The 53,329-nt window shown below is 64.5% G+C and carries 69 protein-coding genes and 2 tRNA genes (1 of these 71 cut by a window edge); 43 read left to right on the top strand and 28 right to left on the bottom strand.

What is annotated here, in order from left to right:
- On the bottom strand, positions 1–859 hold the 5' portion of the coding sequence (locus tag AOZ53_RS24850; protein WP_054433696.1) for a DUF2868 domain-containing protein. It extends 572 nt beyond the left edge of the window; the window shows 859 of its 1,431 coding nt (coding positions 1–859); its start codon is at positions 857–859; the stop codon falls past the left edge of the window.
- Between the two features lie 77 nt (positions 860–936).
- Positions 937–1,824 (bottom strand): helix-turn-helix domain-containing protein, encoded by an 888-nt coding sequence (locus tag AOZ53_RS24845; protein ID WP_054433698.1) that lies wholly within the window; start codon positions 1,822–1,824, stop codon positions 937–939.
- 169 nt (positions 1,825–1,993) lie between these two features.
- Between AOZ53_RS24845 and AOZ53_RS24840 the strand changes: the two genes are divergently transcribed.
- The gene (locus AOZ53_RS24840; RefSeq protein ID WP_054433700.1) at positions 1,994–2,887 is read left to right on the top strand and encodes a DMT family transporter; all 894 of its coding nucleotides are present in this window, start codon (positions 1,994–1,996) and stop codon (positions 2,885–2,887) included.
- Positions 2,888–2,925: 38 nt separating this feature from the next.
- Here AOZ53_RS24840 and AOZ53_RS24835 read toward each other — a convergent pair whose 3' ends face one another.
- The 6 genes from AOZ53_RS24835 to AOZ53_RS24810 all read right to left on the bottom strand — a co-directional run bounded on the left by AOZ53_RS24835 (position 2,926) and on the right by AOZ53_RS24810 (position 7,528).
- A complete protein-coding gene (locus AOZ53_RS24835; protein ID WP_054489761.1) occupies positions 2,926–4,131 on the bottom strand; it encodes an aminotransferase class V-fold PLP-dependent enzyme in 1,206 nt (401 codons plus the stop codon).
- Positions 4,132–4,178: 47 nt separating this feature from the next.
- On the bottom strand, positions 4,179–4,652 hold the full coding sequence (locus tag AOZ53_RS24830; protein WP_006392307.1) for a RidA family protein: 474 nt from the start codon (positions 4,650–4,652) through the stop codon (positions 4,179–4,181).
- A 107-nt stretch (positions 4,653–4,759) separates the two neighbouring features.
- The gene (gcvA, locus tag AOZ53_RS24825; RefSeq protein ID WP_054489759.1) at positions 4,760–5,662 is read right to left on the bottom strand and encodes a transcriptional regulator GcvA; all 903 of its coding nucleotides are present in this window, start codon (positions 5,660–5,662) and stop codon (positions 4,760–4,762) included.
- Between the two features lie 59 nt (positions 5,663–5,721).
- Positions 5,722–6,135 carry a hypothetical protein gene (locus tag AOZ53_RS24820; RefSeq protein WP_054433705.1) on the bottom strand — a complete coding sequence of 138 codons (414 nt, stop codon included), beginning with the start codon at positions 6,133–6,135 and terminating at the stop codon, positions 5,722–5,724.
- Between the two features lie 255 nt (positions 6,136–6,390).
- On the bottom strand, positions 6,391–6,933 hold the full coding sequence (locus AOZ53_RS24815; protein WP_054489758.1) for a hypothetical protein: 543 nt from the start codon (positions 6,931–6,933) through the stop codon (positions 6,391–6,393).
- 184 nt (positions 6,934–7,117) lie between these two features.
- Positions 7,118–7,528 carry a helix-turn-helix domain-containing protein gene (locus AOZ53_RS24810; RefSeq protein WP_231690681.1) on the bottom strand — a complete coding sequence of 137 codons (411 nt, stop codon included), beginning with the start codon at positions 7,526–7,528 and terminating at the stop codon, positions 7,118–7,120.
- 24 nt (positions 7,529–7,552) lie between these two features.
- On the opposite strand from AOZ53_RS24810, the gene AOZ53_RS35265 reads away from it, so the two are divergent.
- The 39 genes from AOZ53_RS35265 (at position 7,553) to AOZ53_RS34410 (ending at position 37,512) form a co-directional block, all read left to right on the top strand.
- The gene (locus AOZ53_RS35265; RefSeq protein ID WP_054489755.1) at positions 7,553–7,753 is read left to right on the top strand and encodes a helix-turn-helix domain-containing protein; all 201 of its coding nucleotides are present in this window, start codon (positions 7,553–7,555) and stop codon (positions 7,751–7,753) included.
- Between the two features lie 344 nt (positions 7,754–8,097).
- Positions 8,098–9,915 (top strand): Mu transposase C-terminal domain-containing protein, encoded by a 1,818-nt coding sequence (locus AOZ53_RS24800; RefSeq protein ID WP_197286519.1) that lies wholly within the window; start codon positions 8,098–8,100, stop codon positions 9,913–9,915.
- Positions 9,916–10,000: 85 nt separating this feature from the next.
- Positions 10,001–10,738: an AAA family ATPase gene (locus AOZ53_RS24795; protein ID WP_054489751.1), complete on the top strand. Its 738-nt coding sequence runs from the start codon at positions 10,001–10,003 to the stop codon at positions 10,736–10,738.
- Positions 10,735–11,355 (top strand): hypothetical protein, encoded by a 621-nt coding sequence (locus AOZ53_RS24790; protein WP_156333506.1) that lies wholly within the window; start codon positions 10,735–10,737, stop codon positions 11,353–11,355. Before AOZ53_RS24795 ends, AOZ53_RS24790 begins: the two co-directional genes overlap by 4 nt.
- The gene (locus AOZ53_RS24785; RefSeq protein WP_054489748.1) at positions 11,339–11,731 is read left to right on the top strand and encodes a hypothetical protein; all 393 of its coding nucleotides are present in this window, start codon (positions 11,339–11,341) and stop codon (positions 11,729–11,731) included. Before AOZ53_RS24790 ends, AOZ53_RS24785 begins: the two co-directional genes overlap by 17 nt.
- Positions 11,728–12,066: a hypothetical protein gene (locus tag AOZ53_RS24780; protein ID WP_054489746.1), complete on the top strand. Its 339-nt coding sequence runs from the start codon at positions 11,728–11,730 to the stop codon at positions 12,064–12,066. The genes AOZ53_RS24785 and AOZ53_RS24780 overlap by 4 nt, the downstream gene beginning before the upstream one ends.
- Before the next feature lie 18 nt (positions 12,067–12,084).
- Entirely contained in the window at positions 12,085–12,456 is a 372-nt protein-coding gene (locus AOZ53_RS24775) for a hypothetical protein (RefSeq protein ID WP_054489744.1), read from the top strand.
- A 16-nt stretch (positions 12,457–12,472) separates the two neighbouring features.
- The gene (locus AOZ53_RS24770) at positions 12,473–13,087 is read left to right on the top strand and encodes a DUF3164 family protein (RefSeq protein WP_054489742.1); all 615 of its coding nucleotides are present in this window, start codon (positions 12,473–12,475) and stop codon (positions 13,085–13,087) included.
- A 355-nt stretch (positions 13,088–13,442) separates the two neighbouring features.
- Positions 13,443–13,895, top strand: coding sequence for a hypothetical protein (locus AOZ53_RS34815; protein ID WP_054489740.1), 453 nt, complete (start codon positions 13,443–13,445; stop codon positions 13,893–13,895).
- A complete protein-coding gene (locus AOZ53_RS34810) occupies positions 13,888–14,316 on the top strand; it encodes a regulatory protein GemA (protein WP_054489738.1) in 429 nt (142 codons plus the stop codon). The genes AOZ53_RS34815 and AOZ53_RS34810 overlap by 8 nt, the downstream gene beginning before the upstream one ends.
- A complete protein-coding gene (locus tag AOZ53_RS24755) occupies positions 14,313–14,789 on the top strand; it encodes a Mor transcription activator family protein (protein WP_054489736.1) in 477 nt (158 codons plus the stop codon). The genes AOZ53_RS34810 and AOZ53_RS24755 overlap by 4 nt, the downstream gene beginning before the upstream one ends.
- 87 nt (positions 14,790–14,876) lie before the next feature.
- Complete coding sequence (locus AOZ53_RS24750) at positions 14,877–15,368, top strand: lysozyme (protein ID WP_054489734.1); 492 nt, start codon at positions 14,877–14,879, stop codon at positions 15,366–15,368.
- Positions 15,365–15,619, top strand: a complete 255-nt coding sequence (locus AOZ53_RS24745; protein ID WP_054489732.1) for a DUF7940 domain-containing protein — start codon at positions 15,365–15,367, stop codon at positions 15,617–15,619. The genes AOZ53_RS24750 and AOZ53_RS24745 overlap by 4 nt, the downstream gene beginning before the upstream one ends.
- Positions 15,616–16,242: a hypothetical protein gene (locus AOZ53_RS24740; protein ID WP_054489730.1), complete on the top strand. Its 627-nt coding sequence runs from the start codon at positions 15,616–15,618 to the stop codon at positions 16,240–16,242. Before AOZ53_RS24745 ends, AOZ53_RS24740 begins: the two co-directional genes overlap by 4 nt.
- A complete protein-coding gene (locus AOZ53_RS24735) occupies positions 16,239–16,520 on the top strand; it encodes a hypothetical protein (RefSeq protein WP_054489728.1) in 282 nt (93 codons plus the stop codon). The genes AOZ53_RS24740 and AOZ53_RS24735 overlap by 4 nt, the downstream gene beginning before the upstream one ends.
- Complete coding sequence (locus AOZ53_RS24730; protein ID WP_054489726.1) at positions 16,517–16,735, top strand: hypothetical protein; 219 nt, start codon at positions 16,517–16,519, stop codon at positions 16,733–16,735. Before AOZ53_RS24735 ends, AOZ53_RS24730 begins: the two co-directional genes overlap by 4 nt.
- 3 nt (positions 16,736–16,738) lie before the next feature.
- Entirely contained in the window at positions 16,739–17,242 is a 504-nt protein-coding gene (locus AOZ53_RS24725; RefSeq protein WP_054489721.1) for a DUF1804 family protein, read from the top strand.
- 3 nt (positions 17,243–17,245) lie between these two features.
- Positions 17,246–18,913 carry a phage terminase large subunit gene (terL, locus tag AOZ53_RS24720; RefSeq protein WP_054489719.1) on the top strand — a complete coding sequence of 556 codons (1,668 nt, stop codon included), beginning with the start codon at positions 17,246–17,248 and terminating at the stop codon, positions 18,911–18,913.
- 8 nt (positions 18,914–18,921) lie between these two features.
- Complete coding sequence (locus tag AOZ53_RS24715) at positions 18,922–20,517, top strand: DUF935 domain-containing protein (protein ID WP_054489716.1); 1,596 nt, start codon at positions 18,922–18,924, stop codon at positions 20,515–20,517.
- Positions 20,510–21,769 (top strand): phage minor head protein, encoded by a 1,260-nt coding sequence (locus AOZ53_RS24710; RefSeq protein WP_231690680.1) that lies wholly within the window; start codon positions 20,510–20,512, stop codon positions 21,767–21,769. Before AOZ53_RS24715 ends, AOZ53_RS24710 begins: the two co-directional genes overlap by 8 nt.
- Positions 21,770–21,781: 12 nt before the next feature.
- Positions 21,782–22,276, top strand: coding sequence for a phage virion morphogenesis protein (locus AOZ53_RS24705; protein ID WP_054489712.1), 495 nt, complete (start codon positions 21,782–21,784; stop codon positions 22,274–22,276).
- A 284-nt stretch (positions 22,277–22,560) separates the two neighbouring features.
- Entirely contained in the window at positions 22,561–23,712 is a 1,152-nt protein-coding gene (locus AOZ53_RS24700; RefSeq protein WP_231690679.1) for a phage protease, read from the top strand.
- Between the two features lie 46 nt (positions 23,713–23,758).
- Positions 23,759–24,151 carry a hypothetical protein gene (locus AOZ53_RS24695; RefSeq protein ID WP_054489710.1) on the top strand — a complete coding sequence of 131 codons (393 nt, stop codon included), beginning with the start codon at positions 23,759–23,761 and terminating at the stop codon, positions 24,149–24,151.
- Positions 24,152–24,194: 43 nt separating this feature from the next.
- Positions 24,195–25,085 carry a Mu-like prophage major head subunit gpT family protein gene (locus AOZ53_RS24690; protein ID WP_054489709.1) on the top strand — a complete coding sequence of 297 codons (891 nt, stop codon included), beginning with the start codon at positions 24,195–24,197 and terminating at the stop codon, positions 25,083–25,085.
- A 118-nt stretch (positions 25,086–25,203) separates the two neighbouring features.
- Positions 25,204–25,473, top strand: a complete 270-nt coding sequence (locus tag AOZ53_RS24685) for a hypothetical protein (protein WP_054489707.1) — start codon at positions 25,204–25,206, stop codon at positions 25,471–25,473.
- Between the two features lie 2 nt (positions 25,474–25,475).
- Positions 25,476–25,898 (top strand): gp436 family protein, encoded by a 423-nt coding sequence (locus tag AOZ53_RS24680; protein WP_054489705.1) that lies wholly within the window; start codon positions 25,476–25,478, stop codon positions 25,896–25,898.
- A 17-nt stretch (positions 25,899–25,915) separates the two neighbouring features.
- Entirely contained in the window at positions 25,916–26,584 is a 669-nt protein-coding gene (locus tag AOZ53_RS24675; protein WP_197286517.1) for a DUF1834 family protein, read from the top strand.
- A 5-nt stretch (positions 26,585–26,589) separates the two neighbouring features.
- The gene (locus AOZ53_RS24670) at positions 26,590–26,814 is read left to right on the top strand and encodes a DUF2635 domain-containing protein (protein ID WP_082385756.1); all 225 of its coding nucleotides are present in this window, start codon (positions 26,590–26,592) and stop codon (positions 26,812–26,814) included.
- A 1-nt stretch (position 26,815) separates the two neighbouring features.
- Entirely contained in the window at positions 26,816–28,240 is a 1,425-nt protein-coding gene (locus AOZ53_RS24665; RefSeq protein WP_054489701.1) for a phage tail sheath subtilisin-like domain-containing protein, read from the top strand.
- Between the two features lie 31 nt (positions 28,241–28,271).
- Positions 28,272–28,646: a hypothetical protein gene (locus AOZ53_RS24660; protein ID WP_054489699.1), complete on the top strand. Its 375-nt coding sequence runs from the start codon at positions 28,272–28,274 to the stop codon at positions 28,644–28,646.
- Entirely contained in the window at positions 28,643–29,068 is a 426-nt protein-coding gene (locus AOZ53_RS24655; protein ID WP_054489697.1) for a hypothetical protein, read from the top strand. The genes AOZ53_RS24660 and AOZ53_RS24655 overlap by 4 nt, the downstream gene beginning before the upstream one ends.
- 180 nt (positions 29,069–29,248) lie before the next feature.
- Positions 29,249–31,516 (top strand): hypothetical protein, encoded by a 2,268-nt coding sequence (locus tag AOZ53_RS24650; RefSeq protein WP_156333505.1) that lies wholly within the window; start codon positions 29,249–29,251, stop codon positions 31,514–31,516.
- Positions 31,516–32,793: a DNA circularization protein gene (locus AOZ53_RS24645; protein WP_054489693.1), complete on the top strand. Its 1,278-nt coding sequence runs from the start codon at positions 31,516–31,518 to the stop codon at positions 32,791–32,793. Before AOZ53_RS24650 ends, AOZ53_RS24645 begins: the two co-directional genes overlap by 1 nt.
- Positions 32,777–33,907, top strand: a complete 1,131-nt coding sequence (locus AOZ53_RS24640; RefSeq protein WP_054489691.1) for a phage baseplate assembly protein — start codon at positions 32,777–32,779, stop codon at positions 33,905–33,907. Before AOZ53_RS24645 ends, AOZ53_RS24640 begins: the two co-directional genes overlap by 17 nt.
- Complete coding sequence (locus tag AOZ53_RS24635) at positions 33,904–34,539, top strand: phage baseplate assembly protein V (protein WP_054489689.1); 636 nt, start codon at positions 33,904–33,906, stop codon at positions 34,537–34,539. The genes AOZ53_RS24640 and AOZ53_RS24635 overlap by 4 nt, the downstream gene beginning before the upstream one ends.
- A gap of 54 nt (positions 34,540–34,593) precedes the next feature.
- On the top strand, positions 34,594–34,944 hold the full coding sequence (locus tag AOZ53_RS24630; RefSeq protein ID WP_054489687.1) for a phage GP46 family protein: 351 nt from the start codon (positions 34,594–34,596) through the stop codon (positions 34,942–34,944).
- On the top strand, positions 34,944–36,011 hold the full coding sequence (locus AOZ53_RS24625) for a baseplate J/gp47 family protein (protein ID WP_054489685.1): 1,068 nt from the start codon (positions 34,944–34,946) through the stop codon (positions 36,009–36,011). Before AOZ53_RS24630 ends, AOZ53_RS24625 begins: the two co-directional genes overlap by 1 nt.
- The gene (locus AOZ53_RS24620) at positions 36,008–36,586 is read left to right on the top strand and encodes a YmfQ family protein (RefSeq protein WP_054489683.1); all 579 of its coding nucleotides are present in this window, start codon (positions 36,008–36,010) and stop codon (positions 36,584–36,586) included. The genes AOZ53_RS24625 and AOZ53_RS24620 overlap by 4 nt, the downstream gene beginning before the upstream one ends.
- Positions 36,587–36,669: 83 nt before the next feature.
- A complete protein-coding gene (locus AOZ53_RS34410; protein WP_156333504.1) occupies positions 36,670–37,512 on the top strand; it encodes a gp53-like domain-containing protein in 843 nt (280 codons plus the stop codon).
- 507 nt (positions 37,513–38,019) lie between these two features.
- Here AOZ53_RS34410 and AOZ53_RS24610 read toward each other — a convergent pair.
- Positions 38,020–38,095: transfer RNA gene (locus AOZ53_RS24610), tRNA-Asn, on the bottom strand.
- Positions 38,096–38,248: 153 nt separating this feature from the next.
- Between AOZ53_RS24610 and AOZ53_RS24605 the strand changes: the two genes are divergently transcribed.
- Positions 38,249–39,637, top strand: coding sequence for a GntP family permease (locus tag AOZ53_RS24605; RefSeq protein WP_054433707.1), 1,389 nt, complete (start codon positions 38,249–38,251; stop codon positions 39,635–39,637).
- A gap of 54 nt (positions 39,638–39,691) precedes the next feature.
- Here the strand turns inward: AOZ53_RS24605 and AOZ53_RS34805 are convergent, their stop codons facing one another.
- The 10 genes from AOZ53_RS34805 to petA form a co-directional block, all read right to left on the bottom strand.
- Entirely contained in the window at positions 39,692–39,898 is a 207-nt protein-coding gene (locus AOZ53_RS34805) for a sulfatase (RefSeq protein WP_082380397.1), read from the bottom strand.
- Between the two features lies 1 nt (position 39,899).
- Positions 39,900–40,658, bottom strand: coding sequence for a GAF domain-containing protein (locus AOZ53_RS24600; protein ID WP_231690678.1), 759 nt, complete (start codon positions 40,656–40,658; stop codon positions 39,900–39,902).
- A gap of 187 nt (positions 40,659–40,845) precedes the next feature.
- Positions 40,846–40,921 (bottom strand) — tRNA-Thr (locus AOZ53_RS24595).
- A 73-nt stretch (positions 40,922–40,994) separates the two neighbouring features.
- Positions 40,995–41,435 (bottom strand): imm11 family protein, encoded by a 441-nt coding sequence (locus AOZ53_RS35115; protein WP_369816851.1) that lies wholly within the window; start codon positions 41,433–41,435, stop codon positions 40,995–40,997.
- Positions 41,436–41,450: 15 nt separating this feature from the next.
- A complete protein-coding gene (locus AOZ53_RS35110) occupies positions 41,451–41,639 on the bottom strand; it encodes a hypothetical protein (protein ID WP_231690676.1) in 189 nt (62 codons plus the stop codon).
- A 235-nt stretch (positions 41,640–41,874) separates the two neighbouring features.
- Positions 41,875–42,318: a ClpXP protease specificity-enhancing factor gene (locus AOZ53_RS24585; protein ID WP_054489676.1), complete on the bottom strand. Its 444-nt coding sequence runs from the start codon at positions 42,316–42,318 to the stop codon at positions 41,875–41,877.
- Positions 42,319–42,330: 12 nt separating this feature from the next.
- Positions 42,331–42,942, bottom strand: a complete 612-nt coding sequence (locus AOZ53_RS24580) for a glutathione S-transferase N-terminal domain-containing protein (RefSeq protein WP_006388039.1) — start codon at positions 42,940–42,942, stop codon at positions 42,331–42,333.
- A 153-nt stretch (positions 42,943–43,095) separates the two neighbouring features.
- Positions 43,096–43,950, bottom strand: coding sequence for a cytochrome c1 (locus tag AOZ53_RS24575; protein ID WP_054489674.1), 855 nt, complete (start codon positions 43,948–43,950; stop codon positions 43,096–43,098).
- A 24-nt stretch (positions 43,951–43,974) separates the two neighbouring features.
- A complete protein-coding gene (locus AOZ53_RS24570) occupies positions 43,975–45,363 on the bottom strand; it encodes a cytochrome b (protein ID WP_054433713.1) in 1,389 nt (462 codons plus the stop codon).
- 74 nt (positions 45,364–45,437) lie between these two features.
- The gene (petA, locus tag AOZ53_RS24565; RefSeq protein ID WP_054433714.1) at positions 45,438–46,079 is read right to left on the bottom strand and encodes a ubiquinol-cytochrome c reductase iron-sulfur subunit; all 642 of its coding nucleotides are present in this window, start codon (positions 46,077–46,079) and stop codon (positions 45,438–45,440) included.
- 140 nt (positions 46,080–46,219) lie between these two features.
- On the opposite strand from petA, the gene mscL reads away from it, so the two are divergent.
- Positions 46,220–46,678, top strand: a complete 459-nt coding sequence (gene mscL / locus AOZ53_RS24560; RefSeq protein ID WP_054433715.1) for a large conductance mechanosensitive channel protein MscL — start codon at positions 46,220–46,222, stop codon at positions 46,676–46,678.
- Positions 46,679–47,083: 405 nt separating this feature from the next.
- Here mscL and AOZ53_RS24555 read toward each other — a convergent pair whose 3' ends face one another.
- Positions 47,084–47,860, bottom strand: a complete 777-nt coding sequence (locus AOZ53_RS24555) for a Nif3-like dinuclear metal center hexameric protein (RefSeq protein ID WP_054489672.1) — start codon at positions 47,858–47,860, stop codon at positions 47,084–47,086.
- 19 nt (positions 47,861–47,879) lie between these two features.
- Between AOZ53_RS24555 and AOZ53_RS24550 the strand changes: the two genes are divergently transcribed.
- Positions 47,880–49,040 (top strand): trypsin-like peptidase domain-containing protein, encoded by a 1,161-nt coding sequence (locus AOZ53_RS24550; protein WP_054489670.1) that lies wholly within the window; start codon positions 47,880–47,882, stop codon positions 49,038–49,040.
- 106 nt (positions 49,041–49,146) lie between these two features.
- Here AOZ53_RS24550 and AOZ53_RS24545 read toward each other — a convergent pair whose 3' ends face one another.
- From AOZ53_RS24545 to hisF, 8 genes are all read right to left on the bottom strand, one after another.
- Positions 49,147–49,548 (bottom strand): helix-turn-helix domain-containing protein, encoded by a 402-nt coding sequence (locus AOZ53_RS24545; RefSeq protein WP_054433722.1) that lies wholly within the window; start codon positions 49,546–49,548, stop codon positions 49,147–49,149.
- A 104-nt stretch (positions 49,549–49,652) separates the two neighbouring features.
- Positions 49,653–50,444, bottom strand: coding sequence for a twin-arginine translocase subunit TatC (gene tatC, locus AOZ53_RS24540; RefSeq protein WP_054475227.1), 792 nt, complete (start codon positions 50,442–50,444; stop codon positions 49,653–49,655).
- The gene (gene tatB / locus AOZ53_RS24535; RefSeq protein ID WP_054433724.1) at positions 50,441–51,085 is read right to left on the bottom strand and encodes a Sec-independent protein translocase protein TatB; all 645 of its coding nucleotides are present in this window, start codon (positions 51,083–51,085) and stop codon (positions 50,441–50,443) included. The genes tatC and tatB overlap by 4 nt, the downstream gene beginning before the upstream one ends.
- Before the next feature lie 69 nt (positions 51,086–51,154).
- Positions 51,155–51,382 (bottom strand): Sec-independent protein translocase subunit TatA, encoded by a 228-nt coding sequence (gene tatA / locus AOZ53_RS24530; protein WP_006392324.1) that lies wholly within the window; start codon positions 51,380–51,382, stop codon positions 51,155–51,157.
- A 14-nt stretch (positions 51,383–51,396) separates the two neighbouring features.
- Positions 51,397–51,765 carry a histidine triad nucleotide-binding protein gene (locus AOZ53_RS24525; RefSeq protein WP_049070563.1) on the bottom strand — a complete coding sequence of 123 codons (369 nt, stop codon included), beginning with the start codon at positions 51,763–51,765 and terminating at the stop codon, positions 51,397–51,399.
- Between the two features lie 15 nt (positions 51,766–51,780).
- Positions 51,781–52,131, bottom strand: coding sequence for a phosphoribosyl-ATP diphosphatase (locus AOZ53_RS24520; RefSeq protein WP_054433726.1), 351 nt, complete (start codon positions 52,129–52,131; stop codon positions 51,781–51,783).
- Positions 52,128–52,532, bottom strand: a complete 405-nt coding sequence (gene hisI, locus AOZ53_RS24515) for a phosphoribosyl-AMP cyclohydrolase (RefSeq protein ID WP_054433728.1) — start codon at positions 52,530–52,532, stop codon at positions 52,128–52,130. Before hisI ends, AOZ53_RS24520 begins: the two co-directional genes overlap by 4 nt.
- 2 nt (positions 52,533–52,534) lie before the next feature.
- Entirely contained in the window at positions 52,535–53,302 is a 768-nt protein-coding gene (hisF, locus tag AOZ53_RS24510; protein ID WP_054489768.1) for an imidazole glycerol phosphate synthase subunit HisF, read from the bottom strand.
- Positions 53,303–53,329 lie beyond the last annotated feature (27 nt).

Genomic DNA, 53,329 nt, shown 5'->3' with positions numbered 1-53,329 from the left:
CCAGGCGGGGCAGGATGCCGTAGGTCACCAGCACGCCGATCAGCCACCACGACCACTGCACCTGCGCGTCGGCCCCCAGCGCCTGGACGCCGTCGCTGGCGCGCACCATGGCGGCGTCGGGCAGCGGAAAGCCCAGGTGCGCGGGCAGCCAGCCCACGACCTGCGTCAACCAGACAAAGGTGTCGGGCGCGAGCAGCGTGGTGGCCCAGATGAAGCGGTAGCTGGCGGTGGTCAGCAGCGCCAGCAAGGTCGCCAGCGCCGCGCCCAGGCCGGCCAGCCACAGGCCGTGGCTGACCGCGCCGAACAGCCCGCGCAGCGCGCCGGCGCGGGCCAGCAGGTTGAGCAGGGCCTGCGGCACCAGCGCGCTGTCCGGGCCGCGCGCCAGCTTGCGGGTGGCCCACAGCCAGAGGCGCCCCAGCGGGGTCATCGCGGCCGGCGTCAGCAGGAAACTGGCCAGCCACAGCAGGAAGGTGAGCGCGTGCAGGCCGAGCAAGGCGCCCAGCGCCCACAGCACATTGACGGGACGGGCGCCGTCGCCCAGCGCGCTGGCGGCCACGCCCGCGCCGGACAGCAGCGCCAGCAGCAGCAACACGGCCAGCACGGCCCAGGCGCTGCGGCGCCAGCCGTCCACCAGCGGCGCCAGGTTTTCACGTTGCGCCAGGTGCTGCGCGCGGGCCAGGATGCGGTCTGGCAGCGCGACGTCCAGCTGGCGCACCTGCCGCACCACGGCGGCGTCTTCCAGCGGGCCCCAATGCGCTTCGCGCAGCCGGATCAGCTCGGCCAGCCAATGCGCGCGCAGCGGCAAGGGGCGGGAGGCGTCGGGGACAGCGGAAACGTCGCGGGTAATCGGCGATGGCATCGCGGGCGGGGCAGGCGATCAAGGCCGCGAAGGGCGGTGCGCCATTGTAGACCGGGCGCGCCGGCTGGGCCGGCGCTTCAGTGGCCGCGGCGGGCGGCGCGGTATTGGCCCGGCGTCACGCCGACCGCGTCGCGGAACACGCGCGACAGGTGGCTGGCGTTGCCGAACCCGGCGGCCTGCGCGATGCCCGCCAGGTCGCCCTTGCCGGCCGCCAGCAGGCCGCGCGCATGCGCCAGGCGGCGGGCGCGCACCCAGGCGTGCGGCGGTTCGCCGAACGAGGCGTGGAACATGCGCGCGAAATGGTAGGTGGACAGCGCGGCTACGCCGGCCAGCTGGTCCAGCGTCAAGGGCTCGGCCAGATGCGCGTCGACGTAGTCCATGACGCGCCGGCGCACCGCGGGCGCGAGGCCGCCGCGGGCCGGTGGCGCGGCCTTGCGCGCCACGCCCTGCAGCAGCAGGTGATGCAGCACCGTCTCGGCCGCGCTGCTGGCGGCCAGGCGGTCGGCGGGCGCATTCCAGTCGGTGTCGAGCAGGGCCCGGCAGACGTCGGTCAGCGAGTCGTCGTGGATGTAGGTGCGGTCGCGCAGTTCGAGCGAGCGCGGTTCGCAGTCGAGCCGCATCACGGCCTCGCGCGCCAGCCGCTCCGGCGCGATGTAGAGATGCAGGAAGTGCACCGTGTCGTTCATGCACCAGCGCGAATAGTGCTCGGCCGGCAGCACGCAGAACTTGCCGGCGCCGCCGTGCAGCGGATTGCCGACGCGGAACGATTTCTCGCCGCCATGCAGGTACAGCGACAGCGTGTGATGCCCGGGCATGTCGTAGCCGAGCGTCTCGTGGGCGCTGCGACCCCATTGCGAAATGGCGATGCCCTCGCCCAGCGAGGCCGCGCGCGCCAGCGTCGCGGTGGACGCGGACAGCGTGCGGAAAACGGAGAAGTCGGACGGAGCCGATGCGGTGGTGCCCATGGAACCGAAATGCTACTGCGATCCTTGCGCGCGTGGATCGCGCGAACCAAGAAAAACCGCAAGAACCGGCAATTTTCGCGGCTCGCGCGGGTGCAGACTGCGCGACAGGGCAGCGCTTTTTCGCATGCCCCGATCCCATGTCTTTTTTCGCCCTGCCGAGCGTCCGAAAGTGAATCTCTTCCTGTATTTCCTGACCGTCATCATCTGGGGCACCACCTGGATCGCCATCAAGCTCCAGCTGGGCGTGGTGGCCATTCCCGTCTCCATCTTCTACCGCTTCGCGCTGGCCGGGCTGGTGCTGTTCGCCGCCCTGTTGCTGACGCGCAAACTGCAGCGCATGGACCGGCGCGGGCATCTGTTGTGCCTGGGCCAGGGGCTGTGCCTGTTCTGTCTGAACTTCCTCTGTTTCTACACCGCCACGCAGTGGATTCCCAGTGGCCTGGTGTCGGTGGTGTTCTCGGCCGCGACACTGTGGAATGCGCTGAACGCGCGGCTGTGGTTCGGCACCCGCATCGCGCCGCGCGTGATGGTCGCGGGCGTGGTGGGATTCAGCGGACTGGTGCTGCTGTTCTGGCCCGAACTGGCGGGCCAGCAGGCCAGCCACGAGACCCTGCTGGGCCTGGGCTTCGCGCTGCTCGGCACGTTCTGCTTCTCGACCGGCAACATGCTGTCGTCCTTGCAGCAGCGCGCGGGCCTGCGGCCGCTTACCGGCAATGCCTACAGCATGCTGTACGGCGCGGCGGTGCTGCTGGCCGGTTGCCTGATCGCCGGCGTGCCGTTCCGCTTCGACACGTCCACGGCCTATGTCGGCGCGCTGGTGTACCTGGCCATTCCGGGGTCCGTGATCGGCTTCACCGCCTATCTGACGCTGGTGGGCCGCATGGGGCCGGCGCGCGCGGCGTACTGCACCGTGCTGTTCCCGGTGGTGGCGTTGAGCGTGTCGACCTTCGCCGAGGGCTACCAGTGGACGCCCGCCGCGCTGCTGGGCCTGGCGCTGGTGATGTTCGGCAACCTGCTGGTCTTCACCAAGTGGACGCCGTTCGCGCGCCGGGCCGTGGCGTGAAGCGCTCCCGCCACGGCTGACCGGGGCGGTGACGGACGTTAGCCGCCCTGGCGCGCCAGGACACGCAGCGCATCGAGCAGGCGGTCGATCTCGTCGTCGCGTGTCAGGTAGCTGACCGAGGCGCGCGCGATCTGCGCCAGCCCGCGCGCGTTCATGTCCAGCGGCGTGTACGGCACGCCGTTGCTGCCGATGATGATGCCCTGCGTCGCCAGGGCGCGTTGCACCGCGGTGGCTTCGTGTCCGGCGAGGTTGAACGACACCAGGCCCGAGCGCTCGCGGCCCTGGTCCAGCACTTCGATGCCGGCAATGGCGGCCAGTTCTGCGCGCAGGGCCTGGGCGACCGTGTCGATGCGGGCGCGGATGGCCTCCAGGCCGATATCCAGCGCTTCGCGCAGCGCGTTGGCCTGGCCGCAGCGTAGCGCCAGCGAGGCCTCGGCGGATTCGAAGCGCGCCGCGTCGGCGCGCAGTTGCGGCTGGCCGTCGGCGGCCAGCGGCGCCGAATAGGTATCGACGAACGCCGGCGTCAGCCGCGGCAGGAAGTCGCGCCGCACATACAGCAGGCCGGTGCCGCGCGGACCGCGCAGGGCCTTGCGCCCGGCGCCGCTCAGCACGTCGCAGCCGACCTCGGCCACGTCCACCGGCAATTGCCCCACGGCCTGCGCCGCATCGACGAAATACGGCACGCCGGCGGCGCGCGCCACGCGGCCGATGGCGGCGGCCGGATTGATCAGGCCGCCGTTGGCGGGCAGCCAGGTCAGCGCGATCAGCCGCACCCGTTCGTCCAGCATGGCCTGCAGCGCCGCCGGATCGACGCAGCCGCTGTCGTCCGACGGAATCGTTTCGATCGTGGCGCCGGCGCGTTGCGCCGTCAGCCGCATGGCGGAGAGATTGCCGCCCCATTCATGGCGTCCGACCAGGATGCGGTCGCCCGCCCGCCACGGCCCCAGGGCCGCGAAAGCGGCGCCCCAGCCGGGCGAATTGCCGCCGGTCAGGGCGATCTCGTCGGGCTGGGCGTTGAGCAGGCGCGCGGCCAGCAGGCGCGCCTGCTCGGTCGTCGCGCGGGCGGCCACGCCCGCCTCCATCGGCCCCTGCTCGGCTTCGCGCCGCAGGTGGGCCTGGATGGCGTCGAGGGTGGCGGCGGACGGCAGCGAGGCGCCGGCGTGGTTGAAGTGGACGGTGGTGCGCGTGCCGGGCGTGGCGGCGCGCAGCGCTTCCAGGACGGCGGGAGTCAGGACGGCGGGCATGGCGATTCCAGGAAAGTCGCGCCGGGCGGCGGCCCGGCGCCGCGGCATCAGGCGGGGGTGAGCGCGATGACCGCTTCCACTTCCACCGCCACGCCTTGCGGCAGCGAGGCCACGCCGACCGCGCTGCGCGCATGGCGGCCGGCGTCGCCGAACACCTCGACCATCAGGTCCGAGGCGCCGTTGGCCACCGCGCTCTGGCGGTTGAAGTCCGGCGTGCTGGCGACGAACACGCCCAGGCGCACCACGCGCGCCACGCGGTCGAGACGGTCGCCGGTGGCGGCGGCGATCTGCGCCAGGATGCCCAGCGCCGACAGGCGCGCGGCGGCGACGCCGTCGGCCTCGGAAATCTGGTTGCCCAGCTGGCCCAGGAACGCCGCCTTGCCGCCAGCGCGCGAGATCTGGCCGGAGATGTACAGCAGATTGCCCTCCTGCACGAAGGGGACGTAATTGGCGGCGGGCGCGGCCGCGGGGTCCAGCGCAAGGCCGAGTTCGGCCACGCGGCCGGAGATCGTACGGGTCATGGAGTCACCTGTGAAACGGGAGTGGGAAGGGTGATCCCCATGCTATCGGCGCGCGCCGCGCCTGACCAATCAATTATTGCGAACCACGTATGAGTAAAAGTAATGCGTCAGTCGTCCGCCGCGGCCCGCATCAGCCACGCCTGGAACGCCTGGGCGGCGGCATCGGCCTTGCCGCGCGGGCTCACGAACCACCAGCCGATGCGCGGATCGTCCAGGGTGGTGCCCGGCAAGGCCTCGACCAGGGCGCCGCTGGTCAGTTGCGCGGCGATCATGCGGTGGCGCCCCATGGCCAGGCCCTGCCCCGCCAGCGCCGCCTCGACCACGATGTTGTAGTCGTGCAGGTGCACGGTCTGGGCGCGGCCCAGATCCAGGCCATGATGGCGCGACCAGGTGTCCCACTCGAACGGATGCAGGGTGTGCGAGACCAGCAAGGGATGGCGCAGCAGGTCCGCCGGCGTGCGCAGGCGCCGCCGGCCCGCCACCAGCGCGGGGGCGCAGACCACTGACAGCCGCTCCGCCATGATCCGGCGCGCCCGCACGCCCGGCCAGGTGCCGCGGCCATAGCGGATGGCCACGTCGACTTCGCCGCCCGCCACGTCGGCCAGGCCGATGTCGGGCAGCAGTTGCAGGTCGATGTCCGGATGGGCGGCGGCGAAGTCCGGCAGCCGCGGCGCCAGCCAGCGCGTGGCGAACGACGCCAGCAGGCCGACCCGCAGCGTGTGGCGCGCGGCGGCCGGCGCGCGGATCTCGTCGGTGCCCTGGCGCAGCAGCGCGAACGCCGCATGGACCCGCTCGTAATAGGCCTGCCCGGCCGGCGTCAGCGCCACGGCGCGGGTGCGGCGCTCGAACAGCGCCACGCCCAGCTCCGCCTCCAGCCGCTGGATATGGTGGCTGATGGCGCTCTGGGTGACGAACAGCTCCTCGCCCGCCAGGCTGAAGCTCAGGCGCCGGGCGGCCGCCTCGAAGGCGCGCAGCGAGACCAGGGCAGGCAGGGAACGGTTGGATCGCATGGGGCGGTGGCGGAAGGACCGGACGCGGGAGTATCCGGCTGAGGCCCCATTCTCGCAAATCAGGCGCGCGCGGGGAATCGGGCCAGGTCGGCGGCGGTGACGGGCTTGCTGCGCTGTACTTCGTGCCGCACGATGTGCAGCGCCTGCCGATGCGCCGGCTGGCCGGCGGGGACCGCCCAGGTGCGCGCCGACAGCGGCGAGGCGGGATCGAGGAGGCGGAAGGTGAGATCCATCAGCAGATACGAGGCCGTGGCCCGCGTGTCGAGCGGCGTCCTGGGAGGCCAGCCCGTCAGGTCGCCGGTTTCACAGATCCACAGGATCACGTTGACGGCGTCCGCCTGATGCCGCTTGATGACCGCGAGCTCCGGCGGCGGCGCCGAGGCGTCATGGATGATCCAGGAGATCTTCTGCAGCAGCCCGAACACGAGTTCAAAGGCGGCCCTGGCATCGATGGGCGTCGTTTGGGAAGGCATGAGAAGTGCGCGGCCGGAGCCAGGGCGTTACGGGTGACTCGACGTCAATCGTAAAACCATTTCGCCCCGCATTTCGGCGCGCTGTGGGGAGGTGCGCAGTTTGAGACGAACGCCGATTGAGGCTTCTGCGAAAACCTCATTACAAATCAACAATCTAGCAGGCCAGTTCGCATTTCGTACATTTGAGACTAGGCAAGCCAGAACGCGGCGAGTTTGAGAAAAAACGCGTGCTCTTTGAGACTGGCTGCGGTCGCTTTACGTATTTGCGACGACCCGGCGGCATTCCGCCATGACTTGGTCGTAGGCTCGCGCTGCTGCCACCACTACCGGGTTCGTTTGCGCGTCGGTGAGGGTCTGCCGTTCCAGCAATGCTGTGCGATAGCCGTTAAACACCGTGGCTAGCTCCAGCGAGGCCTGTTTGCAAGGCTGGAGCGGCGCGACCAACGGATTGCGCGCGCCATGCTGCTGGATGCCTAGCACTGGTGAAACAAGCTCGGCGGTCTGCATCAACCAGGTCCGCTCCACGTACGCAGGCCCCGCGCCAGTGAAAAAGGCTGTGTCCTTCTCCAAGATGGCCCGCTTAAGCGTCGCCTCAGCCCCGTTTAACGCGCCCAGCACTTCTCCGGCCGCAGCCTTCGTTTCCGCAGCATTCCAGGCCTTGGATGATGTCACGGCGTCGTCCGTGATGAATCGCACGTCTGAGGCCGTGCGCAACGTGGCCATGCCCTGCCCAAGCGCCGGCAATGCAACTCCGACAGCCAATGCCACAACCGCAGCCATACAGAGACCGTTTTTCATCAGGATTCCTTAAATTGGGTTCGCCACCCTAGCGAACACTGGCGAACTACTGCAACGGATCGCCAATGCGAGAAAAAACATCATAAAGCGTTGATCGATAAAGCAATTAGGAAACGACTATCAAGTATCACTGACGAACAAGAAAAATAGATGCCGGATTTACTTGTTGAACTGACAAGGCCAACTAAGCGGCCTTGCGTCTCTTGATCTTGGACCCTTCAGCGAGCGCCGCGCCAGTCTGTAACAAGGCATCCCGCCCCGCCTTAGACGTATGCCGGAATTGCTCCACCAGGATGCGCTCGTCCTCGGAAAGCAACGCCGCCGGTCTCTCGCCTTCACCCGTCAGAAGCCAGTCGATGTCAATGCGGAATTCTCGTTTTAACGAGAGCAAAAACTTTCCGCCAGGCACGGACTTTCCCGTTTCCAGCTCGCTTATGTGACCCGATGAGGTGCCCAACCTGGCCGCAAAGCCTTGCTGGTTAAGGCCCGCAGCCTTTCGTACACCGTGGATCCGTGCGCCTATGTCTTCGTCTTCGCTCGCCATAGCGATATTTTCCGTTTGACGGTTCTCGTAATTCCGAGCAGAATAGCTCAACTAATCAAGTTTCTATGTTGAATTATGCACCCAGCGGATATTCAAGCAGCGATCAAGAAAGCAGGCCACTCCCAAGCCGCAATAGCGGTGAAGCTGGATGTTTCCCGTATGGCCGTCTCCCACATCATCCACGGGCGCGGCAAGTCCCGCCGGATTGCCTCTTACATCGCGCAAGTGGTCGCGCTGCCCCTTTCTGACCTTTGGCCCGGAAAGTACCTGCAATGACACCATCGCTCACTGCATCAGACATTGCCCGCCTGGCGCTTCCGTCGTTGCCTCAGACAGAGCGCGGCGTTACCCGGCGCGCACTCAGCGAGGGCTGGCCGTATCGTGAGGAAAAGGCGTCCAAGAATGGAGGCGGTGCCGGCGGTGTAGTTCGCCTGTACACCCCGCCTCTGTACGTTGTGGCAGCGATTCAGACGAAGCGGTCCCAACAGGGCGAACAGCCTACACAACAGCCCCAGTCGGACCTGCTTCCAGGCTCTGCCCTCACCGGGCATCAGCGGCAGGTCGCAGAGGCCCGCGCCGCAATTCTCCAATGCGTACACAGGGACGCTCAGGACTTGGGTATGGATCGGGCCGTTCAAAAAATGGTCAGTGCGGCCCAAGCCAACCAACTGCCGGATGCGCTGGCTCGACTGCTGCCGGTTGCCAACAACCGCGCGGGAACGTCGCGCACGTTGACCCGCGCCACCGTCTACCGGTGGCTGTCGAAGTTCGATTTAACGCGGCCGAATGCCGTTGACTTGTTGGCACCCGCCGACGCTGGCCAGGCTAGGCGTGGAAACTGGCTGCGCCAGGTCGCGGCCCCTTGGGCGGAAACCGTCCTGAAGCTCTACCAGCGCCCGCAAAAGCCATCGCTTCGTTGGGTCCATGACCAACTGCCTGCGCACCTTGCTAAAGGCGTAACGCCGCCCAGCTATGACACCCTGCGCCGATTCATTGGGCAGATGGGCAATGTGGCCGTGGAACAGGGCCGCATGGGGCCGCGCGAGATAAAGGCCATCAAACCGTTCGTGCGCCGCGATACGTCCAAGCTTTGGCCTGGTGACATCTACATGGCGGACGGTCACGCGTTCGACGCCGAGGTGGCGCACCCGCGCCACGGCCGTCCGTTCCGCCCGGAAATCACGACCGTCCTGGACACGGCAACGCGCAAAGCCCTGGGCTGGTCGACGGACCTGGCCGAATCCGGCCTTGCCGTCCTGGACGCGCTCCGAGTCGCCACGCAAAACGGCGGCATCGCTAGCGTGTTCTATGTCGACCGAGGCGCGGGCTATATCAACGCCATGATTAGCGGACCCGGCACCGGCCTACTGTCGCGCCTTGGCACGACGCTAACGCATTCCCTGCCCTACAACTCGCAGGCGCGCGGCATCATCGAACGGGCGCATCAATCCATTTGGGTCCGCGCCGCCAAAGAGCTGCCCACGTACATCGGCAAGGACATGGACGCCGAGGCGAGCAACAAGGTCCACAAGCTTACCCGGCGCGATGTGAAGCGCCTGGGGGCAAGTCGCGCCCTGATGACCTGGCCGGACTTCGTGGCTTTTGCCGCTGACCAGGTCGCGCAATACAACGACCGGCCGCACCGTGGCTTGCCGATGGTGGCTGATTCCGTATCGGGCAAGCGCCGTCACATGACGCCCAATGAAGCGTGGAATAAGGGCGTACAGGAAGGGGCTGACCTGGTCCAGCTACAGCCGGCGGAAACGGATCATCTGTTCCGGCCGCAGCAGCAATGCCGAGTGTTGCGCGGCGAAATCCGTCTGTTCAACAACATCTATTTCTCGCATGAGCTGACCGAGTACCACGCCGAGGGCGTGAATGTCGGTTTCGATATTCACGACCCGAGCCAGGTGTGGGTATACGACGCCGATGGCGTCCTGCTGTGCAAGGCGCAACTGGATGGCAACCGCCGCGATTTCATGCCGGAAAGCTTCCTGGATCGCGCCAGCCGCAAGCGCGCAGAGGGACGTGCGCGCCGCCTAGAGGACAAGCTTACGGAAGTGCGCGACGAGCTGCACGGCGGTCCCATGGTGCTGGAAAACAACCCCACGCAGACCGCGCAGTTTGTTGCGTCCTACGACGCGCAGCGCCTGGAGCAACCCCTTGAAGTGCAGGCCATTGAACTGCACCACGGGCAGCGCGACCAGGTCGCAGCGCGCCCAGCGTTCCGCAATCCCTCGGAGCGCTACGAATGGCTCAAGGCCGAAGGCCGCACGGCCTGGTCCGAATCAGATCAGCAATTTCTGCGTGACTACGTCGCGGACCCGGAAGGGTATGCCCTGTTCGCGCAGCGTTACGAGCTGCTGGGTCTGGACTGGACCGACGACGACGAACAGGAATTGAACCGTTTCAACAGCGCCTCACGCAGGGTTGCGTGAGGTCTTAACAAAATGGCCCGGAAGGTGCGGGAACACCAACCGGGCCGGCAAAACTGACTTGCAAGAGTCAGGAGGATATTACCCCATGAAAAAAGCCTTTGTCCAAAACACCAACTACGTGCGCTTTATGGAGGCGGTCAAGGCCGTTGAACAGCGCGGCGCGCGCGAGGCATCTATCCTTCTTGTCACCGGCCCGGCCGGGCTGGGCAAGAGCGAGACGGTCGACCGCTTCGCCATGGATACCAACGCCATCTATCTGCGCGCCAAAGAGACGTGGACCAAGCGCGGCCTGCTGACGGAGATGGCCGACACCTTGAAGCTGTCCAACAGCGGCCGCAATCAGGAAGTGCAAGCCCGCATCATTGGCCATGTCGCCCAGCGGCAAACCCCCATCGTGATTGATGAGGCGGAATTCACCGTGCGCACTACTGCGTCCATCCTGGAATGCGTGCGCGATATCTCCGACCTCACCGAGGTCCTGGTGGTGCTGGTCGGCATGGAGACTATTGAAAGCCGCATTGCGCGCTACCCGCAGATATCCAGCCGCGTGGCGCAGGTCGTTCACTTCCAGCCGTTGACGCAGCAGGACGTGCTGTTGACCGCCCGCCAACTGGCCGAGGTCAAGATTGCTGACGCCGTCATCGCAGAACTGCATCGGCAATCGGAAGGCCGCATGCGCCTTGTCATGAACGGCATTGCCGCTATCGAGCGCCTGGCCGTCACCAACGGCCTGTCCGAGGTCCGGGGCGAACACGTCAAGGACATCCCGTTGTGCCACGACTGGCAGGGTCGCCGCTCGCGCGTGCCGGGGAGGGTTGCATGAGTCACGTATGGACCTCTCAGGCGGTCATGGCCGCGCTGCATCGTCTGGTCGACGCCACCGACCAGGTCAAGCTGGACGACATCGTGCGCGAATCCGAGCTGGAGCGTAAGCAAGTCTCCAATGCCTGCGACAAGCTGGTGGCGCATGGCTACCTTGCCCGGCAGACCTACAGCGACGGCAAGGTAAAGCCCGGCAAGTTTCGTCTGACGAACGAAGGGCGCATTGCCTTGGAAGCCGGGGCCAACCTCAAGAGCGGCCCGAAGGGGCCTAGCGGTAAGCCCAGGAACACGGCCGGCTCACTGCGGGAAAAGGTATGGCGGCTGCTGCGCATCCGTCAAAAGGCTTCCGTACCGGAAGTTGTGGCGCTGCTGTGCGATGGCAACGCGACCGCCCAGGAAATCGAGTGCGCGACCAACAACGTGCAGAAATACCTGCGGGCGCTGCGTGCCACCGGCTACCTGACCGACATGCGGCGCGAGCCTGGCAGCAAGCCCACCAGCAACGGCTTTAAGCGGTATCTGCTGGTGCGGGACACCGGCCCGCTGGCCCCCACCCGACGCGGCAAGGACTGCGTCTATGACCCGAATGAGGAACGCGAATATGGCGTCGTGGCTTGATTTAGTCCGGGCCGAGGTCCAGGCATCCAACATCACCGAGACAGCCAAGCGCATGAATTGCTCGCGCTCTGCCCTGTCGCAGGTCATCAACCAATGCGGCCCCTACGGCACCGGCAAGGCCAGCGTGGCCAAGCTGGCGGAAAAGGCTATCCAGGCGTTCACGAAGGTGCATTGCCCTTTCCTGACCGAGTTTCATGGCCAGGCCACTGTCATCACCGGCGCAGAGTGCCGTGGACATGCTGACCGGGAATCGCCGCCTATCAACAACCCGCGTGAGCTGCGCCACTGGCGTGCATGCCAAGGCTGCCCGCATCGCGCCAAGTACGTACACCAGCAGGCAACACCCTCAACCGAGATCATCGGGGAATTCCAATGATGAACGCAGCGAACGATTCGCGCATGGTCAGCGATCAATCCCTGTTCCGGGAAAGCGCCATCCACAAGCCCGCCATCCTCACCCTGGATATCCAGGCGCGCCTTGCCACCATCAATGCGGCGTGCCGCGAGCTGCGCAAGCTTGGCTTGCGTATCCAGGACCAGGACGTGGCCCCGAACGACGACGGCCCCCCGGTGGTCGACCTCGGCCCGATCTTGCCCCACCAGGCCGAACGGCTTATCAGCGAGGCGGGCGGCAGTACCCACAACGCAGCAACGCAACGGCATAGCGCATCGGTGTTTGGTGTGCGTGTCCTCTGGACGACACCGCAGTAATCGACAGGAGACGGATTCATGAATAGCCAAGCCAACCCCAATGACACTGCGCAGGCCGCGCAACCGGCCCACCGCGCCATGTACGAAAAGCTCACCGAAGAACCTGGCCAATGGACGCCGCAGCTTGATGAGTGCGTGCAAGCCTTCTTCCAACTGCAACACCCCGAACAGCCCGAAGAAACGCCGCTTCAAATCTATGGGAACTACGGCGCCAGCGTAGGTATCGCCCGCTCGCTGTATGTGATGGCACACATTTCCGAGCGTGCCCAAGGCCAGATGGTGAGCTATGCGGCCACGCAGATGGGCCACAAGCTGCTGCCCTGGAACGGCTGCGCCTTTCAAGTCACCAGCGGCCGAGGCACCCCGCCCGAAGCCCCCTCTTACCACTAAGCAGAAAGGAAACTGCATGAACACCTCCATCCCGAGCGGTTACCGCCAACGCGCAGACGGTAGCCTGGTCCCCGAGTCCATGGTTAGCGACATCGACAAGCTGCGCGACCAGACCATTGAACGCATGATTGCCGCCGTCAAGGAAGAAAACGCAAACCTGGCCCGGCTCAAAGGCTCCGTTTTCGCTGACGTGGAATCGTTCGTTGCTATCAGCCAGGAACAGTACGGGGTCAAGGCAGGCGGCAAGAAAGGCAATGTCACGCTCACCAGCTACAGCGGCCGCTACAAGGTCGTGCGCCAGGTGCAGGAGCGCCTGGCGTTCGATGAACGCTTGCAGGCCGCCAAGGCGCTGATTGACGAGTGCATCATGGATTGGTCCGAGGGCAGCCGCGACGAAATCAAAGTGCTGGTCAACGACGCTTTCCGCGTCGACCAGGAAGGCCAGATCAACACGGGCCGCGTGTTGGGCTTGCGCCGCCTGGAAATCAAGGACGAGAAGTGGCAGCGCGCGATGACCGCCATCAGCGATAGCGTGCGCGTGGATGGCAGCAAGCCCTATATCCGCTTCTATGAGCGCGCGGAAGGCTCTGACGAGTACGTGGCTATCCCTCTGGACTTCGCGGCGCTCTGACGCGCCCGTATGCCCTTGGCCCCGACCTACCGTCAGCCGTCGACGGGCGCACGCGGGTAAACGTGCGCGGTTCAGGACCCTGGCCGGGCGGGGTGTGTGCGGCCCCGGCAACTTCTGGAGTAGGAAACGATGCGTGAAAGCATGGAAACAGAGCTGGGCCGCGAAATTCGATGCGCAGGCTGCAAGTGCTTCTGGCCGGCTGATGGCGAGTTTTTCTTTATGGATCGAGGCCGGCCCCGCTCGCGCTGCCGAGCCTGCGACAAAGAAGACCCCGAACGCCAGGCGTACCTGGCCAACCATCGACGCAAGCGCACCCAGGCAGAACGGGCCGCAGTCGGCCAGTAGAGGATAGAACGTGGCGAAATTCACGAAAGACGATGTTGAGAAGATCAAGGCCGAGCTGGGCTTGCCGTGGGGTCGCGTGGCGCTGCGGTGCGATGGATTCCGCGTAACCGTCGCTGTGACGGAAGTAGGCGCGCTCAAGTATGTCCTGCGCGTATTCGTCAATGGCTGGATGCATGCCAGCCAGGTCCTGGATGACTGCGAAGAACGTAGGCGGTTTATGCGCCCGAGCCTGGTCCGCTTGTACCCGCCGGCCAAGCGCCAAGCGCTGGTCAAACAGGTCGGGATTCGCCTGGCCAAGAAGATGGGCGCAGACTCGACCCTTACCGTCTACTCGCACCATTGGAATTCCGCGCGCGTCATGCTTCGCCACTTCCTGGCGAACAATGAGAACGTGGAGCTGGTCGGCGTGGGCTATGCGGCGGTGCTGGAAAGTGAACACGCCAAGGAACGGCCCCATGCGTAGCCCGATCCCCCAACGCGCTAACGAGCGCAAGCGCGCCATCACCACCATCCACGTACTCAAGGCGCAGGCGGGGATGGACGATGACGACTACCGCACGATGCTGCACGCGCAGACAGGCAAGGCCAGTTGCAAGGACATGGACATTGTGGAGCTGCGCCGCGTGCTGGACCACTTCGCCCGCCTGGGCGTGAAGTCGCAAAGCCGCCAAAGGCTGGACCGTGTTGGCCAGTCTCGCCAGCGCCTGCTGGCCAAGCTCACCGCGCAGCTATCCGCCGCCGGCCGCGACCGCAAGTATTTGGACGTGATGGTCAAACGCATTGCCAAGGTGGATGCCTTGGAATTCTGCGATGAGCAGGCGCTTTCCAAGCTGATCGCCGCGCTGGCTATCGACGCAAACCGACATGGACGGGCCTATCCGTGAACAAGCTTGCCGCCAGCTCCACTGATCTTTCCGAAGTTGCGGGCCTACTGCCGCCCGCTGCGCAGACGCTGATTGCCGTCATCGGCCTGCGCGCCACTTCGGAGCTGGTGCGCCAGCTCGGCGGCACGACCTTTGCCGTCCCCCAGCGGGAAACCCGCCTGGGTGAAGCCAAGTTTGAGGCCCTGGCCGAAGTGGTCGGCCCGGATGCAGCGACGGCCATGGTTCGCCACTTCGGTGGCGAATCGCTCTACATCCCCCGCTGCCGCGATGCGCTGGTGGAGTACATCTACCGGGATATCCGGCAGACGTTCGACCGTCTCACGCGCGATACGTCCGCCGTGCAGGCCGTTTCCGTCCTGGCCGTTCGCTATGGATACTCCGACCGGCATATCTGGTCGATCCTCAAGATGTCCGACCGCTACGGCGAGGGCGAGCAGGCCGTCCGCGCCGCCGGCCAGCTCGGATTGTTCTAAGCCCTACCCCTACCCACTGAAGTATTTCACAGCGCGCCATAAGGGCCGCGCTGGGATAGTCGTGTCCAGCAACTATTGGACACGACTATGCACCCTGACAAGACTTCCGAGGCTGGCGTCTCCCTCATCGAACATTTCGAGGGCTGCCGCCTGACCGCGTATTGGGACGCCACCGGCAAGGTATGGACCATCGGCTGGGGCCATACGGGCCTGGACGTGTACAAGGGCCTGGTCATCACGCAAGCGGTCGCGGACGCCATGCTGGCGCAAGACCTCATCGAGCGTGAGAACGCCGTCAAGAAGTTCTTTGCCAGCGTTCCCCTCACGCGAGGCCAGTTCGACGCGCTGGTGTCCTTCCTCTACAACGTCGGCCCCGGCAAGCGCGGCATCAAGTCCGGCCTGTTCATGCTGACCAACGGCCAGCCGTCCACCCTGGCCCGCAAGGTCCTGGCGCGCGACTACGCCGGAGCCGCAGAGGAATTCCTGAAATGGATTTACTCGGGTGGCGTGCCGCTGCGCGGCCTGGAGCGCCGCCGCAAGGCCGAGCGGCAATTGTTCCTGACCGGGGCCTGGTCGTGAAGCGCCGCCCGAGACTGACCAAGAGCTGGCGGCGGCTCCATCGCTCGTACACGGTCATCCTCGGCCTGGTCCTTGCGGTGGCATCAGCCGCCTATGAGCTACTGCCGCTATTCCGGTCCCTGGTGGCCGAATCCCGTTTCGCCTGGATTTCGATGGCGCTCGGCGTGTTGATCGCCGCGCTGCGTTACGTGGATCAACCTTGCTTGCAGCAGCAGACGAATCCGAACGACGACGCCGAGGGTAAGCAATGATCGCCCGCTTGTTGTCCTGGCTCGGCATCGATGCCACCGCCGCCTGGTTTGTGCTGGTGGTGGTCGCCTGTGCTGGCGGCTACCTGCACGGCTATGGCTACGCGACGGCGCAGGCCGAGGCCAGCCATAACGCCTATGTCGTCAAGCAGAGCCAGGCCACGGCCGACGCCCAGGCCAAGCATCTGCGCGAGCTGCGCGCCGAGCAAGAGCGAGGTGATGCGCTGTCCGCGTGGCTTCTTTCCACCAACGCGGAGAACGCCAAGCTCTCCGATGACCTCAAGAAGCGAGTCCCCCGTGTATCAACCGTCTACATCGAAAAGCCCGGTGCGGCGCCTGTTGCCCTGCCTGATCGTCCCTTTACTGCTGGCTGGGTGCGCGACTACAACGCCGCCCTTGGCCTACGAATGCCCGAAGCCGCTACGGCTACCGGCCCCGCTGCGCGAACGGCCGCCGGCATTCCAGCCGCTGGTTCCCTCGGTGGAATCGACGCCGCAGACCTTGCCCGCAGCACCGTAAGCCAGGCCGATGTACTGACCACGCATATCGACAATGCGGCCGTCTGCAAGAAGCTCGTCGCGCAGCTCAATGCCATCTTGGACCTTGATGAGGGGAAGACGCCATGATGATCGAGATTGGCGGCGCGCAACTCTTTAGCGTCGTGGTGATGGTCATCGCGGGCCTGGTCGGCATGTGGACTCGCCGCGTGCAAAGCGACCAGAAAGAAAACGCGCAACAGGTCGCAACGCTCAAGGTCCAGGTGGCCGAGCTACGCGAACAGCTTGCGCGTGAGGCGAGCGACTATGCGCGGCGCAGTGAGCTGGAAGCGCTTATGCGCCGCATCGAAGAAAAGCTAGACCGCATGACCGACAAACTGGATTCCAAACAGGACAAACAAGCATGACCGCCAAAGACAAGACCAACGACGCAGGCCCGGACGAACAGTTGCAGCTACTGCGCCGCGTGGACGGCAAGCTGGACAACCTGGACGGCAAGATTGACCGCATGCGCCAGGAAGTGCGCAAAGACGCCGTGGTGTACGGTGCCACGGCCGGCGGCATTACGGGCGGCCTCATCGCGGTGGGCGTGGCGCTGGCCAAGGCCAAGATGGGCCTGTGACGCATGGCTCACCCGAAGGAAACCCGTGATGCGGTGCGACGCGCCTACGTGTACGACCGCCTATCGCTGGAAGTGTCGGCGCTGAAAGCCGGCGTTTCCTATGCGACGGCCGCGCGCTGGAAAGGCCAATCCGCCAAGGACGGCGACGATTGGGACAAGGCCCAGGCCGCGCAGCTTCTTTCCGGTGGCGGCATCGAGAACATCGCCCGCCAGATGCTGGCGGGCCTGGTCATGCAGTACCAGGCGACGATGGATGCGGTAAACGTGGACACCGACATTAAGCCGGCCGCCAAGGTGCAAATGCTGTCCAGTCTGGCCGATGCCTACAACAAGACGGTGTCGGCGTCCAAGCGCATCCTGCCGGAAACTAGCGAGCTGGCCACGGCCATGCAAGTCGTGCACTTGCTAGCCGAGTTTATCAACCAGCATCACCCCAAGCACGCTACTGCCTTCGTCCAGATACTGGAGCCGTTTGGCGAGGTGCTGGCCAACAACTTCGGCGGGTAGCGTATGGCTCGCTTTGAAATCAAGGCCAAGCGGACGAGCCGCAAGGCCTTCCTGAAAGAAATCACCGACCTGGCCGCAGGTATGCGGGCCATGATTGAGGCCGAGGTTTCCGGCTTCAATACCGACCCCGAGATTGCGCGCGAGCGCAGGGCAGCAGCGTGGGACAACTTTGAATACTTCGCTCGCACCTACTTCCCGCACTACATCAGCAAGGCAAACAGCTTGCTGCATGACTACCTGTACAAGCGGCTGCCGGCGATGGTCGCCGCGCCCGAATCGCAATCGGACGTGATCGCCGCGCCCCGTGGCGAGGCCAAGTCGACCATCACCAGCCAGATATTCGTTATCTGGTGCGTCATCACCGAGCGCAAGTGGTATCCGGTCATCGTCATGGATGCCTTTGAGCAATCGGCCGTGATGCTGGAGGCCATCAAGGCCGAGCTGGAAAGCAACCCGCGCCTGGCCATGGACTTTCCCGAAGCCGTTGGCCAGGGCAGTACCTGGCAGGTCGGCAAGATCATCACCAAGAACGGTCGCATGGTGGAAGTCTTCGGCGCTGGTAAGCGGATTCGTGGCCGTCGCCATGGCCCACACCGCCCCGACCTGGTCGTGGGCGATGACCTGGAGAACGATGAAAACGTGCGCTCGCCCGAGCAGCGCGACAAGCTCCAAGGTTGGCTGGCCAAGTCCGTCATGAAGCTGGCCGGGCCGGGCGAAAAGTTGGACGTGGTCATCATTGGCACCGTGCTGCACTATGACTCGGTGCTGTCGCGCTTGCTCAAGAATCACTTTTGGCGCGGCATCAAGTTTCAGGCGGTCATCACCTGGCCAAACCGTATGGACCTGTGGGACCAATGGGAGGAGCTGTACCGCAACGACGGCCCGGACACGGCGCGCCTGTTCTACGCCGCCAACGAAGCCGAAATGATCGAGGGCGCGGTGGTGTCCTGGCCAGCCGCGCGCCCCATCCTGTCGCTCATGGTTATCCGCGCGCGAGACGGACACGACGCTTTCGATTCGGAATTGCAAAACGACCCGGTCGCGGGGGATAACGCACCGTTTTCCGGTGTCATCACCTTTTGGGTCAACCGCCTGGCCGATTGGCTTTTCTATGGCTCATGCGATCCGAGCCTAGGTAAGGCCGGGAACCGGCGTGACCCGTCCGCGTTGCTGGTGGGCGGCTTTAACCGCGTCACCGGCGTCCTGGACGTTGTGGAAGCCAAGATTGGCAAGCGCGTGCCGGACAAGATCATCAGCGACGTGATCGACTTGCAGCGGGAATACCGCTGCCTGTTGTGGGTGGTGGAGTCGGTCCAGTTTCAGGAGTTCCTGCGCACCGAGCTGATCAAGCGATCCGCTGCGCTCGGCGTTCCAGTTCCGGCGCGAGGCATTACGCCAGGCTCAGATAAGGAGCTGCGCATTGCGTCGATACAGCCGCACGTTGCCAACGGTCTCATTCGCCTGCATCCGTCGCAAAAGACCCTCAACAGTCAGCTTACCCATTGGCCCATGGCTGACCACGATGACGGCCCTGATGCCCTGCATATGCTCTGGATGGCCGCTACTACCGGCTTCGGAGTTTTTGAATACACGCCCGCTAACAAGCGCTCCCACGACACCGCCGATGACGATAAGGCAGACGACGCCCGGCATGACGTGGGGGCCTGGTAGGAAACCCCATGACTCAAATTGTTGACTCCCGAGGCCGCCCGATGAACCGGGACGCCCTGCACGAACCCCAAACCGCTCGCCTGGGTTGGGTGTCGCGCGAATGGGCCGAACATCCCTCACGCGGCCTGACGCCGCAACGCCTGCACCGCATCCTGGAAGATGCCGAGCAGGGCAACCTGGTTGCACAAGCCGACCTCTTTTCGGACATGGAGGAAAAGGACGGCCACATCATGTCCGAGATGGCCAAGCGCAAGCGCGCCATCCTGACCTTGGACTGGGAGGTCCATGAGCCGATCAACGCAACCGACGAAGAAAAGCGCGACACCGCCATCATGCGTGAGCTGCTGTCCGAGCTGCCCGCGTTCGATGAATTCACGCTGGACTGCATGGATGCGGTGGGCCATGGCTTCGCCCCGATTGAGGTGGAATGGCACCAGGTTGGCCCCTACACCTTGCAGCGCGCCTTTCATCACCGGCCGCAGCGCTGGTTTCAGACGCTGCCCCATGACGGCAATGCGCTGCGCCTGCGCGATGGTACGGCGCATGGGCAGGAGCTTTGGCCGCTGGGTTGGGTGGTCCACCAGCACAAGGCCCGCTCGGGGTATCTGACACGGGCAGGCTTGCACCGCACCCTGGCCTGGCCCTACCTGTTCAAAAACTATTCTGTCCGCGACCTGGCCGAGTTCCTGGAAATCTACGGCTTGCCGCTGCGCGTGGGCAAATACCCGGCCGGCACGACCGACCGAGAGAAGGACACGTTGCTGGCGGCAGTAGCTGGCATTGGCCACAACGCCGCCGGCATCATCCCGGATTCGATGTTGATCGAGTTCGAGAGCGCAGCGGAAGGAACACAGGAACCCTTTGAGGCCATGATTGCCTGGTGCGAGCGTACACAGTCAAAGGTCATCCTGGGCGGTACGCTGACCAGCCAGGCCGATGGCAAGTCGTCCACCAACGCGCTGGGCAATATTCACAACGAAGTCCGCCACGACTTGCTTGTGTCCGATGCCCGCCAGCTCGCCGCCACGGTCAACCGGTATGTCATCGGCCCGATGCGCGCGCTCAACATTGCCGGCGCTGCTGGCCGTCGCCCGCCGGAGTTCCGCTTTGATACGCGGCGTTTCGATGACCTGCGCACGCTTTCTCAGGCTCTGCCGCGCCTGGTCGACGCCGGCATGCAGATTCCCGTGGACTGGGCGCATGAACGGGCCAACATCCCCAAGCCTGCGGCTGGCCAAGCCGTCCTGGTCAAACGGCCCACGCCAGGCGCGGCCGATGCGGCCGGGCTGGCTGCGGCAGCTTCCCAGCTCGGCGCTGCCGTCGCAGCACTGACGGGGACCGCCGGCGCAGCGCCGGCCGGTACGGCGACGGCCGCCGGCCAAGTCTCGCGCTTGGCTGCACAAGCCGCCCCGACCATGGACGACTGGATCGCCAAGGTCCGCGACCTGGTCGACCAGGCCAAGAACCTGCAGGAAGTACGGGACGGGCTGCTGGCCCTGGCCCCCCAGATGGGCATTGACGAGTACGCGGGGCTGCTGGCCGAGGCGTTAACGGCGGCGGCGCTGGCCGGACGTGCCGACATCCTGGACCAGGCCCGTGGTTAGCCCGACCCTGAACGTGGGGCGAGTGCCCTTTGCCGAGCAGATCGCTTTCTTTCGGCGCAAGGTGCCGCTGCCGTCCGAGTCCTGGACTCAGCTATATACCGCTGGCCATGACCACGGCTTTGTCATCGCCGGAGCCACGCGCGAAGCGCTGGTGCAGGACTTCTTTGAGTCCGTGGAAAAGGCGATATCCGAGGGCAAGTCGCTGGAGTCGTTCCGCAAGGACTTTGACCGGATCGTGACGGCGCACGGCTGGGACTACAACGGCTCGCGCAACTGGCGCAGCCGCGTCATCTACGAAACCAACATGTTTACGAGCTTCGCCGCCGGCCGGCGTGAGCAGCTCCTGAGCATGACAGAAATGCATCCGTACTGGATGTACGTGCATTCCGACGCGGTCAAGCACCCTCGGCCGGAACACCTGGCGCTCGATGGCCTGGTATTGCGCTGGGATGATCCGTTTTGGGACAAGTTCTTTCCGCCCAATGGCTGGGGGTGCCAGTGTTCGATCCGAGCGCTGACCGAGCGGCAATTGCGCAAGCTTGGCAAGGACGGCCCGGACCAGGCCCCGGACATACCAGAGCGTGAGGTGGTCATTGGTAAACACGGCCCGACCCCGCGCACCGTTCGCCTGCCCGAAGGGATTGACCCAGGGTTTGAGTACGCGCCAGGCGCGACGGTGCCGCAAGGCTCGCTTGGCCAGCGCGCAAGCCAGGCCCTGCAATACGGGCCGGACTTGACCGCATCTCGGTGGCGGCCGGTGTTACCTGGTTCGCCCAGCTCGGCGGGGCGTACCGGGGCTATTCCCATCACTGCGGCCCCTGCACCGGCCATTCAAGCCGTTAAATCCTCTGGTGAATGGGTCGACCAGGTCGCGCAAGTGCTGGGAGGTCCTGTGCGCCTGGTGCGGTCCCATGACATCCCCATTGCCCTGGTGGCGCATGCCCTGGCCACTCCCCTGGCCAAAGAAGCCGAGCCGCTGCCGCTGCTGACCATGTTGGTCGATCTTCTGACCAAGCCTTGGGAGGTATGGCAAAACCTTTTCAGGGATGGCGTATCGGGTGCCTACGTCCTGCGTACCCATTTCATCAAAGGCTATCGCCGGGCTGACGGCTCCGAGGCTGTCATGGTTGCTCAGGTCGGATCGGGCTACCTGGAAGCGTGGGCGGAAGTTCCTGCCGATCATGGCCAGGCGCTCGCCCGATTGCGTCGGGGAAACCTTTGGTACGGCGCGCCGGCAGACGCGGCAAAGTAGGAGCAAGTACAAATGCTGGTGGTAACGGTCAACGATGCGCAGTTTGCCCAGACCATGAAGCGCCTGGCCGAGCTGGCCCAGGACATGACGCCGGCATTGCGCGGAATCGGGGAATACCTGGCCGGCTCTAGCCGGGACCGCTTCGGCTCACAGACCGCGCCAGATGGCAGCGCCTGGACTCCGCTTGCCCATTGGTACAGGGAGGCCAAGCCCGCCAACAAGGACAAGATATTGACGCTGCGCGGCTACCTGTCCAGCTCGATCCACTGGCAGGTCCTGCCTGACTCGGTGCTGGTCGGTAGCAATCTGGAGTACGCAGCCATTCACCAATTCGGCGGCGTCATTCGCCCGAAGCAGCGTAAAGCGCTCAAGGTCGGCGGGCGCGCGGTCAGCCAGGTCAAGATACCCGCCCGTCCGTATCTGGGCATTTCGACCGACGATGCCACTGAAAGCGAGGCGCTGGTGGCCGACTACCTGGCCGGCGCATTCAAGGGTGGCCAGGGGTAGTTCGACCAGGTCAAACTGGCGTCAAAGCCCGGAATCTGAAAATCGGGCCGTGGCGCGGTTTTCAGGGGGTGGGGTGCGGTATCGCTACCAATTCCGATGCTGCCTATCGTTAACCCCGCGTTAAAAGCGTTTTTAACGCCATCGGCATTTGCCATCGCCCCTACGATTTGCACAGACTTGGCAAATCCGGCGGAATTCCCCCCTCGATCCGGGCAATTCCCCACCCCCGCCTACTGAAGTCTTTCAACTGATCGCCGCCGGCACCGACCGGCACCATGGCGGTCATGGCTACGACCCGAACCAAACCCAACCCCAAGGCGACCCAACGGGCTGCCGCCCGGCCGATGGTGGCAGCACTCAGCATTGCGCTGCGGCCTGGCCAGGCTGGCCAGGTGCAACACGAAATCCAGGTTTTCCCCGCTGGCGAATTCCGGGCGTTCGACGGCCGGCCTGACGACGTGGACACCTGGCGCATGGACGGGGACATTGCCCGCGCCCTGATCGAACGGTTTAACGCGCGCCAGCGCCGCCTGGTCGTCGACTACGAGCACCAGACGCTGGCCGCTGCGACCAACGGCCAGCCCGCGCCCGCATCAGGCTGGATGAAGTCCTTGGAGTGGCGCGAGGGTCAAGGCGTATTCGCCCTGGTCGATTGGACCAAGCGCGCCCAGGACCATATTGCGGCCGAGGAATATCTCTACATCTCGCCCGTATTCACCTACGACAAGCAAGGCCGCCCGCAGGACATCCTGCATGCCGCGCTGACCAATGATCCCGCGCTGGACAACATGGACGCGGTGCGCGTGGCTGCGGCCAGCGCTCTGGCCTCTGGTATCGCGCACGGCGGGGCGCTGCCCTTTCCCGCCCAATCCCCCAAGGAAATCCCGATGGATGAACTGTTGAAAGCGCTGCTGGCGCTGCTGAACCTGCCCGACGACGCGACCGAGGATCAAATCCTGGCCAAGCTGAACGAGTACATCGCCCAGGCCAAGCAGGACGCCGACCAGGTCGCCGCCCTGACCGGCGAAGTCGAGAAGAAGGACCAGGAGGTGGCGGCCCTCAAGTCCAACGCCGGCAACCCCGACCCCACCAAGTGGGTCCCGTTCGCCGCCATGACGGCGTTGAAAGGCCAGGTCGTGGCACTCGAAAACGCCGGCCGCACCCGCGAGGTGAGCGAGCTGGTGACGGCCGCCCTGTCCAACGGCCAGTTGGTGCCGGCCATGAAGGACTGGGCTACGGAGCTGGGCATGAAGGACCCCGCCCAGCTCAAGGCGTACCTGGACAAAGCTCCGGCCATCGCCGCGCTGTCCCGCACGCAGACCGGCGGTCGCCAGCCCAACGGCGACCCGGCGCAGTTGACCGAGACCGAGCTGGCCGTCTGCAAGAACCTGGGCCTGGACCCGGCCAAGTTCAAGGCCGCTCGCACGAACGACTGACCCACCACCCCGGCCCGACCAGGCCATATTTCACCAAGGAAACGTCATGGCTAATGACCGCAACACCCCGCGCCGCGATGGCCAGGGCCTTCGCCTGCCGGTGGCGGCCGCCGTGCGCCTCTACGCGGGCCGCATGGTTGGCGTGAACGCTGACGGTAACGCGGTTCCGGCGGGCAACGCCGCCGCCATCGCCATCGTTGGCATCGCGCAGGAACAGATCGACAACCGCGACGGCACGGCTGGCGCGCAGTCCGTCAACGTGCGGCGCGGCACCTTCCAGCTCAAGCCCGCCGCTGCCGGCATCACCCTGGCCGCATACGGCAAGCGCGTCAAGGCGACCGATGACGAATCGGTCTCGCTGGTGGGCGAGGACGCCGCCGCCATCGTCGCCGGCATCGTGCGCGACGTGGACGCTGACGGCGTCTGGGTCGAATTCTGACCCGACAAGGTCAGCCACCTTTCATCCGCATTCGGAGCTACACATGATCGTCAACAGTGCCAACCTGGCCACCCTCTTCCAAGGCTATCGGATGGCCTTCCAGCAAGCATTCGCTGGTGCGCCTTCGTCCTGGGAACAGATCGCCACGCCCGTCCCGTCGACCACGGGAACCGAGGTCTATCCCTGGCTCGGCCAGTCCACGCAATTCCGCGAGTGGGTGGGCGAGCGGGTTTTCCAGAACCTCAAGGCCCACGGCTACAGCATCAAAAACAAGACCTTCGAGAACACCGTGACGGTGGGCCGCGAGGCCATCGAAGACGACCAATATGGCGTGTTCAATCCCATGATGGGCCAACTGGGCCAGGACGCCAAAGAGCATCCCGACCTGCTGATCTTCAACCTGCTGAAAGCCGGCTTTGCCACGGCCTGCTATGACGGCCAGTATTTCTTCGACACCGACCACCCGGTGGGCAAGGAAGGCGCCATCGCGTCGGTCAGCAACTTTCAGGGCGGTACGGGACGCCCGTGGTTCCTGCTGGACACCACGCGCATCATCAAGCCGCTCATCCTCCAAAAGCGCCGCGACTACGCATTCGTTTCCAAGACGGATGCCAAGGACGAAAACGTCTTTAACCGCAATGAATTCGTGTACGGCGTGGACGCTCGCCTAAACGTGGGCTACAGCCTCTGGCAGCTCGCCTACGCCAGCCGCGAAGCGCTGGACGGGCAGGCGTTCAACGACGCCTACGCGCGGATGCAATCGTTCAAGGGCGACCACGGCAACCCGCTGGGCATCCGTCCCAAGCTGCTGGTGGTCGCCCCGCAGGACCGCGCCGCCGCCCTGGAAGTCGTCAAGGCCGAGCGCAGCGCCAACGGGGCCACCAACATCAACCGCGATGTGGTCGATGTACTGACCACCCCCTGGCTGGCCTAGACCCACTCGCCGCCGCAGCCCAAAAGCCCAGGCGAAGCCATAAGCCTGGCATAGCGACCAACCCGCCGCCCCTGGCCATCGAGGGCGGCGGCAACCGAAACAAACTCAGGAGGGCCAAATGGCCGAAAAAATCAAGGTGCTGCGCGTTGTGGCACGTACCGACAGCTTCCGCCGCGCCGGCTACCAGTTCGGCGCGGACGCCGTCGACATCCCGATGGACGAGCTGACGGGTGCTCAAGGCAAGAAGCGGCTGGACGCGATCATGGCAGACCCCAACCTGGTCGCCAACGAGCTGGAGGTGGACGCCGACGCCGTCGAGTCGCCCCAGGTCGACGCGACCACGTCGGCCGCCGCTGGTGGCCGCAGCCGCAGCCGCAAGACGACGTAACCATGTACGCGACCGCCGCCGACATGATCCGTCAGTTCACGCGCCGCGAGGTGCTGGCGCTGACCGATCCCGAGGTCACGGGTGACATTGACCAGGACATCCTGGGCGGTGCGCTGCGGGCGGCGTCCGCCGAGATCGACACCTATCTCAGCGGGCGCTACCGGCTTCCCTTGAACCCTGCGCCCCAGCACCTGGTGCGTGTCTGCTGCGACATCACGCGCTACGTGCTGACGGGCGACGAGCGCCAGGCCACCGACACCATCAATGACCGCTACAAGGCAGCCGTCCGCTTCCTGGAGCTGGTGGCCAGCGGCAAGGTAACGCTGGGGCCGGCCGACAACGGGGTAACGCCCAGCGCGGACGGCAGCGTGCAGTTTGTTCAAGGTACGCGGGTATTCGGGCGGCAAGGCCCTGGAGCGTATTGACCATGGCACGAGAGAGCGTGATTGATCGCATCCAGGCGGCCATGGTCGAACGCCTCAAGGCCGGCTTGGGAAAGATGGTCAAAGAGGTTTCGCCTTACAGCGGTGAGTTTGACGAGGACCTGGCCACTGTGGTGCGACAGTTCCCCGCAGCTTGGGTTTCGTTCCTTGGCGTCCAGGACACCAAGCGGATGAACACATCGCGCAACAAGAACCTGGCGCGCGGTCGCTTCACGGTTATGGTCGGCCAGCGCTCAGTGCGTTCCGAGTCGGCCGCCCGCAGTGGCGCGCGTGGCGAGGTCGGGACGAATCAGCTTGTCTATGCAATCCGTCGACTGCTGGCAGGCCAGGACTTCGGCCTGGAAGACGTAGGCGAATTGGAGCCTGGCGCGGTTCGGCCGATGTTTAACGGCCGCACCAAGGGCGATGCCAGCTCGGTCTATGCCATCGAATTTGATGTGAAGTGGGTTGAACACGTCCTGACCAATGGTCGCTGGCCAAGCCCGGACCCCAGCCAGGTCGGGGACCCGGAGGCCACGGACCCGGACCTGATCTTTCCCGAGGTCGGCGGCAAGGTTGACGCCCCTTATCCGTGGCTCACCGCCATCCAGTTGGATTACCGGCTGGCGGGTCGCAGCAACACCGATTCACCTGACGCCACCGACGTGGTGGCATTCAAAGAGGACTGACGACGATGACCACCATCAGTGTCAAAGCCGCCCCTGGCCTGCGCGTCCCGCGCGAGGACAACGGCCGCAAGTACATCACCGACGACAAGGAATCGCCGGTGGAGCAAACCGCCTACTACCTGCGTCGCCTGGCTGACGGCGACCTGGTCGAGGTCAAGAACGCGCCGGCCGGCGACCAAGCGCCGCCCGCCGATGCCCCGGCCGCCCGTGCCGTGAAGAAAGGAGCCTGACATGGCCGAAGTTATCCAGCTGGACCAGATCCCCGTCAGCACTCGCAAGCCGGGGGTCTATTTCGAGTTCAATACCAAGCTGGCCCGCCAGTCTCTGCCGACGAACGAGCAGCGCATCCTGATCTACGCACAGCGCTTGTCGACGGGCATGGTCCCCGCGCTCAAGGTGGTGGACGTGTTCAGCGACAAAGACGCCGCTGTGTACTTCGGCAACGGCTCCATCGCGCACCGCATGGCCATCAGCGCTATCGAAGCCAACCCGAACGCGCAAATCGCATTCATCACGGTGGACGATGCCACCGCAGGCCAAGCCGCCCAGGCCGAGGTGGAAATTACCGCCGAGGCCACCGGGCGCGGCATCCTGACGTTCCAGGTCGGGCCGGAAGCGGTCAGCGTGGAGCTGGAAGCCGGCATGTCTGCCGCCGCCATGGCCACCGCCGTCGCTGCTGCGGTCAATGACCAGGTCGCGCTGCCCGTGACGGCGGCCGCTACCGCCGGCAAGATCAAGGTGACGGCCAAGCACAAGGGCGAGTCCGGCAACCAGATCAAACTGGCGGCCGTGGTTCGCTATTCCTCGGGCACGACCAACACCGTCAAGGCCCAACTGGCGGGCGGCCTGGGCGATCCCGACCTGCGCCCGGCATACGCTGCGGCGTTCGGATCGTCGTATGAAATCCGGGTATGCCCGTTCGCTACCCAGGACGCGCTGCTGGCATTCCGCGACCACCTGGAGGACCTGGGCGGCCCGCTGGAACAGCGCGATGCCATCGGGGTGGCAGGCTTTCCCGGCACGCTGGCGGCCGCCAGCACGGTGGCCAGCGGCGTCAACTCGCAGATCATTTCGTTTGCCTGGTACAACAAGTCCAAGCGCAGCTCGGGCGAAATCGCGGCAGGCTATGCCGCCGTCATGGCGAGCGAAGAACACCCGGCGCGCCCCTTGAACTATCTGGAGATCAAGGGCCTGGACATCATCGACCAGGAAGACTATCCGGGTCGCAAGGAACAGGAAAATGCCCTGTTCAATGGCGTCACGCCCCTGGTCGTCGGCCCCGGGAACCGCGTGCAGATCGTGCGCGCCATCTCCACGTACCTGGTCGACGCGCAGAACATCAAGGATGACTCCTGCCTGGACATCACGGTGTTTCGCACGCTGCACTACTTCCGCAAGGCGTGCCGCCAGGCTGTGGCACTGCGCTTCCCGCGTGAGCTGCTGTCGGAAAAAACGCCGCCCAAGGTCCGCACGGTGCTGCTGCAAATCATGTACCAATGCGAGGACCTGGAAATCCTGCAACTCATCGACACCTACAAGGACCGCCTGGTGGTGCAGAAGCACGCTCAGAACAAGGGCATGTGCGTTGCCGCCATTCCGGCCCCGATCGTCCACGGCATGCACGTTTTCGCCGGCCGCATCGACCTGTACGTTTAACGGGTCCCTCGGACCCTGAAAGGAGCCACCCATGGCAATCAAGGAATACGTTGGCGCCATCATCATGGAGCTGGACGGTAAAGAGGTCGAAGTCATCGACATCGACGTGACCGAAAGCACGGGCATGAAGCCGGTCAAGGTCATGAATCGCAGCCGCAACATCGGCGGCGTGGCCAAAGGCATTAAGGAATACTCGTTGCGCGTCACGGTGCCGATCCCGTTTGACGATGACATCAAGTGGGCCGAAATCTTTGGCGCGACGATCACGGTGTTTCCGTCGTCGCCCGGCGGCAAGCGCGAAACCTACCTGGACTGCTGCACGTCCGAAGTCGGCAAGCAATACACCGTCGACAACGAAGCGCGCCGCACCCTCACCATGTTTGCGGTCAAGAAGGTGGATGAATGACGAACGCCAACGAGCAAGCGCGGACCAACGCCATCACGCAAGCTGACAAGGAAGCCCTGGCCACCGGCACGCTTACCTACGGCGTGCCTTACCAAGGCCGCAGGCATTACAACTTCGTCATGCGCCTGCCGACGATGGGCGACAACATCGACGCTCTGGAAGCCCACCCGGACGCGTCGGTGGCACGTCTCGACCTGGCCATGTTCGCTGCATGCATGCAGCGCCTGGGTGACATTCCCGAAGAGGACATCACCTTTGAACTGCTGGCCGAGATGGTCCCGACCGATGTGGATGTGATCTATACGGAAATGGGCGAGGCAAAAAAAAAGCTGCTGCTGTCGAGCGGAGACTCCGCACCTTCCGAAAGATCGTCCTCGTCCTTGGAAAGCACGGCATCCCCGAGGACCGCGTCCGCAGTCTGACTTTCGAGCAGTTGGACGGCTACCTGGAATCTCTGGCCGAGCTGAACGGAAAGGCCAGAGATTCCGGCACTACCTCAACGCGTCGCATCGTCAGTCAGCGGCGTATCAAACCAAAGAATAAGGTCCGGCCCCGAATGGCCAAGCGACCGTCTACCCGGACCACTTAGCTAGAGGCCCATCGTGTCCAATACAAACATGAAGGTTGCTCTTGAGATCGTTGTCAGCGACCGGGGCAGCCGAGAGGCTGGGCAAGCCGTATCGGTGGTGGCGCAGAAGAAGCACGAAGCCGCACGCCAGGAACTGCGCGACGTGGCCGCAGTAGGCACTGCCACCGCTCGCCAGTACGACCATAGCCGCCGTGCCAGTGTCCAGTTGGCGCAGCAACAGATTGCCGCATCGCGCAATGCATCGTCGCAGATCGTGCGTGACGCCGACAGAATGCACAAGGCCAGGGAGCAGCTTGGCATCCGCTCAGAAAGGTCGCTCCAACGGGAGATCATGCAAACCATGATCGCGTACAAGCGCCTGGAGCAATCTGGCCGCGTCTCGGGCCTTGAGCTGGCCAGAGCTGCCGAGGCAGCCCAGCGAAAGGTCAAGATGCTCCAACGGGAGATGCGCGAGCTGAAAACGCCCAGCGAGTTCGGTAAAGGCCTGGCCGCAATTGGCGGCGGCATCTTGGCTGGCGTGGCGGTGGCCAAGCGGCCCCTGTCGGAGACGATGGCGTTTGACCAGCAAGTGGCTGCAATGTCGAACACGGCCTATGCGAGCGAGGATGCCGAGGGAAGAAAGCGCGGGCAGGAGAGCATCTACGGCGCGATATCAATTGCAAAGCGAAAGGGCGGGACGCGCGAAGAAGCTGCGGACGCCTTGAACGACCTGCTGGGCACCAGCGGCCTGTCGCGTGATGAGGCATTCGCCATGCTGCCGACGGTGCAACAGACCGGGCTTGCTGCGGGCAGAAAGTCGCGTGACATAGTGCCGCTGGTAGGGGCGCTCAAGGCCAACAACATTTCTGTGGCCGACATGCCCGCCGCATTGGGCAAGATGCTGCACGCAGGCGAGACAGGCGGTTATGGCATCGAGAACATGATTTCCAGCCTGCCCAAGCTGCTGGCATCCCAACGCGACAACTACGGCATTTCCGGCATGAAGGGCTTGGAGATGGCATTGGTGAATATGCAGGCCATCACGGCCGGAACCAACATGCCGCAGGAGTCCGCGCAATCGTTGATGGCGTTGATGAATACTCTCAAGCAGCCTTCTGTGTCCCAGGCTGTCGCCAAGAAATTGTCCATCGGTGGTAAGGGCGTTGACCTGGCTGGAACGCTCGGAAAAGGTGCCCTGCAGGACGTAAGCCCGCTGGAAACGTTCACTGCCCTGGTCGACAAGTCCATGGCCAACAACAAGTCTTACAAGCAGCTCAAGGGACGCCTGGAGAAAGGCGGCAGCCAGGCCGACCGCGAGCAGATGGCCACGTTGCTGGAGTCGTCTGTGTTTCGTGATGTGGGCATCGGCCGAGAATCCTTGTTAGCCTTGTCCGGGTACATGAGCCAGCGGGAATCAATCAAGGGCCTTCGCAGCGAGTACGCGGGCGTCGGCGTGGGCGCGCTGGAGACGAGCAGCGCGGTCATGATGGCCACGGCCGGCGAGAAAGTGAACCAGGCCAGCCAGGCCGTGGCAGATGCCCGCCAGCGCGCTTTGCAGCCGGTCACGGAGCTGATGGGCGATATGGCCAAGAAGATGGCCGAGTATGCGGATAAGTACCCCGGCCTGACCACGGCGCTGACCGGCGCAACCGATGGCATCAAGGTCATGACCGCAGCCGCCATTGCCTTCGGTGGCGTCAAGATGTTGACCGGCGCGGGTGCCGGTGTAGGCGTGGGTGCCGCCGCCGCAGGCGTGGCAAGCGGCACTGCGAGCGTGGCCGGCCGAGCTGTGGGTGTACTCGCGCCGACCCGTTTCTTAGGGGCGGGCGTCCTGGCTCGTTCGGCCCCGCTCGCGTCCGTTGCCCTGGGTGGCTATGACGCGCTCCAAGTCGCCGGCAGTGATCTTCCCGAGGCAGAGAAGAACGCCGCCTATACCCGGATCGGCGGACGCACCAGCGGCGGCATTGGCGGGGCATATGCCGGCGGCCAGGCTTTGGCCTTTCTCGGCCCCTACGGCATCGCGGCAGGCGCTATCGGCGGCGGCATTCTTGGCAGCCTGACCGGGGATTGGGCGGGCGAGAAATTGGGACAAGCGTGGTTCGGTCCGGGCGAGGCCCGCCCCGAGACCGCCAAGGCGGCAACGATGGCAACCGGTGGCGTCGATCCCGCCGCCTTGCAGCAGGCAATCATTAACGCAAATCGCACCGCCCCGCCGAAGGTGGAGCTGAAGGTTGAACTGGATGGACGTGAAATCGCGGCCGCCGTCAATGAACACAACGCACGCGACGCACGGAGAAACTAATGGCTTGGTCTGAAACGTTGCTGGATGCCTCATTCAAAGGCGTAAAGTTCGATTGCGCGCGCATTCAAGATGAAGCGCAACGCGACATCCAGCGGCACCAATATCCCTACGTCAACGGAGAGGATTCCGAAGACCTGGGGCGCGGGGCCATCGGCTCTGATTTGACGGCTGTATTTTGGGGTGACGACTACGAGCAGCGGTATCAAAAGTTCTTGGAAGTGTTGGAGCAGCCGGGTCCTGGCGAGCTGATCCATCCCATATTCGGCTCTATCCCGTTGGCCCAGCTCGAAGGCTGGCGCGTTGGCCATGATGCAGACACCCCGGATGCTTGCACGATCGACCTGCGCTTTATTCATAGCACGCCGAGCAGCCCGCTTTTCACGCGGCAGCTTCCCGAGCAGAAGGCAGCAGCGAGCCGCCAGGTCAAAGAGGACGGGATTGCCAGTGGCGTGGAGTCTTTCGCCAAGCGCTTGAAAGCGCTCACGAGTTTGAAGGGCATCACCGACAGACTCAATTCGATTCGGTCGACCATGGACCGGGTACTAAGCGCCGTTCGCAGCGTCACCAATGGGGTCGGCGCAGTTACGGACCTGATCGAGTTTCCGCGCACCTTCACGTCCGGCCTGGCTGACGGCCTGCGCGGCCTGGTCGACCTGCGCAGCTTCGGAAAGTCCAGCCGCATGTCAGATTGGAACGGGCTGAAAGGTGTCTTCGATGACGTGATCCGACTTCCCGTCTCGTCGTCCAAAGGCGAGACGCCGGCATCGTTTCGCCCCGGTCAAACTGGCCAAGCTGGAGCGCTGCAACCGCAAAAGCCCATTGCGATCCTGCCCGAAGATCAACAGCCGATTGTCGCAGTCGTCAAAGTCATCACAGCGGCCGAGCTGGTCGACACTGCATCGGACATCTTGACCGACGAGGCCAAGACTCCGACCCTCTCGCCGGCCGAAATCGAGGTGATCGTTTCGGACGTGAGGGAGATTGTCCAGGATGCTATTGACGCCAACCGGGACCTGTATCCGGTGGAGGAAGCCCGCAGCATTACGGAACCACTCAAGGACGCAGCTCTGGCCATTCAGGAAGCCGCGGTAGTCATCATCGAAGCCCGCCCGCCCCTGCGTCAGCGCGTCGTCAATGCCCCCACCAATCTGCACTTGCTGGCGCATCAGTGGTATGGCGACTATCGACGGGCCGGCGAGCTGGCGCGTTTGAATCCGCAGGTGCGCAATCCCAACGACATCGACACGGGAGACATACTCAATGGCTACTCGCAATAGCGCGGGCGACGACAGCCGCGACCTGGCCCGAGAAATTGAGCCGGTGTCGTTGCTTATCGGTGGTCGAGTGCATGGCAAGTGGACGCGATACTCAGTTGAGTCTGACATGACCAGGCCGGCTGCCGCGTGGAACGTGCAGCTCGGCCTACCCGATGGCGAGCTGCCGGCAGTGGTTCAGCCTGGCGCTCGCGTCGAGGTCCGCGTGGGGGCTGATATTGCTATGACAGGCTCGGTCGACGATGTAGACGACGACGTAGGAGGCAGGACCGCTACCCTGTTCATGTCGGGCCGTGACGGTGCGAGCATACTTGTCGATTGCAGCGCGCCGATCTTCGCAGCCAAAGAAATGTCCTTGGATCAAATCGTCAAGTCGGTGGTGAATCCGCTAGGAATTTCCAAGGTCCGCGTGGATCCACGCGGAAAGGGAGTGGCCGAGAAAGTAAGCATTGAGCCAGGAGATACGGCCTGGGACGCGTTGGAAAAAGCTGCGCAGGCGAACGGTCTTTGGCCGTGGTTTGCGCCGGACGGAACGCTGATTGTGGGGGGGCCGGACTACGATGCGCCGCCGGTGGCAAGCCTGGTCATGAGACACGATGGCAAAGGCAACAACGTGAGCCGGTTGCGGCGCAGCGCATCCATCGCCCGGCGGTATTCGGAGATTACGATTCTTGGCCAGGCACACGGCACCAGCAGCGCGGACGGCCAAAATGCAATGCGCACCGTCGTGCGTGATCCAGACGTCAAGGTTTATCGGCCCAAGATTCTGACGGTCAGCGATGCCATCAGCGGCGAGTCGCTATCGCAGCGCGGGAAAAAGGAATTGGCAGATGGGCGGCTTGATGGCCTGACGTACCAGGCCGAGGTGCGAGGACACCGCACAAGCGGTGGCGTCCTATGGACTCCCGGCCAGCGCGTTCACCTGGAAGACGAGCGCAGAGGCTTCAAAGGGATGCTTTTTCTGATGGCTAGAACGTTTCGCGGTGGCAGTGGAACCCCGACCACAACCACGCTGATCCTCAAAGAGGACAACGTGTGGATACCCGTGGTGGCGCGTAAGAAACGGAAGCTGGAGACGCAGGCATTCAGCCCGCAGGAACTGGGGATCCGCCCATGATTAAAGTCATCGACGAACGCATACGCCGATTCTTCAACTCAGTGCGCATGCCGTTCCGCATGGTCATCGGCAGCACCAGCACGGGAACGGGCGTTAAGAAAGTGACGGGAGAAGGGTTGGCAGATGAGCCGGTGAAAGGTGCTGAGCTATTTCAGCACTACGGATTCCAGTCTGTTCCACCGGGCGGGACCATGGGGGTCGCGGTAGCGCTGGGTGGCTCCACGTCACATTCCATGATCGTGGCCACCGAGCATGCCGCTGTGGGCATTGACCTGGCCACGGGCGAGGTTTCGGTTGTGCATCAAGAGGGGCATTACATCCACTTGAAGAATGGGCGTGTTATCGAAGTGGAATGCGACGATTACGTTTTGCGCTGCAAGACCTGGCGCGTGGAAGCCACCGAAGCGGCGACCATGGATACCCCTATTGTGACGATGACCAAGACGGCGCAGATTGACGGCATGCTTACAGGCAAGGGGGGGTTGAACCTCTCCAATGAGAGCGGCGGCGGCGCAGCACAGATTTCTGGAACGGTGGAGGTAACTGTGGACGTTATCGCCGCAGGCATCAGCCAGGTTGGCCATCATCACAAGGACTCTGTTGGCGGCAATACGGGTAAGCCAGTTGGCTGACCTACTGAAGTCCTTCACCTGATTTCACGCCGTGCGTTTGCCCACAATGCACGCATGGACCCGCGAATCAACCCCAGCACCGGAGACTACAGCGGCGAGCGCGTTACAACGCTCGCCAATGCTGTCTATCTTCGTCTCATGACGCCGCTAGGCAGTTGGTGGGCCGATCCCGAGATGGGGTCGCGGCTACACGAGCTGGAGCGAGAGCGCGACGTTCCCCGCGTGCGCAAGTTGGCCAAGCAGTACGCCGAGCAGGCTTTGGCCCCTCTGGTCAAAGCGCTTCGTGCGAAAGAAATCACGGTGGAGGCCGAGCAGCGGCGCGTGGGTTGGTGCGACCTGCGGGTGACTGTGATTGACGAAACGGGTCAAGAGTTGCATTTCAAACACCCGGTGAAGGTCGCCTAATGCCGTTCCCCGTTCCTGCGTTCTCCCAGATTCGCGGCAACCTGCTGCGCGACATCAAAAACTATCGTCCCGACGCGGACGTTACGCCCGACAGTGATTTCTATGTGCGCGCCACCTCGGTGGCCAGCGCCGCCGAGGGGCTGTATCAGCATCAAGCATGGATGGTTCGCCAGATATTTCCTGACACTGCCGATCAGGAGTATCTGTACATGCATGCAGCCGTGCGGGGCCTTAGTCTCAAGCACGCCGTACCGGCGCGCGGTTTCCTGCGCATCAAAGGGCAGGCAGGAACTATGGTTCCCGAGGGCCTGCAAGCCAAGCGTGGCGACGGCATGCTGTATCGCGTGACAGCACGCGAGCCAATGCCCGCAGCCGGCGTTGGCCTGTTTGCCGCCGAGGCGGTGACGGCGGGCGAGACAGGTAACGCGGCGGACAATGCGGTGGCCACCGTTCAAGTAGCGCCGGCCGGGCTGGATAGCGCCGCCACGCTCCAATCTATGCGTGGCGGCGTTGCGCAGGAAACGGACACTGAACTATTGACTCGGTTGCTTGACCTCATCCGCCGGCCGCCAGCAGGCGGAAATCGTCACGACTATCGACGTTGGGCCATGGAAGTGGACGGGGTTTCCGATGCGTTCGTCTACCCGCTGCGTCGCGGCGTGGGGACCGTGGACGTTGCGATTGTGTCGGGTGATGGCCTGCCGTCACAAGACACCATCAACCGGGTCCGCGCATACATTGACGATGTGCGGCCCGTGACGGCCAAGAGCTTCCTGGTGGTTGCCCCGAACCTGCGACTCGTTGACCAGGTCGTGCGTGCATCGCTGCGTGACATCAGCTTGGAGCAAGGCAAGGCGGCAATACAGCGTGCATTTGTATCGCAGTTTGCCAACATTGCCCCCGGTGCGACTTGGGTACGCAGTCAAGCCGAGGCTCTGGTGTCGAATGTTTCCGGCGTTGTGGACCGCGCAATCACATCGCCCGCGAGCAACGTCGTCCCGGTTGTCAATGGTGACGTGATCGAATGGCTGCGCCTGGGTAGCGTCACCGTGGAACCCATGCAATGAAGCATCGGCAACTTTTGGCGCGGCTACTGCCGCCGCGCAGCTACGACTTCCAAGGTGCAGCGCTGGCCGGCGAGCTGGGGGCCGAGGGCGACACCTTGGACCGTGTACAGCAAAGCGCCGCCCGGGTGCTGGGTAGCGTCACTCCGTTCGGAGCGGTCGACACGCTACCCGATTGGGAGCGGGTATGCGGCTTGACGCCTGCGGACGGTGCCAACCGCCAGCAGCGCTTGGACGCCGTCCTGGCTAAGCTGCAAGAGCTGGGCGGGCTTTCCATTCCCTATTTCAAGAGCTTGGCCAGGCGGCTGGGCTACGAAGTCGAGATTACCGAGTTTGAACCATTCTTTGTGGATTACAGCCACGTGGACCGGGACATTCTCTATGAGACGGACGTGGTGTGGGTCTGGAGGGTGTCTGTCAAAGGGGGGAATGTGCGTGCCTTCCCGTTCTACGTGGACATGTCTTCAGTCGATGAAGCGTTGCTGTCATTCAGTGACGCGGTGATCGAAAGCTACTTCCAAGACTTAAAGCCCGCACATACGTTTGTTACGTTCGATTATGAGGAAAGCAGAGCATGAGGCATCCTGAAACCAGCACCCGAGAGTTCACTCCTGGGGACCCTACGACGGGACGCCCTGGAGCGATGGTGACATCCGTCCTAATGAACTCTTGGCTACGCGAACTCGTCGCCGTGGCCACTGTTCTCGGAGTGCCGATTGACCCGGACAACGATGAGCAAGTCTTGGCTGGAATTCAACGGTTGATAGACCGTAGCGCGCACTCCAACTATGCGATTGGTTCGGGTGATGCGAATGTCTACCGCGCCGCCTACGTGCCGCGAATCACGGCCCTGGTCAGTGGTCAGATACTGCGCTTCAAGGCCAAGGATGCCAATTCGGGCGCGTCCACGTTCGCGCCGGACGGTCTCACCGCGCGGCCATTGCTGGGCAATGATTACGGTGAGTTGCGCGCTGGAGACATCGCCGCCGGCAGTATTTGTTGGGTGCAGTGGGATGGAACTGCCAACAACGGCAACGGAGCCTGGATTCTGGTGGTTAGCTCGGGCATTGCCGTGCCTACGGCATCCACAATTATCTCTGGTATCTCACGGCGCGCGACATCGGCCGAGGCGCAAGCGTTTCTGCGAGACGATGTCACCGTTAGCCCTGCCTCTCTGCGCGCGGCGTTTCAGGGAGGGAACTATTCGGCTACGTTCAACGGCTACGATGTCATGCCCGGCGGGATGATCCGTAACTGGGGGATCGTGCCGTTGGTAGTGGTCCCCGCAAATTCGTTTTTGGATGCCAGTGTCACGTTCGCCAACGCATTCCTGGCCAACTGTCTTTCTTTACAGCTGACGGTAGAAACAAGCGCGCCGACCCAGGTTAGCGCATCTGTGAAGCCTGACAGCCTGACCAAAACGGGGTTTACGGTTGTTCGAGGCAATTCTTCTTCGGCCACCCCTTGGGGCGTCGTCGTCCGATATGAAGCATACGGCCGCTAGGCCGCTTAGGAGAGCGCGATGTCTGTACAACGATTCTACAGCCCGTCCCAAGCCGGCTTTTATACCCTGGAGTGGCATGGCGGCATGATGCCGGCCGACGTTGTGGAGCTGGCCCCGGGAGAATTTGAACGCTGGGGGGATACCGGAGGGGAAATTGCAGGGGTCTCCCTGGACGGCGTCTTGGTTATGGCCCAACCGCAAGCCCCTCGCCCCGCGCTTCCCTAACCCGTCTGGCCGCCAGACCTTCCGGGAGCCTAGTAGGCGATGGTCTGGCTGCCCCCTAACCCGTCAGTAAACGAGTGCCTGGGGCCGTTCTAGCCCCTTCAGGGCTAACCAGGCGGGTTGGCAGTCTCAAAGGACGCGCTTTTTCGTCTCAAACGACGCGCCGCGCTACACGCGCATCGCCCGATCGAGGGGCGAATTCGTCCGAATCTGGCGGTCTTGTTGCGGCGTCCGCCCATGCAAAAGGCCCGCAACACGTTGCGGGCCCTTCAGTACTGCATTCTTTGGCTCCCCGAGCTGGGCTCGAACCAGCGACCTGCGGATTAACAGTCCGTCGCTCTACCGACTGAGCTATCGGGGAACAGGTAGAGGGGGCGAATTATGCACAAATTTTGCGGGGAATGCAAAACGACCCGGACGACCGGCGGATTCATGACGGTTGGGCGTCAGGGCGATCCCTTATCATGGCAACCAGAAGGTTCGCGACCTCTCACGTTTTTTCTGGGTTTCACACATGTCTTCGTTCGACATCCAATTGTTGCTCACCGCCCTGGTCAGTGTCCTGGTGCTGGTCGCACTCATCGTTTCGCGCATCCGCATGCATCCGCTGCTGGCGCTGCTGATCGTGTCCATCGGCGTCGGTTTCGCCACCGGCATGGAGCCGACCGCCATCGTCAAGAACCTGACCGACGGCGCCGGCAAGACCCTTGGCGCGGTCGGCGTGGTGATCGCGCTGGGCGCCATGCTCGGCAAGATCCTGGCGGACTCGGGCACCACCGAGCGGCTGGCCAATGCCATCCTGAACCGCACCTCCGCGCGCATGATCCCCTGGACCATGACGCTGGTGGCCTTCATCATCGGCATCCCGATGTTCTTCGAAGTGGGCCTGGTGGTGATGCTGCCGCTGATCTTCAGCGTGGCCCGCAAGCTGGAAGGCCAGGAACGCTTCAAGGGCTCGGCCTACGTGTACGTGGGCGTGCCGGTGATCTCGGCCCTGGCCGCCATGCACGGCATGGTGCCGCCGCATCCTGGCCCGCTGACGGCGATCGCGAGTCTGAAGACCACGGTCGGTCCGACCATGATCTACGGCTTTCTTGCGGCCCTGCCCGCCATGATCCTGGGCGGTCCGCTGTACGGCGCCTTCATCGCCCCGCGCATGACGACCCGCCCGGACGAAGCCCTGCTCGAGCAATTCACCGCCGTCCGCGCGGCCGATGCCGGCCATTCGGTGCCCGGCGTCGGCCTGGGCGTGCTGGCGGCCCTGCTGCCCGCGCTGCTGATGCTGCTGCACGCGGTGGCCGAGATGCTGCTGCCCAAGACCTCGCCCCTGATGCACGTGGCGGCCTTCCTGGGCAACCCACTGGTGGCCATGCTGCTGGGCGTGCTGTTCGCCGCCGTGGCGCTGGTGCTGGCGCGTGGCGGCGACGCCGAGAAACTGCGCGACGCGCTCGGCAAGAGTCTCAAGCCCATCGCCGGCATCATGCTGATCATCGCCGGCGGCGGTGCCTTCCAGCAGGTGTTGACCAGCGCCAAGGTCGGCGACGCCATCGTCCACCTGACCCACCAGTTCGCGTTCCCGCCGCTGGTGCTGGGCTGGCTGATCGCCATGCTGCTGTCGGTGTCCACCGGCTCGGCCACGGTCGGCATCGTCGGCGCCGCCGGCCTGCTGGCGCCGCTGGCCGGCGCCGATCCCTCGTTGAATCTGCCGCTGCTGGCGCTGTCGATCGGCTGCGGTTCGCTGTTCTTCAACTACGCCAATCACGCCGGTTTCTGGATGGTGAAGGAATCCTTCGGCATGACCATGGGCGAGGCCACCAAGACGATCTCGGTGGTGCAGTCCATCGTGTCGGTGGTCGGCCTGGTGATGGTGCTGTTGTTCAACATGTTGCCCGCGTTGGGCTGAGCGCAGGAAATCCACAACAAAAAAGGAGGTCGACAGACCTCCTTTTTTGTTGGTTCATGCAGGCACCAGGCGTTTCAACGGTGATGGAGGGCCGGCCTGTTCGCGGGCTCCTTGCCTGATACCCTCGCTACCGCTGGTGATGGCGCGCACGCCAGAATCCGTCAGGGTCAATTCGCGGACGGTGATGGCCGCGCCTGGCCTGGATATGAGCTTGGACGCTTTGACGAAAGTCTCGGCCGGTTTCCTGGGGATGGCATGCATGTCAGTACCTCTTCGTGACAAAGTCGCTGATGGCCTTGGTGCCAACGCCAACGATTTCCACCACATCGTCGCGTTCAAAGAGCGCGCGGTCACTTGAATCCAAGTAAATCACGCCGATAGGGTGCTGTCCAGAACGGTCCAGGACGGGCACCGCCATGGCCGAGTAGCGCCCGGGGCCAAGCCTGCGCACCTCCGCTTCGGTATAGCCCCATTCGCGGATCAGTTCAGTGCGAAGTTGCTGTTCCGTTGCATGCGGGCTGGACATCACCAGGGGCGTCCTGCTGCGGATGGCCCTGCCCGTGATGCCGGTATGGATCGGGAAGGTTCTGCCGGCGCCCTCGCCATTGGCGCCGGCGTAGTCGATGATCTGTTCGATTTCGCGCGGTTCGTGAATCGGTGGCACCACGCGGTGGAAGGTGGCACGGATGTCGGCGCCGCATTGGCGCTTGTTGCACCATTCGGAAAGCATGGTGTGCATAGTGCAGACCGCCGCATACAGTCCTTCGTGGACGACGTCCGGTCCGCCTTTGCGATCCTCGGCCCGCGCGCCGGCGACGCGCACCCCGGCCGCCAGGGCGAGCCAGAGGCAAACCGTGATCGCGAGCCCGATGGTCCATGGATCGGATACCGGGTCCCGCCAGTTTTTTGCCGCGGCCGAGCCGGCCACGAGGATCGGCGGTCCGCTGAAGAGGACTTCCCTGGGCCATTTCTTTTGCCAGAAGCGTTTGCGCTGTGCGCCCGGGAGATAAGTCGCATGCATGGGGCCGGAGTCATCCTGGTGCGGGGGAGAAACGATGGTAGCGGCGCATTGCACGGCTGGCGCCAGGAATCAGGGCCTGCAGACGCGTTAATCGGTCAGATTCGTTGACGCAGATCGGTTTGGATGGCGCCCGGCAATAAAAAACCCGCACGGCGCTGGGCGGGTGCGGGTCGTTCATGTGCTGGATTGGTGCCGGTGAAAGGAATCGAACCCTCGACCTTCTCATTACAAGTGAGCTGCTCTACCAACTGAGCTACACCGGCGTGGCGCGCCCGGGGCGCGCGCAGGGACTGCATTGTAATGAAAAAAGGAGATTCTTTCCGGCGTGCATGCGCGTCATTCCGGGCGTGCGCCCGTCGCGCAACGCCGCTTGGCTTCCCAGCCGCCCAGGCGCTCCGCGCGCAGGGCGCGCCAGAATTCATCCGAGCAGAAATAGCCGCTGATGCCGCTGTGCGGATAGGCTGGCCTGACGCCGAATTGGCGCGGCAGGCGCCAGAAGCAGCGGTCCTGGATGGCGCCGCGGTCCAGCACCAGCGGCGTGCCCTTCAGGAACGAGAAACAGCCGCCGGCTTCGTAGCCGGCCCGGCCCATGCCCTTGGAGAACTCGGTCTTCTCGATGATGACGGCGTCCACGCGCGGCGGGCACAGCAGCAGGTGGTAGGTGCGGAACGGGCGGCTCTTGCGGCCGACGATCATGGTCTCGGCCTCGACCGGCAGGAAGCGGTGCGTGTCGGGCTCGAGCGTTTCCATGAGTTCGCGCACGCGTGCATTGACCAGGAACGGCCCGCCGTCTCATCCCACGATCGCGGGGACGCGGCCGGTGCTGCGCAAGGTCAGACGGATCTGGCGCGGGATGCGGGCAAGATCGTCGTCCGACAGGGTATCGAACAGGCACAGCTTGGCGACCAGCTGGCGGTCAATCTGCGGCATGAACTGGGTCGATACGCCGCCGGCGGGCGTCATTCCGATCAGGTACGGCATGGGCGGGGCATCACTCCTGGAAGGCCGGGGACGGCGTGCGCCGCAACGGACGCGGCGGGCCACGCGAGCGCGGTTCAGGCGTATGAGACGGGATTTTGCCCAGATATGCAAATGATACGCACTCTTATCCTGGGTTTCAAAAAATCGCCATGCAATGGCGAATCATGCCGGCGGCGGCCAGACGTGACCGCGCCGCCCGGGCCTGGGGCCGGGGCGGCGCGGGGGACCTGCCGGATTACTTGACGATGGTCAGGCGCGGACGCTTGGGCTCGTCGTCGCCGCCGTCATCGCCGGAGGCGGCGTCCGCCTCGGTTTCCGACGCGGCGGGTTCGGACGTGTTCTGCGCGCCCGGGGCCGGCGGCTCGTAGGGCTGCACTTCGAAGCCCATGCCGGCGCCGGTCTCGCGCGCATAGATGGCGCTGACGGCGCCCACCGGGACGTAGACGTTTTCGGTCACGCCGCTGAAGCGGGCCTGGAATTCGATGAATTCGTTGCCCAGCACCAGCCGGTTGGTGGCCAGCGTGCCCACGTTCAGGGTGATCTGGCCGTCGCGCACGTGGGCGACGGGCACCATGGTGTGCTCGTCGACCTGCACGGTGATGTACGGCGTGTAGCCGTTATCGGTGCACCATTCGTGCAGCGCGCGGATCAGATACGGTTTGGTCGAAGTTTCACCCATCACGCGGCAACCTTAGCGACGCATCACTTTTTCCGAAGGCGTCAGCGCTTCGATGTAGGCCGGGCGCGAGAAGATGCGTTCGGCGTACTTTTGCAGCGGAGCCGCGTTCTTGGGCAGTTCGATGCCGTAGTGGTCCAGGCGCCACAGCAGCGGGGCCACGGCCACGTCGAGCATGGAGAATTCCTCGCCCAGCATGTACTTGTTCTTGAGCAGCATCGGGGCCAACTGGGCCAGGCGGTCGCGAATGTTCTGGCGGGCGTTGGCCAGCTTCTTCTCGTCGGGCTTGGCGCTGCGGTCTTCCAGTGTCGAGACGTGGACGAACAGCTCTTTCTCGAAGTTGTACAGGAACAGGCGGGTGCGGGCGCGCATGACCGGATCGGCCGGCATGAGCTGCGGGTGCGGGAAGCGCTCGTCGATGTACTCGTTGATGATGTTCGACTCGTACAGGACCAGGTCGCGTTCGACCAGAATGGGCACTTGACCGTACGGGTTCATCACCGAGATGTCTTCGGGCTTGTTGTACAGGTCGATGTCGCGGATCTCGAAATCCATGCCCTTTTCAAACAACACGAAGCGGCAGCGTTGCGAAAACGGACACGTGGTTCCGGAATAGAGCACCATCATGGCGATAAATCCTTTATGAAAAACGAAAGGCCAGCGCCCTAATCTAGCAGGCGCTGGCCCCGATTGCCAGGCGGGGGGTAGGCGTACAGCCCTAACCCGCCATTATCCACCCTGGCGAAAATGGGGGCGGATACGCCTGGCGGGGCGTTGCGGTTAGCGCACGTGTTTCCAGTAAGAGGCGTTCAGGCGCCACATCACCAGGAAGAACAAGAGCAGGAACAACATGACACCGACGCCCAGCTGGACGCGGAAGGTCTGGACGGGTTCGGCCATCCAGGACATGAACGCGGTCAGGTCGGCGACGTCGTTGTCGTATGTTGCGATTTGGGCCGGGTTGGCGGCCTTGAATTTGGCCTCGAAGGTGGCATGGCCGTGGTAGCTGGCTACCGGCTCGGCCTTGACCGTGGAAAAACCTTGCGCATCGTACACCGTCGTGACCCGTTCCCACGACTTCGGCGCGCCTTCCTTGCCTTCGACCTCGTGCATCGCCACCGTGGTCAGCTCGCGCGGACCCTGGCGTTCCCACAGCGCGTGCGGCATGCCCACGGCCGGGAAGACCAGGTTGTTCCAGCCCGTGGCGCGCGAGGTGTCGCGGTAGAACGTACGCAGATAGGTGTAGATGTAGTCGGAACCCGAGGGGCCGGCGTTGACGGATTTGGCGCGGGCGATCACGGACAGGTCCGGGGGCGTCGTGCCAAACCACTTCTTGGCGTCCTTGGCGGTCATGGCGACAGTCATCATGTCGCCGACCTTTTCGCCGGTGAACAGCAGGCTTTCCTTGATTTGCTGGTCGGTCAGGCCAATGTCCTTGAGCTTGTTGTAGCGCATCGACGATGCGCTGTGACAGTTCAGACAGTAGTTGACGAACAGCTTGGCGCCGTTTTGCAGCGACGCCATGTCGTTGACGCGGTAAGGCGCCTTGTCCAGCGGATAGCCGCCCTCGGCGGCGAACGTGGCGGTACACGTGAGCAGCATCAACGCCACGGCACCAATCAGCTTCTTGATCATGGTCAGTCCGTTATTTTCGTGGGCTCAGTGGGCGTGGAACGTCACGCGGTCGGGCACTTTCTTGAAAGTACCCAGGCGGCTCCAGACCGGCATCAGGAAGAAGAATGCCAGGTACAGCAGCGTGCCGATCTGCGACGTGATGTTCAACGGCGGACTGGGCGGCTGCGTACCGATGTAGCCGAGCACCAGGAAGTTGACCATGAAGATGCCGTAGATCCACTTGTGCCAGGTGGGGCGGTATCGGATCGACTTGACCGGCGAATGGTCCAGCCACGGCAGGAAGAACAGGATGACCACGGTGCCGCCCATGGCGACCACGCCCCAGAACTTGGCGTCGATCACGCGCAGCAGCACGGCCACGACGATCAGGATGCCGGGGACGGCGATGCGCATGAAGCCCTTCAGGTTGCTCTTGAGGAGCAGCGCGATGGCGCCCAGCACCGAGGCGCCGGCCAGCACCCACGTGAACTCGTCGGTGGTGGCGCGCAGCATCGAGTAGAACGGCGTGAAGTACCAGACCGGGGCGATGTGCGGCGGCGTCTTGAGCGAGTCGGCCGGGATGAAGTTGTTGAACTCCAGGAAGTACCCGCCCATTTCCGGCGCGAAGAACACGATGAAGGCGAACACCAGCAGGAAGCCCGCGACGCCGACCAGGTCGTGCACCGTGTAGAACGGATGGAACGGAATGCCATCTTTCGGGCGACCGTACTTGTCCTTGGGGCCTTCCTTGATCTCGATGCCGTCCGGGTTGTTCGAGCCGACTTCGTGCAGCGCCACCAGGTGGGCCGCCACCAGGCCCACCAGCACCAGCGGAATGGCGATGACGTGGAAGGCGAAGAAGCGGTTCAGCGTGGCGTCGGACACGACGTAGTCGCCGCGGATCCAGATCGACAGCTCGGGGCCGATGAACGGGATGGCCGCGAACAGGTTCACGATCACCTGTGCGCCCCAGTAGGACATCTGGCCCCACGGCAGGAGGTAGCCGAAGAATGCTTCGGCCATCAGACAGAGGAAGATCGCGACGCCGAAGATCCAGACCAGTTCACGCGGCTTGCGGTACGAGCCATAGAGCAGGCCGCGCAGCATGTGCAGGTAGACGACGACGAAGAACATCGAGGCGCCGGTCGAGTGCATGTAGCGCACCAGCCAGCCCCACGGGACTTCGCGCATGATGTATTCGACGGATTGGAACGCGCGCTCGGCGTCCGGCTTGTAGTGCATGACCAGGAAAATGCCGGTCACGATCTGCAGCACCAGCACCAGGAGTGCCAGCGAGCCGAAGAAATACCAGAAGTTGAAGTTTTTCGGTGCGTAGTATTCGGACAGATGCGCTTTCCAGGTGGAGGTCACCGGGAAGCGCCGATCCAGCCAGCCCAACAGGCCTGTCGTCTCGACGGTTTTCTCGCCAGCCATGTAACGGCTCCTTCTCTAATACGTGGCGTATTTGTTTTACTTACGTAATTCGGGAAAAAAGCGCGACGCGTGCGTCAGGCCTTGTTGTCTTCATCGACGCCCACGATGATGCGGGAGTCGGTGAGATACTGGTACGGCGGAACTTCGAGATTATCGGGAGCGGGCTTGTTCTTGTAGACCCGGCCTGCCAGGTCGAACGTGGAGCCGTGGCACGGACAGAGGAATCCGCCTTGCCAGGAAGCGCCCATGCCGCCACCGCCGCCTGTTTCGAAGTGCGAGGTGGGCGAGCAGCCCAGATGGGTACAGATGCCAACACAGACGAACAGTTCGGGCTTGCGCGACCGACCTTCGTTTTCTGCGTATTTGGGAGTGAAGCCGGGCCGTTTGGAGTTGGGATCCGCCAGGAGCGCGTCCTGGGTCTTGAGGCCGGCGATCTGTTCAGGAGACCGGTGGATGATCCAGACCGGCTTGCCACGCCATTCCACGGTTTTCATGGTGCCGACGGGAATGTCGCCCACGTCGACTTCGACGGGGGCGCCGGCGGCGCGGGCTTTTTCAGAAGGGGAAAACGTGCTCACAAGCGGTATTGCCGTTGCGACACCTGCTACGCCACCCACAGCACAGGCGGTGGTTACCCAGAAACGTCGCGAAGGATCGGGCGGCAGATTTGGATCAACCGCACCGTCATCATCATGCACCAGCGTATCCTGACTCATCTTCCTATCCTTGTTGATGCGCCCGCTCTACGAGTAGCATCACTTCTGCGGCATCGGCTTCGCGGGAATATGTAACAACATAGCAACCGCGTATTATAGCGCCAGCCTACTGGTGGGCGTATCACGAAGGGAGTGCTTTTATGAGCAAAGCGACTGGTTTCGTCAAAGAATTCCGAGATTTCGCTGTCAAAGGCAATGCGGTTGATTTGGCGGTTGGTGTGATCATTGGGGCGGCTTTCGGCAGAATCGTCGACTCACTGGTCAAGGATATCGTCATGCCGCTGGTGAACTTCGTGCTTGGCGGTTCCGTCGATTTTTCGAACAAGTTCCTGGTGCTGTCGATGCCGGCCGGTTACAACGGGCCGATGACGTATGCCGATCTGACCAAGGCGGGGGCGAACGTTTTCGCGTGGGGGAATTTCGTCACGATCATCATCAACTTCGTGTTGCTGGCGTTTGTGATCTTCTGGATGGTGAAGGCCATCTACAAGGCGCGGACCAAGGCCGAGGAAGCGCCGGCGCCCGCCGCGCCTGCTGCCACGCCCGAGGATGTGGCGTTGTTGCGCGAGATTCGGGATTTGTTGAAGAAGCAGCCTTGAGGTGAATGGAAGAGCGCCCTGCGGGGCGCTTTTTTATTGGTTCAGCGGTTGTTTGTTTGCGGACGTTGCGGGCTTCGTAGGCCGCCCGGCGAGGGTGGCGCACAGGCGGGCGCGCCTGCGATTGCGGTCCGGAGCGTTCGCTCCGGACTGCCCCGTCCTCAACCTCGTCCTCGCCTGCGGCGACTCCTTCGGTTTCCGTCGGGCGCATCTGACGGCGCGCCCGCCTGTGCGCCACCCGCGCCGGGCTACCGGTTTCGAGGTTTCATGCGCTGCTGGACCGAAGGGGCATGGGAGAGGGTTGTGGTGCCCGCCAAAGCCGGCTGCGCGGGCAGCCGGCTTTGGCATACGTGCTTCTGGGGGCGTGGGAGGGTGTGCGCTGCGCGCTTGCGGGGCGGAGGGGGCCGGTTACACCGGGTTGTCCAGGTCTACGAATTCCACCTTGATGCCGAAGCGTTCGGCCACGGCCTGGCCTAGCGCCTGGATGCCGTAGCGTTCGGTGGCGTGGTGGCCGGCGCCGAGGAAGGCGACGCCGGTTTCCTGGGCGAGGTGGAAGGTGGATTCGGAGGCTTCGCCGGTGATGTAGGCGGTGGCGCCGGCGTCGATGGCGTCGGCGAGCATGCCTTGGGCGCCGCCGGTGCACCAGGCGATGCGGGCGACGGGCTGGTCGGGGTTGCCGACGACCAGGGGCTGGCGGCCCAGGCGTTGCTGGATGCGGGCGGCGAGCTGGCCGACGGTGGCCAGGTCGGGGGCGGTGCCCAGCCAGACCAGATTGTCGGGGCCACAGGTGCGCGGCGTGCCATCGTCGCGGCGCTCGGGTTCCAGGCCGAGGACGCGGGCCAGCTGGGCGTTGTTGCCCAGGGTGGGATGGGCGTCCAGAGGCAGGTGGTAGGCGTAGAGATTGAGGTCGTTCTTCAGGGCCAGCGCCATGCGGGTGCGGCGGGTGCCGATGACGCGGCGGTCCTCGTTGCGCCACATCCAGCCGTGGTGGACCAGCACCGCGTCGGCGCCGCGTTCGACGGCGATGCGCAACAGGGCTTCGCTGGCGGTGACACCGGTGATAATGTGTCCGACTTCGGATCGGCCTTCCACCTGCAGCCCGTTGGGGCAGTAGTCCTTGAAACGGGCGGCTTGCAGGGTGTCGTCCAGCCAGGCGGCCAGGACGTGGGAGTCCACTTTACTCATTGCTAGTCCTATCAGAAACATGCGCCGATATTGGCTGATCTTCGCTCAGGCCGTCACGGTCTGCCTGGGTATTCTATTCGTCGTCACCACCTTGCGGCCGGATCTGCTGCGGCTGGTCGGGCCGGACGCCGCGCCTGCGGCGACGCTGCCACCGGTTGCCGTGGCCGCGCGGCCGGTGGCGGGGACGGTGTCCTATGCCGATGGCGTGGCGCGCGCCGCGCCGTCGGTGGTCAATGTCTACACCACCAAGCACGTGGACGTGCCGCTGGTGCCGCTGCCGGACGATCCGATCCTGCGCCAGCTGTTCGGCCAGGTGCCGGGCGTGAGCCGGCGCCAGGCCAGCACCAGCCTGGGCTCGGGCGTGGTGGTCAATCACGATGGCTATGTGCTGACCAATTATCACGTGGTGCAGGCGGCCGACGCCATCGAGGTGGCGCTGGCGGACGGGCGCAAGGACACGGCCAAGGTGGTGGGCGCCGATCCGGACACCGATCTGGCGGTGCTGAAGCTGGCCAGCCTGCGCAACCTGCCGGCGGCCACGCTGGCGCCGGACCGCGGCCTGCGGGTGGGCGACGTGGTGCTGGCGATCGGCAATCCGTTCGGCGTGGGGCAGACCACCACGCAGGGGATCGTGTCGGCGCTGGGCCGCAACGGGCTGGGCCTGAATACCTACGAGAACTTCATCCAGACCGATGCCGCCATCAATCCGGGCAACTCGGGCGGCGCGCTGGTGGATGCGCAGGGCAACCTGGTGGGCATCAACACCGCGATCTATTCCGAGTCGGGCGGGTCGATGGGCATCGGTTTCGCCACGCCGATCGACATCGCCCGCAAGGTCATGGACGAGATCGTCAAGACCGGCGGCGTCAAGCGCGGCTGGCTGGGCGTGGAGCCGCAGGACCTGACGGCCGAACTGGCGCGCGCGTTCCAGCTGGAGCGCGATGCCCGCGGCGTGATCATCGCCGGCGTGCTGCGCGACGGCCCGGCCGCCAAGGGCGGCCTGCGCGTGGGCGACATCGTGCAGACGGTGAACGGCAAGCCGATGATGGACACGTCGGGGCTGCTGGCCGAGATCGCGCAACTGACGCCGGGACAGCGCGCGACGCTGGGCGTGTTGCGCGGCGGCAAGGTGGCCGAGCTGACGGTGATGGTGGGCACGCGCCCGGGGCTGCCGCGATAACGTGGCGGTCGCTGGGGACACGCCAGCCAGGCGATGACCGCGGACGAGACAGCCAGGCGACCGTCGCGGACGAGAGTCGGAAGTGGCGGGCGGGCCGTCGATGCCGCTATGGGCGGGCCTGAGACTGCCGCGATGCGCCAGCGCGGCGCGGACGGCAAGGGGCATCGAGCACCAGGCGCACCACTTGCAGCACGCGCTTGCGCATGGCCTCGGGCTGGTGCTTCAGCAGCGCGCAGATTTCCGCGCTGTAGGCGTCGGATTGAGTGTCTTCCTGGACCGGGGGCGCGGCGGCGGTCTGCACGACCATGCCGTCGGCCAGCCAGGGCACCTGCGTGTCCAGCGCCTGCGCCAGCCGCAGCAGCGTGGCGCGGGTGGGCGCATAGCCTCCCTCGCGGGTGAGGATGCGGTGGATGCAGGACTGCGGCACGCCGGAGATGCGGGCGAGCTGGTTCTGGCTTTTGATGCCGCGCCACCGCATCAGGGTGCGCAGGCGTAGGGCGAGCGACATGGCCGCAATGTAAGTTTGCAGCCCGCGCGGGACAAGCGGAAACCGTCCGTTTGTGCAAAAAAAACGGGGGCCATCGGCCCCCGCTTCGCTTGAACGCGCGGCGCTCAGTTGCGTTCGGTCAGCGAGCCGTCGTTGGCGGCCTCGTCGGCCCCGGCCTTGGGCGTGACCATGCGCGCGCAGATCAGTCCCAGCTCGTACAGCAGGCACAGCGGCACCGCCAGCATGAACTGGCTGACCACGTCCGGCGGCGTCACCACCGCGGCGATGATGAAGGCGCCGACCACCACGTAGCCGCGCGCGCTCTTGAGCTTGGACAGCTCCACCACGCCCATGCGCACCAGCAGCACCACGGCCACCGGCACCTCGAAGGTGATGCCGAACGCCATGAACATGGTCATGACGAAGCTCAGGTAGGCCTCGATGTCCGGCGCCGGCGTGATCGATTGCGGCGCGAAGGTGGCGATGAAGTGGAAGACCGTGCGGAACACCACGAAATAGCAGAACGCCATGCCCGCGATGAACAGCAGCGTGCTGGAGATGATGAGCGGCAGCGCCAGGCGCTTCTCGTGCTTGTACAGGCCGGGCGCGACGAAGGCCCAGGCCTGGTACAGCACCACCGGCAGCGCCACGATGAAGGCGGCCATCATGGTGACCTTGACCGGCACCATGAAGGGCGTGATGACGCCGGTGGCGATCATGCGCGTGCCCTGCGGCAGCGAGGCCAGCATGGGCTGGGCCAGCACGTCGTAGATGGCGGAGGCGCCGGGGTAGATGAACAGGATGACGAACACCACCACCACCGCGCCGACGGCGCGCAGCAGGCGGGTGCGCAGTTCGACCAGGTGGGAGATGAAGCTTTCCTGCTGGCCGTCTTCTTGGGAGGCGTCCTGGGTCACGTTGCGGTTCCGGGGGGCGTGGCGGGCTTGGGGGCCGGCGGGTTGTCGCTGGCGGCGGGCGCGTTGGCCGCGGGCGCCGGGGTCGGCGCGGGTTGCGGGGCGGGAGCGGGCTGGGCGGCCGGCGCGGCGGCGGGCGGATCCAGGTCCAGGCTCAGGTTCGGGTTGGGCGGCGCGATGATGCGCGGCGGCTCGGCCGGCTGGGCCGCGTGCGGCGTCATCAGCGGCTCGGCCGACGAGGCCGGCGTGGCGCCGGTGCCTGCGGTATTGGCGGGCGTGGCGTGCGGGTCGGCGGGGGCGGCGGATTCGGCGCCGGCCGTCAGCGCGGGCTTGCCGCTGGCTTCGCGGGCGACTTCGTCGAGCTCGGCGCGGAATTGCTGCACCGGCTCCTGCAAGGCGTTGTGGGTATCGTTCAGGGACTGGTGCACATCCTGTGCCGCGGTCTCCATTTCGCTCTTGAATTTGCGCAGTTCGTCCAGCTCGATCTCGCGCTGGATATCGGATTTCACGTCATTGACGTAACGCTGCGCGCGGCCCAGCAGGTGGCCGACCGTACGGGCGACCTTGGGCAGGCGTTCGGGGCCGATGACGATCAGCGCGACGACGCCGATCACCATCAGTTCAGTGAGGCTGACATCAAACATTCGACGGCCGCTCGGGAATTGAGGCAATTAGGGCCGGCCGGTTCAGGCCGGGCCCGGGGGAGCAGGCGCTCAGGTGTTGGACTTTTCCTTGGCCTGCACGTCGATGGTGTCGCCGGCGACGCGCTGCTGGGCGATGGGCTCGGCCGGCTTCTCGCCGTTGGCGTCCTTCATGCCTTCCTTGAAGCCCTTGACGGCGCCGCCCAGGTCGGAACCGATGTTGCGCAGTTTCTTGGTGCCGAAAATCAGCGCCACAATGACCAGAACGACCAGCCAATGCCAAATGCTAAAGCTACCCATGATGGTTCTCCGTATTACGCAGTGGGGGCCATGCGCCCTTTCCAGGGTCGCTGACCGCCGATGATGTGGAAATGCAGATGCGGGACTTCCTGGCCGCCTTCGACGCCAGAATTGATCATGATGCGAAACCCGCCATCAGGGCCCGGGGTGCAACCGTTTTCAGCGGCAAGCCGCGGCGCCAATGCCATCATTCTACCCAACCAACCTGCGTCCTCGGCCGTAATATCCTGCATGGATGTGACATGACGTCGAGGGATCAGCAATAAATGCACCGGCGCGGCCGGGTTGATATCGTGGAATGCAACAAAGTCCTCGTCCTCGTAGACCTTCTTGGACGGGATCTCGCCGGCGGCGATCTTGCAGAAGATACAGTTGGCGCTCATTTTTGCGGTTCCGTGTCAGTCCTGGGGACGGCTGGCCTTCTCGGCCAGGCCCGACAGCCCTTCGCGGCGGGCCAGTTCGGCCAGCACGTCGTCGGGCCGCAGGTTGAAGTGCGTCAGCGCGACCAGGCAATGAAACCACAGGTCGGCGGTTTCGCTGACGATGCGCTCGGGCACGCCATCCTTGGCGGCCATGACCAGTTCGGTGGCTTCCTCGCCGATCTTCTTGAGGAAGGCGTCGGGGCCTTTGGACAGCAGCTTGGCCGCGTACGAGGCCTTGGGGTCGCCGCCATTTTCGGGGCGGCGGGTTTCCAGGGTGTCGGCGATGCGGGCCAGGATGTCGTGGGCGGTCAGGGGCGAATCGGTCATTTGTAGATCAGCTCGGGGTCTTTCAGCACCGGGTCGACCGTGACCCAGGTGGCCTGGTCGGTCTGGCCTTCCAGGCGGCGGTAGAAGCAGCTGGCGCGGCCGGTGTGGCAGGCGATGCCGCCTTCCTGGTGCACCTTGAGCAGCACCACGTCGCCGTCGCAGTCCAGGCGCAGCTCGTGCACCTGCTGCACGTGGCCGGATTCCTCGCCCTTGCGCCACAGGCGCTGGCGCGAACGCGACCAGTACACCGCGCGGCCGGTGGCGGCGGTCTCGGCCAGCGATTCGCGGTTCATCCAGGCCACCATCATGATCTGGCCGTTGTCGGCGTCCTGCGCGATGGCGGGGATCAGGCCGTTTTCGTCGAAGACGACGTCGGCCATCCAGCTGGGTTCGTTGCTCATCTTCACATCCTCACTGCAATGCCCTGCTCGGCCATGAAACGCTTGCACTCGCCGACCGTGTGCTGGCCGAAGTGGAAAATACTGGCGGCCAGCACCGCGCTGGCGCGGCCCGTGGTGACGCCGTCGGCCAGATGCTGCAGCGAGCCGACGCCGCCCGAGGCGATGACGGGCACCGGCACCGCGTCGGACACGGCGCGGGTCAGTTCCAGGTCGAAGCCCGACTTGGTGCCGTCGCGGTCCATGCTGGTCAGCAGGATCTCGCCGGCGCCGTAGGCGGCCATGCGGCGGGCCCAGGCCACGGCGTCCAGTCCGGTGGCCTTGCGGCCGCCATGGGTGAAGACTTCCCAGCGCGGCGGTTCGCCCGCGGCCGAGACCCGGCGCGCGTCGATCGCCACCACCACGCATTGCGAGCCGTGGTAGTCAGAGGCCGCGCGCACCAGTTCCGGATTGGCCACGGCGGCGCTGTTGATGCTGATCTTGTCGGCGCCGGCGTTGAGCAGGCGCTGGATGTCCGACACCTGGCGCACGCCGCCGCCCACCGTCAGGGGGATGAAGACCTGCGAGGCGACCTGCTCGATGATGGGCAGGATCAGGTCGCGGCCATCGCTGGTGGCGGTGATGTCCAGGAAGGTGAGCTCGTCGGCGCCCTGCTCGTTGTAGCGGCGGGCGATCTCGACGGGATCGCCGGCATCGGCGAGGTTGACGAAGTTGACACCCTTGACGACCCGGCCGGCGGTGACGTCAAGGCAGGGAATGATGCGGCGGGGCAGCGCGCTCTGGGCGGGGGCGCCCGCCCC

Source organism: Achromobacter sp. 2789STDY5608621 (assembly GCF_001299375.1).
Classification (GTDB): Bacteria; Pseudomonadota; Gammaproteobacteria; order Burkholderiales; family Burkholderiaceae_B; genus Achromobacter; species Achromobacter insuavis.
Note: the sequence above shows the minus strand (reverse complement) of the source record. Positions and strands in the feature narration are given on the sequence as shown.

Excerpts from the sequence above, each read along its gene's own strand:
- AOZ53_RS24580 (WP_006388039.1), bottom strand. The coding sequence starts at position 42,942 with ATGATGGTGCTCTATTCCGGAACCACGTGTCCGTTTTCGCAACGCTGC.
- AOZ53_RS24630 (WP_054489687.1), top strand. The coding sequence starts at position 34,594 with ATGGACCCGCGAATCAACCCCAGCACCGGAGACTACAGCGGCGAGCGC.
- petA (WP_054433714.1), bottom strand. The coding sequence starts at position 46,079 with ATGAGTCAGGATACGCTGGTGCATGATGATGACGGTGCGGTTGATCCA.
- AOZ53_RS24545 (WP_054433722.1), bottom strand. The coding sequence starts at position 49,548 with ATGTCGCTCGCCCTACGCCTGCGCACCCTGATGCGGTGGCGCGGCATC.
- AOZ53_RS24635 (WP_054489689.1), top strand. The coding sequence starts at position 33,904 with ATGATTAAAGTCATCGACGAACGCATACGCCGATTCTTCAACTCAGTG.
- AOZ53_RS24700 (WP_231690679.1), top strand. The coding sequence starts at position 22,561 with ATGGCTACGACCCGAACCAAACCCAACCCCAAGGCGACCCAACGGGCT.
- AOZ53_RS24795 (WP_054489751.1), top strand. The coding sequence starts at position 10,001 with ATGAAAAAAGCCTTTGTCCAAAACACCAACTACGTGCGCTTTATGGAG.
- AOZ53_RS24680 (WP_054489705.1), top strand. The coding sequence starts at position 25,476 with ATGTACGCGACCGCCGCCGACATGATCCGTCAGTTCACGCGCCGCGAG.
- AOZ53_RS24655 (WP_054489697.1), top strand. The coding sequence starts at position 28,643 with ATGACGAACGCCAACGAGCAAGCGCGGACCAACGCCATCACGCAAGCT.
- AOZ53_RS24660 (WP_054489699.1), top strand. The coding sequence starts at position 28,272 with ATGGCAATCAAGGAATACGTTGGCGCCATCATCATGGAGCTGGACGGT.
- AOZ53_RS24570 (WP_054433713.1), bottom strand. The coding sequence starts at position 45,363 with ATGGCTGGCGAGAAAACCGTCGAGACGACAGGCCTGTTGGGCTGGCTG.
- AOZ53_RS24685 (WP_054489707.1), top strand. The coding sequence starts at position 25,204 with ATGGCCGAAAAAATCAAGGTGCTGCGCGTTGTGGCACGTACCGACAGC.
- AOZ53_RS24640 (WP_054489691.1), top strand. The coding sequence starts at position 32,777 with ATGGCTACTCGCAATAGCGCGGGCGACGACAGCCGCGACCTGGCCCGA.
- AOZ53_RS24845 (WP_054433698.1), bottom strand. The coding sequence starts at position 1,824 with ATGGGCACCACCGCATCGGCTCCGTCCGACTTCTCCGTTTTCCGCACG.
- AOZ53_RS24730 (WP_054489726.1), top strand. The coding sequence starts at position 16,517 with ATGACCGCCAAAGACAAGACCAACGACGCAGGCCCGGACGAACAGTTG.
- AOZ53_RS24645 (WP_054489693.1), top strand. The coding sequence starts at position 31,516 with ATGGCTTGGTCTGAAACGTTGCTGGATGCCTCATTCAAAGGCGTAAAG.
- AOZ53_RS24690 (WP_054489709.1), top strand. The coding sequence starts at position 24,195 with ATGATCGTCAACAGTGCCAACCTGGCCACCCTCTTCCAAGGCTATCGG.
- AOZ53_RS24790 (WP_156333506.1), top strand. The coding sequence starts at position 10,735 with ATGAGTCACGTATGGACCTCTCAGGCGGTCATGGCCGCGCTGCATCGT.
- AOZ53_RS24665 (WP_054489701.1), top strand. The coding sequence starts at position 26,816 with ATGGCCGAAGTTATCCAGCTGGACCAGATCCCCGTCAGCACTCGCAAG.
- AOZ53_RS24835 (WP_054489761.1), bottom strand. The coding sequence starts at position 4,131 with ATGCCCGCCGTCCTGACTCCCGCCGTCCTGGAAGCGCTGCGCGCCGCC.
- AOZ53_RS24600 (WP_231690678.1), bottom strand. The coding sequence starts at position 40,658 with ATGCATGCGACTTATCTCCCGGGCGCACAGCGCAAACGCTTCTGGCAA.
- AOZ53_RS24715 (WP_054489716.1), top strand. The coding sequence starts at position 18,922 with ATGACTCAAATTGTTGACTCCCGAGGCCGCCCGATGAACCGGGACGCC.
- AOZ53_RS24750 (WP_054489734.1), top strand. The coding sequence starts at position 14,877 with ATGCACCCTGACAAGACTTCCGAGGCTGGCGTCTCCCTCATCGAACAT.
- terL (WP_054489719.1), top strand. The coding sequence starts at position 17,246 with ATGGCTCGCTTTGAAATCAAGGCCAAGCGGACGAGCCGCAAGGCCTTC.
- AOZ53_RS24525 (WP_049070563.1), bottom strand. The coding sequence starts at position 51,765 with ATGAGCGCCAACTGTATCTTCTGCAAGATCGCCGCCGGCGAGATCCCG.
- AOZ53_RS24800 (WP_197286519.1), top strand. The coding sequence starts at position 8,098 with ATGGATCGGGCCGTTCAAAAAATGGTCAGTGCGGCCCAAGCCAACCAA.
- AOZ53_RS34805 (WP_082380397.1), bottom strand. The coding sequence starts at position 39,898 with ATGCATGCCATCCCCAGGAAACCGGCCGAGACTTTCGTCAAAGCGTCC.
- AOZ53_RS24670 (WP_082385756.1), top strand. The coding sequence starts at position 26,590 with ATGACCACCATCAGTGTCAAAGCCGCCCCTGGCCTGCGCGTCCCGCGC.
- AOZ53_RS35265 (WP_054489755.1), top strand. The coding sequence starts at position 7,553 with ATGCACCCAGCGGATATTCAAGCAGCGATCAAGAAAGCAGGCCACTCC.
- AOZ53_RS24585 (WP_054489676.1), bottom strand. The coding sequence starts at position 42,318 with ATGGGTGAAACTTCGACCAAACCGTATCTGATCCGCGCGCTGCACGAA.
- AOZ53_RS24775 (WP_054489744.1), top strand. The coding sequence starts at position 12,085 with ATGAATAGCCAAGCCAACCCCAATGACACTGCGCAGGCCGCGCAACCG.
- AOZ53_RS24740 (WP_054489730.1), top strand. The coding sequence starts at position 15,616 with ATGATCGCCCGCTTGTTGTCCTGGCTCGGCATCGATGCCACCGCCGCC.
- AOZ53_RS24820 (WP_054433705.1), bottom strand. The coding sequence starts at position 6,135 with ATGCCTTCCCAAACGACGCCCATCGATGCCAGGGCCGCCTTTGAACTC.
- AOZ53_RS34810 (WP_054489738.1), top strand. The coding sequence starts at position 13,888 with ATGCGTAGCCCGATCCCCCAACGCGCTAACGAGCGCAAGCGCGCCATC.
- tatA (WP_006392324.1), bottom strand. The coding sequence starts at position 51,382 with ATGGGTAGCTTTAGCATTTGGCATTGGCTGGTCGTTCTGGTCATTGTG.
- AOZ53_RS24605 (WP_054433707.1), top strand. The coding sequence starts at position 38,249 with ATGTCTTCGTTCGACATCCAATTGTTGCTCACCGCCCTGGTCAGTGTC.
- AOZ53_RS24625 (WP_054489685.1), top strand. The coding sequence starts at position 34,944 with ATGCCGTTCCCCGTTCCTGCGTTCTCCCAGATTCGCGGCAACCTGCTG.
- mscL (WP_054433715.1), top strand. The coding sequence starts at position 46,220 with ATGAGCAAAGCGACTGGTTTCGTCAAAGAATTCCGAGATTTCGCTGTC.
- AOZ53_RS24575 (WP_054489674.1), bottom strand. The coding sequence starts at position 43,950 with ATGATCAAGAAGCTGATTGGTGCCGTGGCGTTGATGCTGCTCACGTGT.
- AOZ53_RS24815 (WP_054489758.1), bottom strand. The coding sequence starts at position 6,933 with ATGAAAAACGGTCTCTGTATGGCTGCGGTTGTGGCATTGGCTGTCGGA.
- AOZ53_RS34410 (WP_156333504.1), top strand. The coding sequence starts at position 36,670 with ATGAACTCTTGGCTACGCGAACTCGTCGCCGTGGCCACTGTTCTCGGA.
- gcvA (WP_054489759.1), bottom strand. The coding sequence starts at position 5,662 with ATGCGATCCAACCGTTCCCTGCCTGCCCTGGTCTCGCTGCGCGCCTTC.
- tatB (WP_054433724.1), bottom strand. The coding sequence starts at position 51,085 with ATGTTTGATGTCAGCCTCACTGAACTGATGGTGATCGGCGTCGTCGCG.
- AOZ53_RS24555 (WP_054489672.1), bottom strand. The coding sequence starts at position 47,860 with ATGAGTAAAGTGGACTCCCACGTCCTGGCCGCCTGGCTGGACGACACC.
- AOZ53_RS24695 (WP_054489710.1), top strand. The coding sequence starts at position 23,759 with ATGGCTAATGACCGCAACACCCCGCGCCGCGATGGCCAGGGCCTTCGC.
- AOZ53_RS24520 (WP_054433726.1), bottom strand. The coding sequence starts at position 52,131 with ATGACCGATTCGCCCCTGACCGCCCACGACATCCTGGCCCGCATCGCC.
- AOZ53_RS24830 (WP_006392307.1), bottom strand. The coding sequence starts at position 4,652 with ATGACCCGTACGATCTCCGGCCGCGTGGCCGAACTCGGCCTTGCGCTG.
- AOZ53_RS24725 (WP_054489721.1), top strand. The coding sequence starts at position 16,739 with ATGGCTCACCCGAAGGAAACCCGTGATGCGGTGCGACGCGCCTACGTG.
- AOZ53_RS24785 (WP_054489748.1), top strand. The coding sequence starts at position 11,339 with ATGGCGTCGTGGCTTGATTTAGTCCGGGCCGAGGTCCAGGCATCCAAC.
- AOZ53_RS24770 (WP_054489742.1), top strand. The coding sequence starts at position 12,473 with ATGAACACCTCCATCCCGAGCGGTTACCGCCAACGCGCAGACGGTAGC.
- AOZ53_RS24780 (WP_054489746.1), top strand. The coding sequence starts at position 11,728 with ATGATGAACGCAGCGAACGATTCGCGCATGGTCAGCGATCAATCCCTG.
- AOZ53_RS35110 (WP_231690676.1), bottom strand. The coding sequence starts at position 41,639 with ATGCCGTACCTGATCGGAATGACGCCCGCCGGCGGCGTATCGACCCAG.
- AOZ53_RS24620 (WP_054489683.1), top strand. The coding sequence starts at position 36,008 with ATGAAGCATCGGCAACTTTTGGCGCGGCTACTGCCGCCGCGCAGCTAC.
- AOZ53_RS24735 (WP_054489728.1), top strand. The coding sequence starts at position 16,239 with ATGATGATCGAGATTGGCGGCGCGCAACTCTTTAGCGTCGTGGTGATG.
- hisI (WP_054433728.1), bottom strand. The coding sequence starts at position 52,532 with ATGAGCAACGAACCCAGCTGGATGGCCGACGTCGTCTTCGACGAAAAC.
- AOZ53_RS24705 (WP_054489712.1), top strand. The coding sequence starts at position 21,782 with ATGCTGGTGGTAACGGTCAACGATGCGCAGTTTGCCCAGACCATGAAG.
- AOZ53_RS24550 (WP_054489670.1), top strand. The coding sequence starts at position 47,880 with ATGCGCCGATATTGGCTGATCTTCGCTCAGGCCGTCACGGTCTGCCTG.